This window comes from Alteromonas sp. C1M14, from assembly GCF_018860965.1.
Lineage (GTDB): Bacteria > Pseudomonadota > Gammaproteobacteria > Enterobacterales > Alteromonadaceae > Alteromonas.
Map to the genome: position 1 here is coordinate 57672 of NZ_JAHKQF010000011.1, position 57671 is coordinate 115342.

Annotated in this window: 42 protein-coding genes and 1 pseudogene (1 of these 43 only partly in view); 27 read left to right on the forward strand and 16 right to left on the reverse strand. The window is 46.3% G+C overall.

From position 1 onward, the window contains the following. On the reverse strand, positions 1-849 hold the start of the coding sequence (locus KO501_RS09835) for a TonB-dependent receptor (protein WP_216029500.1). It extends 2025 nt beyond the left edge of the window; the window shows 849 of its 2874 coding nt (coding positions 1-849); its start codon is at positions 847-849; its stop codon lies beyond the left edge, outside the window. A gap of 495 nt (positions 850-1344) precedes the next feature. Between KO501_RS09835 and KO501_RS09840 the strand changes: the two genes are divergently transcribed. Together KO501_RS09840 and KO501_RS09845 are read left to right on the forward strand one after the other, a co-directional pair. Further along, entirely contained in the window at positions 1345-3573 is a 2229-nt protein-coding gene (locus KO501_RS09840; protein ID WP_216029501.1) for a TonB-dependent siderophore receptor, read from the forward strand. Positions 3574-3738: 165 nt separating this feature from the next. Then, complete coding sequence (locus KO501_RS09845) at positions 3739-4926, forward strand: PepSY-associated TM helix domain-containing protein (protein WP_216029502.1); 1188 nt, start codon at positions 3739-3741, stop codon at positions 4924-4926. 93 nt (positions 4927-5019) lie between these two features. Here the strand turns inward: KO501_RS09845 and KO501_RS09850 are convergent, their stop codons facing one another. After that, complete coding sequence (locus tag KO501_RS09850; RefSeq protein WP_216029503.1) at positions 5020-5649, reverse strand: DsbA family protein; 630 nt, start codon at positions 5647-5649, stop codon at positions 5020-5022. A gap of 546 nt (positions 5650-6195) precedes the next feature. On the opposite strand from KO501_RS09850, the gene KO501_RS09855 reads away from it, so the two are divergent. The 4 genes and pseudogenes from KO501_RS09855 to KO501_RS09870 form a co-directional block, all read left to right on the forward strand. Beyond that, entirely contained in the window at positions 6196-6381 is a 186-nt protein-coding gene (locus tag KO501_RS09855; RefSeq protein WP_216029504.1) for a DUF2986 domain-containing protein, read from the forward strand. 75 nt (positions 6382-6456) lie between these two features. Then, entirely contained in the window at positions 6457-6660 is a 204-nt protein-coding gene (locus KO501_RS09860) for a hypothetical protein (protein ID WP_216029505.1), read from the forward strand. Between the two features lie 389 nt (positions 6661-7049). After that, positions 7050-7934: an aspartyl protease family protein gene (locus tag KO501_RS09865; protein ID WP_216029506.1), complete on the forward strand. Its 885-nt coding sequence runs from the start codon at positions 7050-7052 to the stop codon at positions 7932-7934. Positions 7935-8537: 603 nt separating this feature from the next. Next, positions 8538-8678 (forward strand): annotated as a pseudogene (locus KO501_RS09870) (excalibur calcium-binding domain-containing protein); the annotation flags it as partial. 152 nt (positions 8679-8830) lie between these two features. Here KO501_RS09870 and KO501_RS09875 read toward each other — a convergent pair. Beyond that, positions 8831-8920, reverse strand: a complete 90-nt coding sequence (locus KO501_RS09875; protein ID WP_216029507.1) for an isoaspartyl peptidase/L-asparaginase — start codon at positions 8918-8920, stop codon at positions 8831-8833. A 314-nt stretch (positions 8921-9234) separates the two neighbouring features. Here KO501_RS09875 and KO501_RS09880 point away from each other — a divergent pair, with 314 nt between their 5' ends. Together KO501_RS09880 and KO501_RS09885 are read left to right on the forward strand one after the other, a co-directional pair. Next, positions 9235-9408 (forward strand): hypothetical protein, encoded by a 174-nt coding sequence (locus KO501_RS09880; protein ID WP_216029508.1) that lies wholly within the window; start codon positions 9235-9237, stop codon positions 9406-9408. Between the two features lie 64 nt (positions 9409-9472). Continuing rightward, on the forward strand, positions 9473-10426 hold the full coding sequence (locus tag KO501_RS09885; RefSeq protein WP_216029509.1) for a rhomboid family intramembrane serine protease: 954 nt from the start codon (positions 9473-9475) through the stop codon (positions 10424-10426). A gap of 128 nt (positions 10427-10554) precedes the next feature. Here the strand turns inward: KO501_RS09885 and KO501_RS09890 are convergent, their stop codons facing one another. Both KO501_RS09890 and KO501_RS09895 read right to left on the reverse strand, forming a co-directional pair. Then, a complete protein-coding gene (locus tag KO501_RS09890) occupies positions 10555-12045 on the reverse strand; it encodes an aldehyde dehydrogenase (protein WP_216029510.1) in 1491 nt (496 codons plus the stop codon). Positions 12046-12072: 27 nt separating this feature from the next. Next, complete coding sequence (locus KO501_RS09895) at positions 12073-13419, reverse strand: glutamine synthetase family protein (protein ID WP_216029511.1); 1347 nt, start codon at positions 13417-13419, stop codon at positions 12073-12075. A gap of 243 nt (positions 13420-13662) precedes the next feature. Here KO501_RS09895 and KO501_RS09900 point away from each other — a divergent pair, with 243 nt between their 5' ends. From KO501_RS09900 to KO501_RS09960, 13 genes are all read left to right on the forward strand, one after another. After that, positions 13663-14409 (forward strand): gamma-glutamyl-gamma-aminobutyrate hydrolase family protein, encoded by a 747-nt coding sequence (locus KO501_RS09900; RefSeq protein WP_216029512.1) that lies wholly within the window; start codon positions 13663-13665, stop codon positions 14407-14409. Positions 14410-14411: 2 nt separating this feature from the next. Then, on the forward strand, positions 14412-15773 hold the full coding sequence (locus tag KO501_RS09905; RefSeq protein WP_216029513.1) for an aspartate aminotransferase family protein: 1362 nt from the start codon (positions 14412-14414) through the stop codon (positions 15771-15773). A 159-nt stretch (positions 15774-15932) separates the two neighbouring features. Further along, positions 15933-17054: a polyamine ABC transporter substrate-binding protein gene (locus tag KO501_RS09910; RefSeq protein WP_252728310.1), complete on the forward strand. Its 1122-nt coding sequence runs from the start codon at positions 15933-15935 to the stop codon at positions 17052-17054. 11 nt (positions 17055-17065) lie between these two features. Then, the gene (locus KO501_RS09915) at positions 17066-18181 is read left to right on the forward strand and encodes an ABC transporter ATP-binding protein (protein ID WP_252728312.1); all 1116 of its coding nucleotides are present in this window, start codon (positions 17066-17068) and stop codon (positions 18179-18181) included. Beyond that, entirely contained in the window at positions 18181-19080 is a 900-nt protein-coding gene (locus KO501_RS09920; RefSeq protein ID WP_252728347.1) for an ABC transporter permease subunit, read from the forward strand. The genes KO501_RS09915 and KO501_RS09920 overlap by 1 nt, the downstream gene beginning before the upstream one ends. 2 nt (positions 19081-19082) lie before the next feature. Further along, the gene (locus KO501_RS09925) at positions 19083-19892 is read left to right on the forward strand and encodes an ABC transporter permease subunit (protein WP_216029516.1); all 810 of its coding nucleotides are present in this window, start codon (positions 19083-19085) and stop codon (positions 19890-19892) included. Between the two features lie 99 nt (positions 19893-19991). Beyond that, the gene (locus tag KO501_RS09930; protein ID WP_216029517.1) at positions 19992-21638 is read left to right on the forward strand and encodes a tannase/feruloyl esterase family alpha/beta hydrolase; all 1647 of its coding nucleotides are present in this window, start codon (positions 19992-19994) and stop codon (positions 21636-21638) included. Next, a complete protein-coding gene (gene pepN / locus KO501_RS09935; protein WP_216029518.1) occupies positions 21628-24258 on the forward strand; it encodes an aminopeptidase N in 2631 nt (876 codons plus the stop codon). The genes KO501_RS09930 and pepN overlap by 11 nt, the downstream gene beginning before the upstream one ends. A gap of 59 nt (positions 24259-24317) precedes the next feature. Then, the gene (locus KO501_RS09940) at positions 24318-27488 is read left to right on the forward strand and encodes a TonB-dependent receptor (protein WP_216029519.1); all 3171 of its coding nucleotides are present in this window, start codon (positions 24318-24320) and stop codon (positions 27486-27488) included. Between the two features lie 263 nt (positions 27489-27751). After that, positions 27752-30670, forward strand: coding sequence for a TonB-dependent receptor (locus KO501_RS09945; RefSeq protein ID WP_216029520.1), 2919 nt, complete (start codon positions 27752-27754; stop codon positions 30668-30670). Positions 30671-30738: 68 nt separating this feature from the next. Then, positions 30739-32097: an amidohydrolase gene (locus KO501_RS09950; protein WP_252728314.1), complete on the forward strand. Its 1359-nt coding sequence runs from the start codon at positions 30739-30741 to the stop codon at positions 32095-32097. Continuing rightward, entirely contained in the window at positions 32097-33755 is a 1659-nt protein-coding gene (locus KO501_RS09955; protein ID WP_216029521.1) for a tannase/feruloyl esterase family alpha/beta hydrolase, read from the forward strand. Before KO501_RS09950 ends, KO501_RS09955 begins: the two co-directional genes overlap by 1 nt. Before the next feature lie 112 nt (positions 33756-33867). Further along, positions 33868-34470 (forward strand): hypothetical protein, encoded by a 603-nt coding sequence (locus tag KO501_RS09960; protein WP_216029522.1) that lies wholly within the window; start codon positions 33868-33870, stop codon positions 34468-34470. A 65-nt stretch (positions 34471-34535) separates the two neighbouring features. Here the strand turns inward: KO501_RS09960 and KO501_RS09965 are convergent, their stop codons facing one another. The 4 genes from KO501_RS09965 to KO501_RS09980 are packed head-to-tail and all read right to left on the reverse strand — an operon-like array spanning position 34536 to position 39077. Continuing rightward, on the reverse strand, positions 34536-35342 hold the full coding sequence (locus KO501_RS09965; protein WP_216029523.1) for a DUF1338 domain-containing protein: 807 nt from the start codon (positions 35340-35342) through the stop codon (positions 34536-34538). A gap of 18 nt (positions 35343-35360) precedes the next feature. Next, positions 35361-36818 (reverse strand): succinylglutamate-semialdehyde dehydrogenase, encoded by a 1458-nt coding sequence (gene astD, locus KO501_RS09970; protein ID WP_216029524.1) that lies wholly within the window; start codon positions 36816-36818, stop codon positions 35361-35363. A 14-nt stretch (positions 36819-36832) separates the two neighbouring features. Then, on the reverse strand, positions 36833-37897 hold the full coding sequence (locus KO501_RS09975; protein ID WP_216029525.1) for an arginine N-succinyltransferase: 1065 nt from the start codon (positions 37895-37897) through the stop codon (positions 36833-36835). Beyond that, the gene (locus KO501_RS09980; protein WP_216029526.1) at positions 37860-39077 is read right to left on the reverse strand and encodes an aspartate aminotransferase family protein; all 1218 of its coding nucleotides are present in this window, start codon (positions 39075-39077) and stop codon (positions 37860-37862) included. The genes KO501_RS09975 and KO501_RS09980 overlap by 38 nt, the downstream gene beginning before the upstream one ends. A gap of 227 nt (positions 39078-39304) precedes the next feature. Between KO501_RS09980 and KO501_RS09985 the strand changes: the two genes are divergently transcribed. Beyond that, a complete protein-coding gene (locus KO501_RS09985) occupies positions 39305-39898 on the forward strand; it encodes a sigma-70 family RNA polymerase sigma factor (RefSeq protein WP_216029527.1) in 594 nt (197 codons plus the stop codon). Then, complete coding sequence (locus KO501_RS09990; protein WP_216029528.1) at positions 39895-40974, forward strand: FecR domain-containing protein; 1080 nt, start codon at positions 39895-39897, stop codon at positions 40972-40974. Before KO501_RS09985 ends, KO501_RS09990 begins: the two co-directional genes overlap by 4 nt. A gap of 141 nt (positions 40975-41115) precedes the next feature. On the opposite strand, the gene KO501_RS09995 is transcribed toward KO501_RS09990, so the two are convergent. The 6 genes from KO501_RS09995 to KO501_RS10020 all read right to left on the reverse strand — a co-directional run bounded on the left by KO501_RS09995 (position 41116) and on the right by KO501_RS10020 (position 51109). After that, a complete protein-coding gene (locus KO501_RS09995) occupies positions 41116-42129 on the reverse strand; it encodes an isoaspartyl peptidase/L-asparaginase (protein ID WP_216029529.1) in 1014 nt (337 codons plus the stop codon). 165 nt (positions 42130-42294) lie between these two features. Next, on the reverse strand, positions 42295-44439 hold the full coding sequence (locus KO501_RS10000) for a TonB-dependent siderophore receptor (RefSeq protein WP_252728318.1): 2145 nt from the start codon (positions 44437-44439) through the stop codon (positions 42295-42297). A 213-nt stretch (positions 44440-44652) separates the two neighbouring features. Further along, positions 44653-46089 carry a hypothetical protein gene (locus KO501_RS10005; protein ID WP_216029531.1) on the reverse strand — a complete coding sequence of 479 codons (1437 nt, stop codon included), beginning with the start codon at positions 46087-46089 and terminating at the stop codon, positions 44653-44655. Next, positions 46090-48279, reverse strand: a complete 2190-nt coding sequence (locus KO501_RS10010; RefSeq protein WP_216029532.1) for a hypothetical protein — start codon at positions 48277-48279, stop codon at positions 46090-46092. It lies immediately after the preceding gene. 269 nt (positions 48280-48548) lie between these two features. Continuing rightward, positions 48549-50000, reverse strand: a complete 1452-nt coding sequence (locus tag KO501_RS10015) for a hypothetical protein (protein WP_216029533.1) — start codon at positions 49998-50000, stop codon at positions 48549-48551. Between the two features lie 5 nt (positions 50001-50005). Then, a complete protein-coding gene (locus tag KO501_RS10020; RefSeq protein WP_216029534.1) occupies positions 50006-51109 on the reverse strand; it encodes a hypothetical protein in 1104 nt (367 codons plus the stop codon). Positions 51110-51354: 245 nt separating this feature from the next. On the opposite strand from KO501_RS10020, the gene KO501_RS10025 reads away from it, so the two are divergent. Together KO501_RS10025 and sodC are read left to right on the forward strand one after the other, a co-directional pair. After that, positions 51355-54138, forward strand: a complete 2784-nt coding sequence (locus tag KO501_RS10025) for an AAA family ATPase (protein WP_216029535.1) — start codon at positions 51355-51357, stop codon at positions 54136-54138. Between the two features lie 264 nt (positions 54139-54402). Then, positions 54403-54942, forward strand: coding sequence for a superoxide dismutase family protein (gene sodC / locus KO501_RS10030; RefSeq protein WP_216029536.1), 540 nt, complete (start codon positions 54403-54405; stop codon positions 54940-54942). 80 nt (positions 54943-55022) lie between these two features. Here sodC and KO501_RS10035 read toward each other — a convergent pair whose 3' ends face one another. Beyond that, on the reverse strand, positions 55023-55754 hold the full coding sequence (locus KO501_RS10035) for a glutaredoxin (RefSeq protein ID WP_216029537.1): 732 nt from the start codon (positions 55752-55754) through the stop codon (positions 55023-55025). Between the two features lie 314 nt (positions 55755-56068). Between KO501_RS10035 and KO501_RS10040 the strand changes: the two genes are divergently transcribed. Both KO501_RS10040 and KO501_RS10045 read left to right on the forward strand, forming a co-directional pair. Continuing rightward, positions 56069-56467: an ion channel gene (locus KO501_RS10040; protein WP_216029538.1), complete on the forward strand. Its 399-nt coding sequence runs from the start codon at positions 56069-56071 to the stop codon at positions 56465-56467. 797 nt (positions 56468-57264) lie between these two features. Next, positions 57265-57495, forward strand: a complete 231-nt coding sequence (locus KO501_RS10045; RefSeq protein WP_216029539.1) for a hypothetical protein — start codon at positions 57265-57267, stop codon at positions 57493-57495. Positions 57496-57671: the final 176 nt, after the last annotated feature.

Consider the following 57671-nt stretch of genomic DNA (forward strand, 5'->3'; position numbering starts at 1 on the left):
GCTGTGCTGGTAATCGTCTGCATTATTAATATAAATACTGCCATCGCGATAACGTACATCTGGGGCGGTATCTCGAAGACTGTTTGGTTCCCAGTAGGCGGATGCGCCGGCGTGGAATTCGTTGGTACCGCGTTTAGTGACTGCGTTAACCACACCGCCGGTGGAACGTCCAAATTCGGCAGAGTAGCCACCAGTTTTAACTTCAAAACTGTCATAAAATTCAAAGGGAATGCCACTGCCACCTAAACCATTACGGAAATTGGTTACATTCAAGCCGTTGATATAAAAAGCATTTTCTGCAACGGATGCGCCACCAAAAGAAGCAAATGTTTGTCCGCTATCGCCAAAGCTGGTATCGCCAAGGGTGACCCCAGGCGCTAACATCGCAACACTGGTGACATCGCGAGGTACAGGGATTTTAGCTAGACTTTCCGCTGAAATATTGAGTCCAGATTCCGCTGAATTGGTATCCAGATAGACTTTACGCCCGGTAACGGCGATACGTTCAATATCATTTTTTAAATCAACAATGGTATCGCGGCTAATTGCAACGTTAACGGTGCGCTCTAGCTTAACTTCATTACCTTCAAAAATTCTTACAGTATAAGCACCTGCGCTAAGTTTAGGTAAACGGTAGTCACCATTTTCTCCAATACTAATGGACTTTTTGAATCCTGTTGCAGGGTTAAGAATTTCAACGTGGTAATTTTGATACGTATTTGCGGTTGCAGTAGCAATGGTTCCTTGAATAGTACCGGAAGTATTGTCTGCCGCTGATGCAATACCAGAACTCAATACTCCTGCTACAGCCATCGCACATAGGCTGGCTTTGAATATGTTATTTTTCATGGAATTCCCTAATATTCTTTTATGTAGTAATTATTTCCCGCTACAAAGGCAGCAGGGGGATTTGAACGCTAGCAAAAAGTTCAAATAAGCAGGTGGGGGAGGGATGAAACCGACAGGTGATGTCGTGAACATGACAAATTTATGGATTAGCAAAACAGCCAAAAGCGATTGCTTATTCGCCAGTGCGGGAAGGAACGCGGCTGACTTATAACGATTATACCGTTTGGCTAGAGAGGAAGAGACGACGTTGATGTTAAGGCTCGGCGGTGCCGCCGCACCTTACTTTAAGATATAGATAACCCTACCTACTACAACAATACGTTTTAAAGCATACACTCCACGCCCCTTCAGATAGAAATGTAAGTTGGATGTCAGTATCTATAAATTAAGTGTAAATATTTTGGGGAATTGATATGATAATAGTTCTTATTTTTATTATAAACGCTCTGCTTTTATAACCATAACAAACCGAACTATTTTTACTAGGATAGGATAATGAAATTCCGACCAAGCTATTTGGCAGCCATAATTGCGTTTTCATCTGTTGCACAAGATTATGATACCTCAGAAATCGAGAGGATTACCGTCAATGGTACCAATCAAAAAAGATACGTCATAGAGAGCACAGATAGCCTAACTGGTTTTCCAGTCGATTTCTTAGATATGCCTAGAGTTGTAAATATCATTCCCGAACAAGTCGTTTTAGATCAGAAGATTACAGATCTAAGCGAAGCTTTGCGTAACAGTCCTGGAATTTCTTTAGGTGATGGGTTTGGTGGCACGAATGATGATTTTCTTATTCGTGGTTTTAGACGAAATACGGTTTATCGAAACGGTTTTAGAAGAGCGACTAATTTCAAAACCAACTTGGCGAATGTAGAGTACACCCAAGTAGTTCGAGGTCCAGCTTCTATCACTTATGGGCAGGTAGAGCCAGGTGGCCTTGTTGATGTAGTCACTAAAAAACCACTCGTTGAGTCTCGCATTGCTGGCGAAGCCAGATATGGATCATTTAATGATAAATTTCTCCAGTTAGATATATCTCAACCTATTTCTGACAACGTTGGCGTAAGAGTGGTGGCTTCCACACAAGACGCAGAGTCGTTTCGTGATCTTACTGATATTTCGCGAGATACAATTTCTATTTCAAGTGCGATTAAGTTTAGTGAAGACACTGCGCTAGATTTCTCTTACGAATATCGAGATGAAAGTCGCCCTCTTGACCGAGGGACAATTACGGTTCCGACCGAAAATGGTAGAGATGTCATCAACGAGTTATTAGATATTCCATTGTCTCGCCGATTTGGTGAAGCCTTTGAAGTATTCGAAAGTGACTTTAACTTTGCTGAAGCAACATTGAGTCACGCATTAAATGATGAATGGCAAATAAAAGTGAGTGGTGCAATTGAAGCGAGTTCTTCAAATGATCTGCAGGCAAGACCGCTAGCTGCGGCTATTTTTGATGCAGATGGACCAGTAACCGAAGACGGATTTATTGTTTTTCAAAATCCTGCAGATATCGCATCAATTATAGGCGTAGCGACAACAGTTGCTGTATTTGATGATCCTACTGATCAAGTATTTCTCATCAGGCGCACTGACGGTAGTCAACAACAAGACGTAGACGTTTATTATGCAAACGCTTTGCTTATCGGTGATATTAAGCTAGGTAATATGGGCCATCGTATCGCTTTAGGAGCAGATTATAGAGACAGTGAAATAACACGTTTTTTTATCAGCACTGATTTTACCAATGGAGTCTCAGAAGCTATTGGCGGGGACGGCGCGCTTTTTAACGTAACCAACCCTATCTACGGAAATTTACCTGATAGCCTTAGTACAGAAGGTGCAACGTTATTAACTGCCATCGAAAAGAACAGCGGTCTGTTTGTAAATGACTACATTGAGATCAACGATAAATTGAGTATTTTAGTTGGTTTGCGTTACGATTCGTTTGAATTAGGAGGGGATACCCCTGTTGAAGAAGCTGATCAGTTTTCTCCACAGTTTTCAGTCAATTATAACTTAAACGAGACGATGTCTGTTTTTGGAAGTTACTCTACGGCATTTGAACCTAATATAAGTGCCAACCCGTTATCTGGTGCTAATGAAGCGTTTGAACCTGAAGATTCTCAGCAGTACGAAATAGGCTTTAAAGCCGAGTTTTTCGACGGTAACTTACAAACTAGTGCGGCCGTTTACGATATTAAAAAAACCAATGTTTTATCTACCGATGCAAACGACCTGCCTATTCTGATCGAAGGTCAAACCTCTCAAGGTGCAGAAATTTCAGTTTCTGGGCAGCCTACCGCCGGAATGAATGTTATTGCTGGTTATGCATATCTTGATGCTGAAATTGGGACTGGCGCGAACAGTAGTAATCGACCTAGAAATGTTGCGGAAAATACTTTTAACCTATGGGCATCTTATGAATTTCAAGGCGGAAATTTTGAAGGTGTTGGTGTCGGTGCCGGTGCTTTTTATGTTGGCGATCGCTACGGTGACGATAACAACACCTATAAACTAGATGCCTATACACTGGTTGATCTATCTGCATGGTACACGTTAAACGTTAACGGTTTGGGTGCAAACAATTCACTACGTCTTCAATTAGCGCTGAAAAACGTGTTAGATGAGGAATATTATTCGGCAAGCGGCGGCGATCTGCGTATTAGTATTGGTGCACCACGGACTGTATTTGGGTCGGTTTCTTTCGACTTTTAACTAACTCATCATTTGAAATATCATAATACTTAACTAATCACATTGATTAGTTAAGTATTTGTGCGCATACAACTCGTCATTATTATTCATAAGCACTTTTGACCGCTTTTGATATAACGGTGCGTTTTAAACATGCTGTAGACGTTATTATCAAGGCAAAAAATTATGGCAAAAAAACGAGGTCTAAGAACACTATACAACCTGCACGCTTGGGTTGGATTTCAGTTGGCTATTGTTATGTTTGTTGTGCTGCTTACAGGAACCATCGCCACCTTATCGAATGAAATAGATTGGCTTATTTTTCCAGAGCTACGTGCAAGTCATAAACCCGATAATGCTTCTGCGCATATGCAGGTTGATGATTGGGTTGGAATTTATCAATCGGTTGTTGCTACTTACCCTGATAGCCCTATTGTTTCGATGGTTAAATTAGACTCGGAGTATCTCTCATTTAGAGTGGTAATAGAGAATGACCGATTACACAACCGGTTTGTTCAGGTTGATCCTTGGACGTATGAAGTAAAAGGTGATATCCCTCGATTGACCACCCAACGTTTCTTTCGAGATTTTCACCGTTATTTGTTTATGCCGGCATTTCCAGGCTTACTGATTGTAGGCCCATTGTCACTCATTTTACTTATTTCAATTTACACCGGTATTAAAACTACACGAAATTGGCGTAAAGCACTGTGGCGAGTGCGTTTGCATCAAGGAAAACGAGTTTTTATTAGTGATTTACATAAATTTCTAGGCCTTTGGGGACTTTGGTTTACTGCATTGATGGCCATTACAGGTGCTTGGTATTTATATGAATTTGGTAATGCTGTTGCTGGGGTTAGGTTGGAAGTTGCTAATCCTACTATTGAAAGTACAAGTAAGGACGTAACAGGCATACTCAGTGTGGATGAATTTCGACACATAATAACAGAATCTCAAAATGCCCATCAAAATTGGGAAATAACCGCTTTTTATAACTCATTATCTAACAGAAACGCGATACAGCTACGAGGTGTAAGCTATAGCAACCCAGTTATTCGCAACAGAGCGCACAGAGTTTATATCGATCCACAATCTTTTCGTGTAATTGAAAAGTATTCTCCTGCTACAATTCCTACCCAAGCTTACATCAATGAGTATGCAGACCCTCTGCATTTTGGTGACTTCGGCGGATTTTGGTTAAAAATGCTGTGGTTTATTTTTGGCGTAGCGCTTACTGCTATGTCTTATACTGGTGTGGTAATGACATGGAAGCGCACTCGGTCATCAAGATTAACGTTCCCTCAAAAGTTAAATGTACCGGTACTTATATTATCTTCAATTGCCTTTATTTTCTGGGTACAAGTATACATTTAAATTTCCGATAGCGATTTCACTGTTCCCATCATCACGAAGGTTAGGAGGTATTAAAGCTATCTACGACCTTGGTTTTGCTCTCTACTTTGGCCCTTAAGACAGGCTGTTTAGTTGGGTCAGTATGGCATCGGGGTTATTGTAATCGAGCATAATATATTGATACCCAGTGGCGGTTTTTAATATTAAGCTGGGAAAGCCTTGAGCGCCGATGTCTTGGCCTAACCTAATTTCAGCAGCTAACGCATTCTGTGTACTAAGGCTATTTAAATCGCTAGCAAAGCGTTGGCTATTTAGCCCAAGGGAAGCGGCTAAGTCAATTAGTACGGCATCGTCAGATGGATTCTTTGCGTGCAGGTAATAAGCTTCTTGGATCCCTTTTATCATGGCGCTTTCTTTGCTGTGATCTTGGTTTCTCGCCGCAATAACGGCGCGACACGCAGGGTAGGTTGAGCGTCGTGGTTCGCATTGAGTCCAAAAATCAAAATTAAATGGTGTGCCTGGCACTCGTTGCTGAATGGTTTTCCAATAGCCGCTAATGGCGGTTTTCATCGCATTAGGCATAGGTTCATTGGAGTCTGGCGCTAACCCACCCAATAAATAACGTACTTCAATATTGTGAGGAAGTTGTTGTTTTACCTTTTGCCATGTGGGTCTAAAGGCCCAGCACCAACTGCACATAGGATCGTGAACATGGTAGAGTATTGCCTGACTGCTTTGTTTCATTGTATTCGCTTTTGTGTTCAATGATTAAAAAGGTAAGAGTGCAGCAACTAAACCAATTAAGCCGCCGAAAACACCCCACCACACCACTAGCCAACCCAAGTGTTGTCGAATGATATTATTAAATAATGTCTTTTGACTAACTGAGGGGTTAATTTGTTCAATGGATTTTCGACAACCAGGGAAATTTGTTGATACATATCCTTGTTACTTAGCATCAAGTACTAGCTGATTAACCTCTTCTTGATAGGGCTAGGAAACCGTCTTACCGTCTATAAAGCGGCAAAAATTGAACAATCTTCCTATAGGGACAAATTTCACCTACCTTCTTACTAAGCCCAGTCTCTTTTCAGAGACTGAAAACCATAGCCTAATAAGTAATCAACAAGTGTGCCGAACGCAATTTTTAACGTATAAGAGGCCGTTAATACGTGAATTAAAAATTTCCGGTATGCAATAAATGCTATTCGTCATTTCGGTAGTGACCTGCTTTAGCTGGGATGACTGTATAATAAGCAAAATAAACGAAACCATTTAAGGGGATTGGTTGTGAACCGTCGTAAAAAAATCATCAAAAAACTTCAGAAAAAAGATAAAAAGGCCAATGCTAAAATTCATAAGAGTAATAAGCCGAGTTATATCTCTAAAGCTGAACGGGAAAAGCTAGTTGCGCAAGCCAATATTGAACAACCAAGTATCGAAGAAAGCATAGAAGCCAAAGACAAACAAAAGTAGTCTTTCACTTTTATGCAAGACGAAGAAAATCATACTAATTGTCGTACATTTATAATCATTAATTAAGAGAAGTAAATGCAGATAAATGTGATGATACCTTATATTTTAGTTTTTACGGCAGTTTTGCCTGCGTTATTTGCTGCTAGATTAGCAAGGCAACAAGAACGCTCTATGTTAGTAAGTTCTGTATTCTCATTTGCACTTGGTTTTACATTATTGGGTGGTTGGATTTATCTAGGTATCATGAACTTCAAACAGCCTGTGAAGGTTGTGAATTAAGGCGTATTTAAAATATAGCTCACTTCTCATCGCCCTATCCGACGGGGTTTTTAGTGAAGTCACTAAAACCAATTAGTGTTTTTGCTATACAGTAATTTACTCTCCAATTAATAAATATTGTGGCCTATCCCTTATTCGGGTTTAGGTTCGCTATTATTTACTTTTATGAAAGTGCATTTAATTTCTATCTACTATCAAACTTCATTTTCAAAATATTAAAGTCCAATTCGGTGATGAAATAGAACAAGGTAAAAATACTTTCATCATTAAATGCAAAAAGCCACTTTTACGATAAACTTACATTGCTCAAATTGATCGTGAACAGACCTTATGCTAATTATAAATAATTAGACTTGCTAGATATAAGTCGCTTGTTTAAAGGGAATTTTATGACGCGATATCTATCACTCCTTCTTTTTCTATTTTCTTTTAACGTATTCAGCGCGGTTAGCGCCTGGACAGACTTTACTTTGGACAATGGCCATGTCTTTATTCCTGTCACCATTGAAGGGATTGAATCTAGGGCTATCTTGGACTCTGGCTCTCAAATCGACAGCATTAATAAGGCTTTTATCGGCAAGCACGAACTGTCTTTCGACAAAGGGCCCTTTGTTAACATTAAGGGCGTGCATAAGGTCGAGAAAAAGCGGACTTACCGCAATGTCACGGTAGATATTTTCGGCAGTGAATTTGAACTAGATCGGCTGGTAGAAAGCAGTTTAGGTCATCACACCAATGGTATGTTGTTAGGGGCAGGTTTTTTCTACAACTTCATTGTACAACTCGATTACCCTCATAAAAAAATGCGCCTATTAACGCGAGATACGGTAGATATGGGAGAAGCGGCAAACGTGAAATCTGTGTCGCAAAAGGGAACGGGAATGCCTATCGCGCAAATCGAAATTGACGGCGTGTCACTGTGGTTATTAGTAGATACGGGCAACGCGGGGACAGTGTTAATTGATCGCCGAACGGCCTCAAAAGTCGGGCTGCTAGATAAGGTTGAAGGCACGTCAACGTCGTTTGGTGCTAACGGTTTTGGTGTCAATGAAGTTGCGACCTCATCATTGGTCAAATTTGGCCCTTACGAAATTGACAATGTAAAAATTAGTTTTCCAGCAGAAGGGCAAAAAACGAATTTAGAAAGCCGATACGAAAGTCTTTCCCGCATAAAAGGTAAACGGGTTGTGGGATTAATTGGTTATGATTTACTCAAAGATTTCATTGTTACCCTCGATTATAAATACGGGAAGCTTCATATCATACTGCCTTAGCAATACCTATATAACACCGATAAAACAGACCAAATTGGGCAGTAAGCTTGGCACCTAGGCGATACAAAAAATCGTCTCTAGGCTTTGTGGTAGCTATCAAGGGTAGGCTCATGACTTTACTTTTGGATGTTTAAATCAAGCCCAAGATATTGAAATAAGTTATCACTAGTTTGTAGGCTCAAAGGCTAATTGAGAGATATTGTCATTTGGCGTCACTATATTTGTAGATACCCTAATGGACAATACTAGCAACGCTATAGCTTTAAAAAGGAACACAGAGTGAGTGACGTAGTTTTTTATGTTGGATTTGGAATATTTATTTTAGGCGGAATCGGTCTGCTGATTTCGGCTTTTAGAACAGGGATTTTATGGGGGCTTGCGGTCTTATTTATTGCCCCCGTAGCTTTTTTTTACCTGATTGTTCATTGGCAAGACGCAAAAGGCCCCTTCAAGCTACAAGTATTAGGTCTTATTATTATTGTGGGCGTTGCTTATATTAACGGTGGTGTATCGTCTGTCACAGGCTCCTCTTCCAGCTTTACCAACTCGAACTTTTCCACACCTACAACTCCAAGCTTCACTAAACCTAAGAAACCTAGTCTGCAATTTAGATGTGATGGTAGAACCTATTGTTCTCAGATGACTTCTTGTGCAGAAGCAACATACTTTCTAAGAAATTGTCCTAATACAAAAATGGATGGAAATAATGACGGCGTGCCATGTCAGAGGCAGTGGTGCAATTAGCAAGCGTAGTTAACGGCTTTTAAGACATAGCCATTGTTGATTATGGGCAGTAGCCCATCACGCTACCTTGAGTGAGATAGCACTCAGGTAGCGTTTGCCAATTTAGTGGCGGGATGAGAAAAGCTAAATTACTTGGGATCGGGGCTAATTGCTTACTCGCCTTCGTCACCATAGATGGCCACAGTTACCTTGCCTGAGGTATCGATGCTAGCGCGATACATGCCTTCAGAATGAAAGGGCATGGTAATGTTTCCTCATAACCTAAAACGATAACTCCCACAGAGCCGGCTTCAGAAGATCCTACGTTGTGGCTCCCCTCATCGCCGGCTTGCTCAATAGTTAAGCCAGATTTACCCCAGTTGCTTTTAGCTTGATGTGTTTCTCCATTGCATGAAGGGTCTTATCGTGCCGGTTTTTCTGTTTTTTTGGCCAGTTATTAGAGGGCTATTTTTTTAATATAGTGACCTACTTTCCTAGGGAAGCGGAGCCAGATAACGCGGCTAAGGATTTTGAACGTAACTTTTTAAATAACAGTCTAGTAAGGTCGGAGGAAAATATGCAGGAACTACCTGTAAGTGAGTTAGAGAATATCACCGGTGGGCTAAGTCCTGAGCGTGGCGCTATTGCAGAGGCCGCCATTGCCGGTGCTGCTTTTGCTGTTGGCTTTACCGGTGTGGGGCTAATTGCAACGGGCGCTGTTTTAGCGTGTGTTTATCTTATGCAGGATTAAATGCGCTTCTCCAACCGGAATGTGTCGTGGTTATTCGGCGATTGAAATTAAGGTGAAGTTAGCTATGAAAGTAATGCAGCCCGGCGGTGTCACGCTTGATATTAAAGATGTGGATAGGTTTGTGAAAAAATGGCGGCCTATCGATGGCTGGCTGATTGCTGATCACAGCGGCTTTGTATTACCCACCCACCATGGTGTTTTAGGCCACAAGTTTTACGCTGCGTTTTGCCGAAAAGCACGAATAGACGTGGTCATTTTGCTTGCCTGTACGTTTTTGGTTTCAGTGTTGTTGCAGGTAAGCAACATTGATGATTCTCTAAAGTATATTGTGGCTTTTGATTTACTCTTTCTGCTCGCCGTGGTCGATAGGGTTTTAAGCATACTCTCGCTAAAATGCTGTAAACAGAAGGTCACATTTATTTATGCTTTTAAAAAGGCATTTAAAAAACTGGCCGAGATTTTCGTTTTTTTCTTTTTCGGCATTTTTTTACTTCAACACTATTTAACCGATTACTTTGGTAGTTTTGAAAACTTAGTGATGGTTGCAGGAAACTATTACCCTAATATCGAGTTGATGTCTTCCTGGCGATTTCTAACCGGCCCATTCATACACCAAGATACACAACACTGGGCACTTAATGGCACGTTGACTTTGTTATTTGCTTCTTTCATACCGCAAGGTAAAAAAAGGCATCTGTTTTTTCTTTTATTCGTTGGGGCAGTGTTTTCTCATTGGGTGACTTATGTTGTTCACTGCTTTTGGCATACATCTTTTGACTCGCTAGTGGGAATGTCGGGAGGCGCATTTACATTGCTTGCCTATGCCATTGCTTATTACGTTAGGCTTCGGCACTTCAACACGGTATTCACACTCTTAGGTATCTTCGTCCTAGGTGAATTTTCTGCAGGGTTGATCACCATTAATACCAGCCACCTAGCTCACTTCACTGGCTTTGTAGTTGGTATTCTTGCAGGAATAAGATGGCCACGGTCACCTTGCCAGAGGTATCGATGCTAGGTCGAACCATGCCTTCAGAATGAAAGGGCATGGCAATGTTTCCTCATAACCTAAAACGATAACTCCCACAGAGCCGGCTTCAGAAGACCCTACGTTGTGGATCACCTCATCACCGGCTTGCTCAATAGTTAAGCCAGATTTATCCAAGTTGCTTTTAGTTCGGTGTATTTCTCCATGGCGTGAAGAGATTTATCGCGGCCATTACCCGATTGCTTAAAGCCGCCAAAGGGCGCAGTCATATCACCACCAAAGTAATTGTTCACCCAAACCGAGCCGGCGCGCAGACCCTTGGCAACCTTGTGGGCGCGTTTGAGGTTTTGCGTCCACACACCCGCCGCTAGGCCGAAAGGGGTATCATTGGCAATGGCCAAGGCCTCTGCATCGCTGGTAAAGGTGATGCAACTGAGTACCGGACCAAAGACTTCCTGTTGCGCGATACGCATGTCTGGTGTTACCCCAGTGAGTATTGTTGGCGGTATGTAATATCCGTTTGATGGCGCCGCCGCCGACAGCGTATGAGCGAGTGTGGCCCCTTGTTCTTGGGCGTCGTTAATATAATTTTGAATGCGCACAAACTGTTGTTCGTCGACTATCGCGCCCATGCTGCAATTGGGATCAAGTGGGTGCTTTGGTGCAAATGCCGCCGCCGCACTGATGACTTTATCGATAAATTCGTCGGCGATGGAAGCCTCTACAAGTAGTCGAGAGCCCGCGGTACAGACCTCACCTTGGTTGTAAAAAATTGCCGCGGCGGCGGTTTTTGCCGCTAGGTCGAGATCCTCGGCGTCGGCAAAAACAATATTGGCGCTTTTACCGCCGCACTCTACAAAGGTGCGTTTCATATTGGTTTGCCCAGCAAGACTAAGTAAGTGCTTACCTACAGGTGTTGACCCCGTAAATACTAAACCGTCCACATCCATATGGCGAACCAAGGGTTCGCCAGCGGCTTGGCCATAGCCGGTGACCACATTGAGGACGCCAGGGGGAATACCCGCTTCTAAGGCCAGTTCAGTAAGTTTAATGGCCGTTAATGGCGACTTTTCCGAAGGTTTTAACACCACGCTATTGCCCGTTGCCAGCGCCGGGCCTAATTTCCAACAGGCCATATTTAGCGGAAAGTTCCACGGCACGATAGCCGCCACCACGCCTAATGGCTCACGGGTGATCAAACCGAGTTCATCGCCGCTACAGGGGGCGATTTCGTCGTACAATTTGTCTATGGCTTCGGCGTGCCACGCAATGGCATTGGCGGAGCTGGGAATGTCAACACTAAGGCTATCGGTAATGGGTTTGCCCATGTCCAAGGTTTCTAGTAACGCCAGCTCTTCAGCATGGGCGGTAATCAGCGCCGCCAATTTGAGCAACACCTTTTTGCGCTTTGCTGGCGCCAATGCAGACCAACAACCACTGTTGAAACTGTCTCTGGCAGCATTTACAGCCTTGTGGATATCACGGCTGTCACAATCGGGAATGTGGCACAGTATGGATTGATCGATAGCACTGCGATTGGCGTAAGAAGCGCCGCTTGTGGCCTGAACACGGGTTCCGTCGATAATTGCATAACTGGGAAACGCCATTTGTTGCGCTTTAGTTTCCCAATAGTCGCGATGGTAATGCATAGGAAATCCTCAAAAAAAGTTAACAGGTTATAGGGTGTGCAGATACCACTTGATTTCGGTGGGGGTTATCTGTTGTTCAAACTCATTGAGTTCACTGAGTTTGACTTTGCTAAATATTTGCTGGAATTGTTTGCCAAAGTACTCGCGTATCCATTGGCTTGTGCTAAAGCTTTGAATCGCTTGGTGCCAATAGCGAGGGTTGTTATGCGTCACCTGTTGTGTGGCATCGCCACTGCTAGCACTCGTACAGCTGCGCTGCTTGACAAGACCGTCGATAATGCCGGCCATTACCGCAGCAGTTACCAAGTAAGGGTTGGCGTCAGCGCCGGCAATGCGGTGCTCAATACGCAAGTTTTTGCCGCCCTCGGCGGGAATGCGCAGCGCCACGGTGCGATTGTTATAGCCCCAGGTTGGACCCATGGGCACATACATATCCGCTTGAAAGCGGCGATAAGAATTGGCATGAGGGGCAAACAGCAGCATAGCATCGGCCATGGAGTGTTGTAAGCCGCCAATAACATTGTGCAAAGTGTCTTGGTTGTGCAGCACATTGTCGTTGTCGTCATAAAGACTCACATGAATGTGCATCCCCGAACCGGCCTGTTGGGCAAAGGGTTTCGCCATAAATGAGGCAATATAGTTGTGTTGCCGTGCAACGTTTTTAATGGTGCGCTTGAGCAAGATGGCATCATCACAGGCTTTGACTATGTCATCGCTATGACTGAGGTTTATTTCAAATTGGCCCGGCGCGTACTCCACTACCGCAGCATCAGCGGGAATGTCTTGAGCCTGACAGGCGGCTTGAACCGCGTCGGTAAACTGTGAATAGGCATCGAGATCATCCATGTAATACACCTGGGTAGTGTCGTCGGTGCGCTGGGTATAGGGGTTAATGGGAGCCGCTAACTCAGTGTTTTGCGATTCTGGCGTAAGTAAATAAAACTCTAGCTCAACGGCAATCACCGGTGCATAGCCGAGTTGTTTTAGCTGCTGCCACAGGCGCTGTAAGATCGCTCTAGGGTTGATAGCGAATGGTTGGTGTTGCTCATCTAACATGGTCATAAGTAACTGCCCCCGTCCTGGCGACCAAGGAACAGGTGTAACCACTTGATTAACGGCGCAACAGATTGCGTCGGGCTCACCAATACTCAAACCTAAACCTGTATCGTTGACGGTATCGCCATTCACATTGGTCCCAAACAGGGAAATGGGTAGGTAAACGCCTTTACTCAATACTTTTTCTAGGGCACTGGCGGTAACGCGTTTGCCTCGTAAAATGCCATTGATATCGGGCAGCAGTAAGTCGATGGAGTTGCACGCCGAAAGGGCGCTTGTAGAAAGTGTTGAAGTGGCTTGGGACGGCAATTTACACATGTCTATTTCCTATACGAAAGCTCCAGAGTCAAGCTCCGGAAACAATGAAAAAATAGACTGCAATGTTCTTCCCTGTGACCAGATAATAGAGCACCCGTTTATAATGTCAACGCTAAATCCCCCGTGGCGTCTAGTTTTCCTCGGCTATAGCGGTTTTTTTCTTGCCATCGAACTTCTTCTTATTATGAGTGTTTTTAGTGCCACTTTAAGGTGTGCATTACGGGATGTAGGAGTAGAGGAACGATGCTAATTGGTATGCCCTGCGATCGTAAAATGATTGCTCCCCATGTGAGTCATTGTGTGGGAGAGAAATACATCAGGACGGTGGTCACTGAGCTAAACGCCGCTGTGGTGCTCATTCCTGCTTTTGAACACAACCAAGGCCTCGACACTGTGCTGGCCGCCATTGATGGTGTGCTTTTGCCCGGCAGCTATTCCAATGTTGCGCCTGCCCGTTATCAGCAACAGGCCTTAAACAGCGACGACTTAGATGAAGACCGCGATGCACTGGCCTTGCCGTTGATCAGCGCTGCCTTTGCCCGCGGTATGCCGGTGCTAGGTTTATGCCGAGGTATGCAAGAAATTAATGTGGCCTTTGGTGGCAGCCTACACCAACAATTATCCCATGTGCCCGAGCTAGCTACCCATGGTGAAGATAAAACCGCGAGCTTGGCGGCGCAATATGCCCCTGCGCACTGGGTGGAGCTTTCGCCAAAGGGGTGGTTAGCCGCTCAAGGCAAGTTCAGCCGAGTAAAAGTTAACTCTCTTCATCAACAGGGCATAGATCGTCTTGGCAATGGCTTGCAACAAGAGGCCGTTAGCGACGATGGACTGATTGAAGCGATCTCTTGTCGCGACCCCGAACGGTTTTTGTTAGGGGTGCAATGGCACCCTGAATGGCAAACCCACAATAACCCTTTCTATCGACATATTTTCAGCCAGTTTGGCGCGGCTTGTGGCCGCTATCAAGCAACTAAACAAGGACAATAACCATGCACAACACTACAGCGCACTTGGCCCAATTGGATGCTCAGCACTTTATTCATCCCTTTACTAACAGTGGTGAGTTAGCAGCAAAAGGCACGCGTATTATCGACCGTGCCGAGGGCATCTATATTTATGATACGCAAGGACAAGAACTGATAGATGGCATGGCGGGATTGTGGTGTGTCAATGTAGGCTATAGCCGCCAAGAGTTGGTTGATGCCGCTATGTCTCAAATGCAGCAACTACCTTACTACAACAGCTTTTTTCAGTGCACCACACCGCCGGCCATTGCGCTATCCGAAATCCTAAGTGAAGTGGCGCCAAAGCATATCAACAACGTGTTTTACTGTAACTCGGGCTCAGAAGCGAACGATACGGTATTGCGTATGGCGAGACATTACTGGGCCTGCCAAGGCTTGGCTAGTAAACAGGTCATTATTTCCCGCCACAATGCGTATCACGGCTCCACGGTAGCGGGGGCTAGCTTAGGTGGCATGAGTGCCATGCACAAGCAAGGTGGTTTGCCGATCCCCGGTATTGAGCACATTGACCAACCGTACTGGTTTGGCGAGGGCTTTGACCGTGATCCACAAGTCTTTGGCAAGCAAATAGCGCTACAACTCGAAGCCAAGATCATCGCCCTTGGCGAAGACAAGGTAGCGGCCTTCATTGCCGAGCCCATTCAAGGTGCAGGGGGAGTCATTATTCCCCCCGCGACGTACTGGCCCGAGATAAAACGCATTTGCCAGCAATACAATATCTTGCTGGTTTGCGATGAGGTCATTTGCGGCTTTGGCCGCACCGGTGAATGGTTTGGCTCTGAATACTTTGATGTAGAGGCAGACTTAATGCCCATCGCCAAGGGCTTGTCTAGCGGTTATATGCCCATCGGCGGCGTATTGACTGCCGATCGGGTGGCTGAGGTCTTAAAAACCAAGGGCGGCGAGTTTAACCATGGCTTTACCTATTCAGGCCATCCGGTTGCCGCCGCCGTGGCCCTAGCCAATGTGAATATTCTGCGCAACGAGGGCATTGTCGACAAGGTTAAAGCTGAGGTTGGCCCTTATTTTCAGCAACAAATACGCAAACTTGGTGACCATCCACTCATTGGTGAGGCTAGGGGCGTGGGCTTGCTCGGAGCCTTTGAACTGATGGCTGACAAAACCGCCCATGAGTTTTTCCCCGACAAGGGGCGAGTGGGTACTTTGTGTCGCGACCTTGCGATCAAAAACGGCATTGTAATGCGTCATGTGGGCTCCACCATGGTGTTATCCCCCCCGCTAGTGATTAGCTGTGGGCAAATTGACGAATTGTTTGCCCGTATCAAACTCACCTTCGATGAGGTGGCAGAAAAGGTGCTCAATTAATTTTTACGTCTGCTTATAGCGGTTTTTTATCGCTCAGCGAACTTCTGTTATGACTGCAATGACATGTTTCTCTTCCCTGCGAAACAACAATCGCGTCTCCTTCCCCGGGGTGGTATTCCCGGGGATTTTTAGTCACCGGATAACGGATATGTAGGTACTATGAAAAACTCGTTTTCTCACTCACCCATGCCGATGTTTTTAGCCGTGCTTGTAATAGCGTGTAGCGCTATTAGCTGGTCAAGGGTTGCGGTGGCGAAACACGTTAATGTGTATAACTGGAATCACTATATCGGCGAAAATGTGCTGTCCGATTTTGAGAAAACCACAGGAATACGAGTGATCTACGACCTGGTGGATTCCAATCAGGTTCTGGAAGGTAAATTACTGGCCGGTCAGTCTGGCTATGACGTGGTGGTAAGCTCTGCTGACTTTATGGCGCGCCAAATAAAAGCGGGCATTTATTTACCTTTAGACAAAACGCAACTTGCGGATTTTAGCCAGTTAGATCCAATGTTAATGACCGCGCTAGGCGAACTCGACCCTAATAACCAGTACGGCGTGCCTTATATGTGGGGCACAACCGGAATCGGCTTTAATCGCAGCAAGGTACTGGAGGTATTGGGTGAAGATGCGCCGTTGGATTCTTGGGAGCTTGTGTTCAACCCGCAAAATCTCGCTAAACTCAGTACTTGTGGGGTGGCGTTTTTAGACTCCCCTACCGATATTTTTCCTTTGGTGCTCAATTATCTTGGATTACCGACTCACTCAAACAACCCTAAGAATTATCAGGGCCAAGCCAAGCAATTATTAATGCGCTTGGCGCCTCATATTACCTATTTTCATTCTTCTAAATATATTGACGACCTCGCCACGGGTGAAATCTGCGTGGTGGTGGGTTGGTCTGGGGATATATTACAAGCCAAAATCAGTGCTGCCAGTGCCGCTCAACCACAAACTATTGAGTATATTATTCCCAAAGAAGGGGCTTTGATGTGGGTGGATATGTTGGGGATCCCCAGCGATGCGAAAAACCCGCAAGAAGCGTTGGCGTTTATCAAATTTATGATGCGCCCAGATATTGCGGCGCGCAATACCAATGATATTTGGTACGCCAACCCCATTACTGCATCGCGGCCAATGACGCTGCCAATTATCGCCAACGATACGGCGATTTATCCCACCAAGGCACAGCGTGAAAACCTGTTTCCGGCGCGACCAATTAACCCTCGTGTTGATCGGGTTATCAATCGTGCGTGGACCGAAATTCTCACCGGACAATGAGCGGAGTAGTTATGATGTCGGAGCCTGTTGCCAGTCATCCCTCTTTTTTAAATCTTAACGGTATCGTTAAGCGCTTTGGTGATTTCACTGCGGTTGATGGCATCGATTTAACAGTGAAGCAAGGCGAAATATTTGCGCTGCTGGGCTCTTCTGGATGTGGCAAGTCTACTTTGTTGCGATTACTCGGCGGTTTTGACCAAGCCACAGAAGGACAGATCCATTTAGATGGCGAGTGCTTAAACGGCTTACCGGCTGAGCAACGACCAATCAATATGATGTTTCAATCCTATGCGCTGTTTCCCCACATGACAGTGGCGCAAAATCTTGCCTATGGTTTAAAACGCGCAGGCATGAAAGGTCGTGAGATCGCTATTAAGGTCGACGACATGCTAGAACGCGTGCAAATGGCGCATTTAAGTGGCAGAAAGCCAAGTCAGTTGTCTGGTGGGCAGCAACAGCGGGTTGCCCTCGCTCGGGCCTTAATTAAGGGCCCTAAATTATTGTTGTTAGATGAGCCCATGGGGGCCTTAGATAAAAAGTTACGTGCGCATATGCAACTGGAAATAACCCGCATCATCGAGGATCTCGGCGTAACCTGTGTCATGGTGACTCATGATCAAGAAGAGGCCATGACCATGGCTGATCGCGTGGCCATTATGGATGCCGGACGCATACGTCAGGTTGGCACGCCCCAGGAAATTTATGAACAACCTAATTCTCGATTTGTTGCTGAATTTATCGGCTCAGTCAATGTGCTAAGAGGGGTCGTGGAAAGAGACCGCATTGATGCCGTGCATTTACATTGTGCCGAACTCAGCGGCAATATCTATATTGGTCATGGCCTGACGTGTCACATAGGGCAGCAATTAAGCGTGGCCATACGCCCCGAGAAGGCGGCTTTATCGCGGCATCGTCCGGCGCAAAGTGAAAACTTGAGCGAGGGGGAAATTGTCGATATTGCCTATATGGGAGCACAATCGGTTTACCACGTGAAGTTGTCATCGGGCTTTGTGTTTATTGTCAATCTACTCAACAGCCAGCGCACCATGGCATTGCCTTACCAATGGGGCGAAAAAGTTTGGGTGTATTGGGCTCCCGATGCCACTGTGGTGACGGAAGCACAATGATGAAGTGGCGTCAGTACGTGCAAAAAGGCCTAGTTATTTTGCCACCCTATTTGTGGTTACTCGTGTTTTTCCTAGTGCCCTTTTTGATTGTGTTTGGCATTTCCCTTACCGAGCCGAAAATCGCCCAACCTCCTTATTCTGATATCGTTACCGCCGAAGACGGGCGCTGGAATATCATCCTCGATTTTAGTAATTATCTTTGGTTATTAGGAGATGAGCTGTACCCGGCGGCACTGCTTAATTCTTTGAACATTGCGTTTTGGTCAACCTGTTTGTGTATTCTCATTGGCTTTCCCATGGCATGGTTTATTGCCAAAGCCCCGACCGGCCGACGCAACCTATATTTAATGCTGGTGGTGTTGCCTTCTTGGACCAGTTTTTTAATTAGGATCTACGCGTGGATGGGTATTTTGCGCAGCCAAGGACCCCTTAATCAATGCCTCATGGCACTGGGCATTATTGACAGTCCACTGCGGATCCTTAATACCGAGGTGGCGGTGTACATCGGCATCGTGTACTGCTATTTACCCTTTTTTATCTTACCTCTGTACAGCCACCTAATTAAGCTTGATGGTCGATTGCTCGACGCCGCCGCGGACTTAGGGGCGGGCACGGTTACGCGTTTTGTCACCATTGTTTTACCCTTGGCCATGCAGGGTGTTATTGCCGGTGGTTTGCTGGTGTTTATTCCCATTGTCGGTGAATTTGTGGTGCCTGAACTGCTCGGTGGCTCGAATGTGCTGATGATCGGCAAGGTGTTGTGGACGGAGTTTTTCGCCAATCGCGACTGGCCGGTGGCGTCTGCGGTGGCCACTGTATTACTGGTAATGCTGTTGTTGCCGATTATTTTGCTGCAGCGCTTTCAAGACCTAAAATCGACCGATCAGCGAGGACAATAGCCATGAAACTCAATCGCATCCACTGGCCGAGTTTATCCGCTAGCACCATGGTCTTGGGGGTGTTATTTCTGTATACGCCCATTGTGACTTTAATTTTTTATTCGTTTAATGGCTCTGAGCGGGTGAATGTTTGGTCTGAGTTTTCCGTGCATTGGTATGTCGAGTTATTTGCCAATGAGGCGTTAATGTCTGCGGTATGGACAAGTTTAAAATTAGCGGTTTCCTCGGCCACGATGGCGGTGTTTTTAGGTACCCTGGCCAGCGTGGCACTCACTCGGTGTGGTCACTTTAAAGGGCGTTACTTGTTTATGGGCATGATTACCGCGCCCTTGGTAATGCCTGATGTGATCACCGGTTTATCCATGCTACTGCTGTTTGTGAATATGAATGAACTGGTCAATTGGCCGGAAGGTCGTGGCATGTTGACCATCTGGATTGCCCACGTCACCTTTTGCATGGCTTTTGTTACCATCATTATAAGCAGTCGCTTGCGAGACGTTGATTTACGTTTAGAAGATGCCGCTAGAGATCTTGGCGCTGGAACGTTAACGACGTTTTGCACCATTACCTTGCCAATTATCGCGCCAGCCCTGATAGCCGGTTGGATGTTAGCTTTTACCCTTTCCTTAGACGATTTAGTGATTGCCAGCTTTGTTTCTGGGCCCAGCGCCACAACACTGCCCATGGTGGTGTTCTCGTCGGTGCGTATGGGGGTTAGCCCGCAAATTAATGCTCTTGCCACCTTGATGATTTTAGCGGTGTTTATAACTTCCTTGCTGAGCTACCAACTGGTTAAGAAAAAGGCCAATTAGCACGTTTATTCAGCGATTATCCCACAGGTTATATAGCGGTTTTTTGGCGCTCGAGGTACCTGTTTAGTAGCGCAATAATAAACTCAGAGGAAATTATTCATGGATAACACCCACGCCAGACTCAGCCTACACGGGAGAGTCCTGTTTTTTATCAGTCTTGTGCTTGGCTCAATAGTAACATCTTCGGCCTGGGCCTCATCAAATGAAGCGCGCTGCAGCGCCATGGAGTGGATGGACTTTTCCCAGTTAGACGAGGGCAATGCGGCGGCTAAGGTAACCCATGCGCGCTACGTGTCAGGGCAAGCATTAAGCGAAGACGATGCCGCGCTGACCCACATGTTTAGCGAACTGATGGCCGCGCCAATTCCAAAGGCCACGCGCACCTTGCCGGCCCATTGCATTTTAGACGGCTATGTTAATCCCACCATTAAATTTCAAATTCGCCTGCCAATTAGTGAAGACTGGAACGGTCGCTATTTGTTGGCCTCCTGTGATGGCTTTTGTGGCGAGGTGGAAACCCACCGCGCTATGGCTGGCTTAGCGCGGCAATACGCCACGCTAACCCATGATGGCGGGCATTCCGCTTATGGCTTTGATGCGGTGTGGGCCAAGGGCAATTTAGGTGAAAAAATTGATTTTGCCCATCGTGCTAATCATGTATTGGCCATCGTCGGCAAAGCTTTGGTGAAGGCTTACTATCAACAACCAGCTAAATACTCCATTATTGCCGGTTGCTCAAAAGGCGGTCAGGCCGGTGTGATGGCCGCCCAGCGCTACCCTGAAGATTTTGACGGTGTTATCGCCCGCGGGCCTACCATCAATTACACCAAGGTCAATTTGATCAGCTGTATGGATAATGCCAAAGCTATAATGGGGCCGAATGAGCAAGCGCTTATGGATGTGTCCTATTTAGATACTATTCGCGCAGCGGCCATGGCCTCTTGTGATGAAGCCGATGGCCTAAAAGACGGGCTAATTACCGATCCCCGTTTGTGTCAATTTGATCCGGCCACCTTGGCCTGTGATGCCGGTGTGCAAGGCCAGTGCTTAACGGCCCAGCAGGTGCGCGCAGTCGAAGAATTATATGCTCCCTCAATAGGCAGTAATGGCGAAGTTTTATACGGTGGTTTGCCCATGGGTTCAGAAACAGAATGGTACTACTGGGTATTGCCCGAAGCGGGCAGCCCGGAAAAACCTTGGCACTATTACGCCGCCACCGAATACATGAAATACATCGCTTATCCAACAGAAAAAAAGCTCGCGAACTGGCGCGATTTTAACTACCAGCAAGAGCAAAATCGCTTAGCTGAAATTGCGATTCATTTTGATGCCGACAACCCAGACTTGCGCTTGTTTCGCGACCGCGGTGGCAAAATGATTGTGCTGCACGGCTGGGCAGATGCCGCTATTCCGGCACATGCCTCAGTAAAGTGGTACGAAGAGGTGAGTCGCTTTATGGGGGGCAATCAAGAGGTCGAGAAATTTGCTCGAATGTTCCTGCTACCCGGCGTATCGCATTGTGATTCATCAGGACCAGGACCAGGCACTGTTGATGGCATGGCCGCCTTAGAGCGCTGGTTGGAAAGCGGAACCGCTCCAGACAAATTAATAACGGCTAAGCTCGATGAAAAAGACGCGGTGGTGCGTACTCGCCCCGTGTACCCTTATCCTCTTATTCCCCAGTACAAGGGAACAGGCGATATCGATAAGGCGGAAAACTTTAAATCTGTGCTGTATGAGTATTGAGCCTCTGTCTATGGATGTATTTTCAGACACTGTTGCGCCGGTTTATCGTCGAAAAGGGGCGTATCAAAGGTTCCCTTTTCAAATTCCTCGTATCGAGTTAACTCTTTGGCTCGATGCCGAGGTAACCCGGGTGCGCAATCGTATGAATGTGGTGTCCACAGACCCGGCACAGTCGTGGTTGATGCTTAATGGTGAAGGTCAGCACCTGACAGGGGTATACCTAAATGGTCAAGCTATCCATGACTATCAATTAACACCCTCTACCTTGTCTATTGCCGTGCCGCCAGGGGAGTTCCAACTCACCATAGAATGCGAAATCTGCCCACAGCAAAACCTCGAATTAGAGGGGCTTTATGTGGCTGATGGGGTGTTTTGTAGTCAATGTGAAGCGGAAGGATTTCGCAAGATCACCTACTACCCCGACCGACCCGATGTACTTAGTGTGTATACCGTTACGTTACACGCCCCTATTAAAGACTGTCCGGTGCTACTGAGCAACGGCAATCGGATTGCCGCGGGACGACAAGGCGAAAATCAGCACTGGGCCACCTGGCACGACCCGTTTGCCAAGCCCTGTTATTTGTTCGCTGTAGTGGCGGGGCAATTAGAGTGTAATCGGGCGCAGTTTATCAGTGGGGATAACCTCCCTATTGATTTGGCGCTATACACTTTACCCGGTCAATCCCGTTGGGGGGATTATGCGTTACAGGCCTTGCAAAAGGCCATGCAATGGGACGAACAAACCTATGGCCTAAGTTATGACTTGTCCACCTATCAAATTCTTGCCACTGATTTTTTTAACGTTGAGGCGATGGAAAACAAAGGGCTAAACATTTTTAACTCTGAGTACGTGCTCGCGGATCCTGCAACGGCCTGCGATGAAGACTACTACCAAATCGCCTCGGTGATTGCCCATGAGTACTTTCACAATTGGACGGGGAATCGGGTGACGGTGCGCGACTGGTTTCAGTTGACTTTAAAAGAGGGGCTAACAGTGTTTCGGGATCAGTGCTTTAGTGCCGATATCTTTAGTCCCATCACTGCCCGCCTAGAGGCCGTTAAAATGTTGCTTTTTCGCCAATTTAGCGAAGATAAAGGTCCCTTTGGTCATGCCCCAAGGCCAGCAATGGTAAGGGCCATAGACAACTTTTATACCAGCACGGTATATGAGAAGGGAGCTGAGATTATTCGAATGGCGTGGCGGCTGATGGGGGATGAAGGTTTTAAGCAGGGAATGCGGGATTTCTTACGTTGCTTTGATGGTCGAGGGGCAACCTGTGAAGACTTGCTCTGCGTGTTACAACGCCACTCTAATCGTGATATCGGTGGGCTTATTCATTGGTTTGATTACCAGGGCACGCCAACCTTGGTCTGCGAGATGGATTGTGATCACCAACGGAAGGAACTGCAACTCACAGTTACACAAATTAGCACCAATGAAACTCCGGTATTGAAGATGCCCCTTTGGATTGAGTTGCTGCATTGGGATCACAGTCTTGGGCGGATTGTTTCTCAACCACAAAAGTTGATGCTGGATGAAAAAAAACAAACCTGGTTCTTTCCCCTAAGAGGCAGTAAACCCGTGGTGGCTATGTTGTGTGATTTATCTGCACCGGTAGAGTGCGATATGCACTTAAACGATGAGCAACGCCGGATGATTATCTTGGGAGCTCAGGACGCCGTGGTGCGTTGGTTGACCCAACAACAGTGGGCCGCCGTTATACTTTGTGGGTTAGCTGGAAACGCCAACTTATCTAAACAGCGCTATTCGCTTACCGGTTATATCCACACCATTAGTCGCCTTTGCGAGCAAAAGGTGGCACCAGAGCTTCTCGCACAAATGCTGCAACTTCCTCCCGCTCATTGGCTGGTGGATCGCTTCGGCGGCAATATCGTAGCCTTAGAAACCGCCCGTATTTGGTTGAATCGTTGTATTGTCGCGGCTAATGAGCATGCCTTTAAACGGTTGTTAAAAAACGCTAAAAAGGCTTGTGCTGAAGGCGACGTTCAGCAACGTGCCTTGTGGCGTGTATTGTACAAACAATTGCTCGCGTTGTTGTTTAATCATTTTGATGAAAAAGAACAGGGGCGTTTAATTCGTCGCTGCGAAACCTCCCAGGATATGAATGAGCAACTTGGTATACTCGATGCATTAGTTGTTTGTCAGCCTGATAAGGCATTGCAGACTCTTGATGCATTGCAGCCCCAGTGGCAATACGCTTCGCGGGCCATGAATAAGTGGTTCAAATTGCAAGCATTGTGTCACACCAAAAACAGTATAGAACGGGTGAGCAAGTTGTTGCGTCATGCCCATTTTGATGTAACCAATCCCAACCGCGTAAAGGCCCTTGTACAAACCTTCTGTGAGGGTAATCCACGTGGGTTCCATCATCCTGATGGGCGTGGTTATGCATTGTTAGCGAAGGTCGTGCTACAGGTTGACCAACACAACCCACAGTTGGCCGCTGCACTCATTAGGCCCTTTTTAACCTTGCATAACCATCCAGATGAAATGGCAATGAAAATGTTTCATCAGGTGGCGTATTTAAGTCAACATCAACTAAGTACCGAGCTAAGGGAGAAGGTCGATGTGGTAATGGAAAGTCATGTGCAATCATAAAGGAGAATAGGCTTACGAGGGGCTTAGGTGAGATAGCGCAAAAGCTACTTACAAGAAGTGTGTTAATCGGTTTTACACTGGTGGTTTGTGGTGCCTCATTATCCGTGCAGGTAAGGGCTAAAACAGCGCAGAAATTTGCATTTGAAATTCCTCAGCAATCCGCAGATCAAGCCATCAAAATATTGGCAAGACAGGCCAATGCATCGGTAATATTTCCATCCAGTTTAATTCAAAATGTGCAAACCAATGCCGTGAACGGTCGCTTCACTTTACCGCAAGCATTAGCCTTATTATTGGACAAGACTCCTTTGCAAGGTCATATCTCTGCGGCTGGGATGATCACCATCGAGCCTGATTTTGGCCTCAATAGGACGGCGGTTAAACGCCTTGTCCCTCCTCAACTTCCGAAGCCTGTTCAAGCCTCTGAAGAAAAATCGGCATTTTCTTTAGAAACATTGTTGGTAACCGGGTCAAATATACGTGGTGCAACCTTGGTGGGGGGGAATGTATTGTCCATTAGCAGCGAGGAATTGGCCGCCAGCAATGCATTCAGTATTGCAGATTATTTACAGCGCCATCCGCTAAATCTCACCGCGGGTGTTGGCACGGCCGAGGCAACGTTAAGCGGCCAGGATTTTGGACCCGACCAAGCAAATTTTTCCGCCGGACAAGGGGTTAATTTACGGGGCGTTGGGGCCCTTTCTACGCTGGTGCTGGTCAATGGACGACGTATGGCTAGCTCTGGTCAATATGGTGACTATGTGGATATTAGCCACATTCCTTTAGTCGTTGTGGATAAAATTGAAATTCTCCTTGATGGTGCGTCGGCCATATATGGTTCGGATGCCGTGGCAGGTGTGGTGAATATTGTCACCAAAAAGCAACTGCAGCGGGCTCAAACCCATGTCTCGGTGGGCACCGCAACGGCCGGTGGCGGCACTGAAAAACAACTTAGCCATGCCTTTTCTACTTTTTGGAACAGCGGTAGCCTTACTTTAGGGGCCGAGCTTTATTCACGCACCGCAGTGGGCATGACGTCGCGACAATACTATGCTAATGGTAGTGATTTTACCGCGTTTGGTGGGAATAACTGGCAGGCTTTGTCACTTAATGCGAACCCAGTCACCACCATTTTTAAATACGGGGTGTCAGGCTCTAATGCCGAAGTAGGTGCTGTGGTGCCCTTAGGCAGTAATGGTGACCTTAGCGCCGAGCAATTGTTGCCGGTTAACCAGGGCTATACCAGCGATTACAACGTCTATGAAGGCAAGGATCTACTGCCGGATATTGAACGTTACGGAATGTATGGCCAGTGGGAGCAAGATCTTAGTAGCCAAATGTTACTGCGGGTACAAGGGATGTCGAACTACCGCACATCTACCTATCATTTAGGTTACCCAATTATAAATTCCTCCGTATTGCTGCCTAGTAGCCCCTACTATATTGGGGATCTGAGTCCTGATTTAATGCGCGATGACGGTGGGATCACCTTTGGCAAAGTGGAAACCGCTGCCGGTGAAACCAGTATTTCTTCGGTGCGCCATCATAGTGGCTCTGTCGGCTTGTATTACGACTTGGCTGACCATTGGCAATTGCAAGGTATTGCGTCCTTTGCCCGCGACCAACAACGCCGTATAAAATACGGGCTGCGAGATGGTAATGACGAGGGAATATTGGCTTGCAGCTTGGGCAATACTGACATAGAAAATTGTGATGACAGTATATTGTCCTATAACCCTTTTAGTACCCAAGCCATGTCTGATGAGTTGATGGCACAACTCTACGGATACGAAAATTTAGTTTTTGATTCTTCCGTATTGCAAACCTCCCTAAAACTTGATGGTACCTTGTTGCCTCAGCCCCATGGTGAACTCAAGGTGGCCTTTGGGGTAGATTTCAGACAGGAAAAAATTAAGGGTGAACTGCAAACACAGATGTTGTCCATCAACAGCTTATCAGACACCTTCAATGAGACTAAACGTAATACCTTATCCGTTTTTGGTGAAGCCGTTGTGCCCCTGTCACAGACAATTGATATTCAGTTGGCGGCCCGTTTCGAGGATTTTGCCGGCACCGGTAATTACAATACCTTTGATCCTAAGTTAGGTGTGGATTGGCGCTTCGCCAAACAATGGACATTACAAGGTGCTTGGGGGACGTCATTTCATGCGCCAGCGCTACGTTACGAAGACGACTCTCCTCAACTTACACCCGGCGGAAATGCAGCTTATACGCTAAATCAAAGTCGGTTTGGTCCCTGTGATAGCGAACTCGTCGCCTTTAACGGCCTTATTGGCTCGCCAGGTGCTACCGACCAGCAATGTTCCATGACGGTGTTGGTTATATCCGGCGGGGCAGGGCCAGATAAACTCAAACCCGAAGAATCACAAAATTGGTCTATCGGATTGCATTATCGTAGTGATGCTTTTCCCGGCTTTAACGCTTCTGTCAGTTACTTTAACATTCAAGTAGACAACCGTATCCAACGTATACAATCGGGAACCTTCAACCAAATATTAGCGGCATTTTTTGCCACCGGTGATACCTACGATTCTGCGCTGATAGTTGATCCCTCTGTAGAAGCGGTACAGACGATAATGGACTCGGCTAAATACTTAGGTACTTATGGACAAGGCGGGATTGCCGATAGCGCCGAAGATGTGGCGATGATCGTTGATGCGACCCAGCGTAACATTGGTGCATTGCGAGAACAGGGGATCGATTTTGATTTTGCATACGAGGGGACATCGTGGGAGGCCTTTTTTTCCGGTAGTTATTTTATTGAATACGCCACCAAAGCGTCTTCCGGTAAACCCTATGTCAATTATCGCAATCGGTATTTATCTTCTGGTGCACCAGTCGCTTTTCGATCCAAACAAGGCCTGCGCTGGCACTTTGACAATGTAAGTGCGCGTCTTGTTAGTCATTATGTCAGTAGCTATAAATGCACGGTGTGTTACATCACCGACGACACAGGCGCGATTGTTGAGTCTTCGCAAGCCATTGATATTGATGATTGGCTTACTTGGGATCTAGGCGTGCAGTGGCAACTTGCTTGGGAAACACGGGCCGCCACAGTGAACCTATGGGTACAAAATCTCTTTGATACCGAAGCGCCGTTTGTGGATGCCGGCACCGGCATCGATGATGCCATTCCCGAAGCCTATGACTTTTCCAATCACAATAGTTTAGGGCGAAGCTTGTCCCTAAGCTTCAATGTGGAGTGGTAGGGTTAGGAGCTTGCTGTTATTTCGTTTTTACCCCGTTTCCCTCTAATCTTTTTTTTCTTCCTATGGCGGTTTTTTCGTCAACAACAGACTACCTCAATGAACACTCAACTTCAGTAGATAGTGCCCTTTCTTAACTGCACAACCCTACTGTTGGGGGGTATTGCATACATCACCTGAGCCTCTTTTATAACGCATTTCGACACTGTCGAGGCAAGTAAAGTGCGAATGAAACTCAGTGCAAATACACTAATGAGGAACCACAAATGAAGGAATACAGACCGTTTAAATTAAGGGTGTTAAGTGCACTGATTAGTGGTGTGCTGATAGGTCAACCCGTTCTAGCGCAGTCTAATGAAGCCCCTAGCGAGACCAGTGATCTAGAAAAAATTGTTATCACCGGCTCGAATATCCGTGGTGCAAGTGTGGTGGGGGGAGAAGTCAAAACCATCGACACCACTGCAATTGAAAACAGCGGCCGTTCTACGCTGGCGGACTATTTACGAGAAATCCCTTCCAATCTAGGCGGCGGCGTCGGTATGTCAGACTCGGTGCAAAGTGGCCAAGATACCGGGGTGTCCAATGCCAACCTTTCCGGTGGCCAGGGGGTTAATTTACGTGGGTTAGGCGCACTATCTACCTTGGTGTTAGTCAATGGGCGGCGGTTAGCCAACTCTGGTCAATACGGCGATTTTGTTGATCTGACCACTCTGCCAATGTCAGCCATATCCCGAGTAGAAATTCTCCAAGATGGGGCGTCAGCGATTTATGGTTCTGATGCGGTGGGAGGGGTGGTGAATTTTGTCACTTCCCGCTATATCGATGCGCCAGTGACTAAAATTAAGGTGGGTACTGCAACCGAAGGCGGTGGTGATGAAACCTCATTTAGTCATATCCACGGTTTTAATTGGGACAGTGGTAATGCCGTGGTAGGGGCAGAATACTATAAGCGTAGTGCAGTACGAATGACCGACCGAGATCGCTATTCTCAAGGAACGGATTTTACCCGTTTTGGCGGTGTTGATTGGACCAAACATTCAATAAGTTTTGATCCTGTAGCACGTATTTTTGCCAATGGAACCGCGGGCGTGAATGCCACGGTGGGGGCAATTGTGCCCGAGGGCGCGAACGATAATCTCACCAATGCTGATTTAAACTTAGTGGGTGATGATTACCAAAGTACCTACAACGTGTATGAAGGTCGCGATATTCTTCCCGATGTTGAGCGCCACAGTATTTACGCCTCTTTTGATCAAGACTTAACGGATGAGGTACAGCTTTACGGTGATATCCGCTATACCGATCGCACCAATACTTACGATATGGGCTATGCGGTATTAACCGAGTACCCGTTAACTAGCGCCAGTCCCTATTACATCGAGGATATCGATCCGAGTTTAACCGGCGGCGCGGGAATTTACTTCGGTAAGGTCTATGAAGATGTGGTTCAGCAGGCGGAAGCTTCAGTGAGCCACGTTAGCGGTCAATTAGGACTTAAGTTTGACCTGTTCAACGACTGGTACGGCGAAGCGATTGTTTCTTATGCCAGTGATTCCCAAGAGCGTTATCAAACATCTATGCGCATGACCACAGGCACCGATCTTATCGCTTGTGCCTTAGGTAATATGGCGGTGCCCGGCTGTGATGACTCGGTTATTCCGTTAAATCCCTTTTCTACCGAGCCCTTGTCTGACGCCCAAATTGCTCAATACTACGGCTATGAAAAACTGGAATACGATTCATCGGTTCTACAGGCCACCTTTAAAGCCGACGGCACTCTAATGCGCTTACCTGCCGGTGATTTGATGATGGCTGCCGGTATTGACTTTCGTCAGGAAACCATCGACGGATACCTGCGCAGTAATACCATGTATATTGCCACTACTGAGGGGGCTTTTGAAGAAACCCAGCGGGATGCTTACTCTGGTTATTTAGAAGCCTTGGTACCGGTTACGGAAGATTTTGATGTGTCCGTTGCAGGTCGCTATGAAAAATTCAGCGGTTCAGGTAACTATGATACCTTCGATCCTAAAGTGAGTTTTGATTATCGGCTCACCGAAGCCTTTACCTTAAAAGGGTCGTGGGGCACCTCATTTCATGCGCCGCCCATGCGTTACGAAGATGATTCGCCACAACCTACCTCGGGCGGCAATTCGTCTTATACCCTCAATGTAAGCCGCTATGGCCCCTGTGACAACGACATTATCACTTACAACGGTATTGTGGGAACACCGGGTGTTGCCGGTGAACAATGTTCATTTTCCTTATTAATTAATTCAGGTGGTGCCGGTAAGGGCATTTTAGAGCCAGAGCAAGCAGAAACCTGGACTTTAGGCTTTACCTATACGCCAGATTTTGCGCCTGGTTTAAGCATTACTGCCAGCTACTTCGATATTCAGGTTGATGATCGTATCCAGCGTATTCAATCGGGGACCTTCAACGAAATTCTCACGGATTTGTTTGATTCTGGCACGAGCCCGTATATCGATGCCTTGATCCTCAACCCCAGTGAAGAAGAAGTACAAGCGCAGCTCGACAAAGAAAAGTACATCGGTACTTTTGGTCTAGCGGGGATCGCCGATTCAGCGGCTGATGTGGTGATGATTGTAAATGCAACGCAAATGAATATTGCATCGCTAAGAGAGCGAGGTATCGACTACAACATTAGCTATGATTTTGATTTAGGGGCAGCAGAAGCTGGGGTGTATTTTACCGGTACCTACCTAACTGAATATGCCTTGCAAGGTGCTCCGGGCACCGGTTATGAAGATCAATTAGGCAAATACACCGCCACCGGAACGCCGGTAAAATTACGAGCACGTCAGGGGTTCTGGGCAGAGTGGGAGAACTACGACCTAAACCTTACTGTGAATTATACCGATAGCTACGAGTGTGATATTTGCTACGTGGACACCGGTGACACCGTGGCGGTCTCGGATTCGCCAATTAAAGTCGATAGCTGGACTACCGTTGATCTTGCCCTTGGCTTGGATTTATCCCCATACGGTGATGGTGTCTTGTCTGGGATGCATGTAAGTTTGCAGGTGGCCAACCTGTTTAATGAAGATGCCCCTTTCATCGACGCCAGTACAGGGGTGGATGATCCTGTTCCCGAAGCTTACGATTCTGCCAATGCGACCATTATTGGCCGTACGGTAGGTTTACAGCTTACTAAAACCTGGTAACCCCATTAGTAAACAGTGGTGTGTACTCACCACTGTTTGCTATTGCTTAACTGACGCGGGGAAACCGGATGAAACTTCAATATCAACATCTAAGTAAGGCACTGTGGTTTAGTGTTTTTATGGTTGTGAGTTGCTCTTGGCGGTGGGCTAGCGCACAGTCATTACCAACAAAAACGCCCGCAATTGCCGAGGTAAATACAACATTAGCCCAGCAACTTGCCGCTGAGGTACAACCTGAAGTGGTGCGTTGGCGGCGTTACCTTCACCAACATCCTGAGCTATCTAACCGCGAGTTTCAAACCGCAGAGTACATCATTCAAGCACTTGAACCCTTTGGCCTGACCCTACAAACCAAGGTGGCACACACCGGTGTGGTGGCGGTGCTGGACTCTGGTAAGCCGGGACCTGTGGTGGCATTGCGCGCCGATATGGATGCCTTACCCATTAAAGAAAGCCTCGATTTGCCCTTTGCTTCTAACGTTGTCACCGAGGTTGACGGCAAGCCCACGCCAGTGATGCACGCCTGTGGCCACGATGCCCACGTCGCCATGTTGTTAGGGGCCGCTAAAATATTAAGTGAGAACCGTGACAAACTTATCGGCAAAGTAAAATTTATTTTTCAGCCGGCGGAAGAAGGGCCCCCCAACGGAGAAGCCGGTGGTGCCAAACTCATGGTGGAGCAAGGCGTGGTTGATGACGTGGATGTTATCTTTGCACTGCACCTCAACGCGCATACCGATATCGGCATGGTTAAATACAAACCCGGTGGCTTACTGGCCGCCGTAGATCCCTTTAAAATTACCCTTCACGGTAAACCTGCCCACGGTGCGTTCCCTTGGCTGGGCGTGGATCCCATCGTTGCTAGTGCACAGGTGATTATGGGCTTGCAAACCATAGTTAGCCGTGAAATTCGCCTGATTGATGAAGCCGCGGTACTAACGGTGGGCACCATTCAAGGTGGCGTACGCAGCAATGTAATCGCTGAGTCGGTCACCATGAGCGGCACCATACGTACCCTTAATCACAAGGCGAGGCAGCATATGTATGAGGCCGTGCCCCGTAAGGTGAATCTCATTGCCGAAAGTATGAATGTTACTGCGCAAGTGGAATTACCCTTACGTGACAATTATCCCGTCACCTTCAATCCTCCAGCGCTAATGGATCGCATGTTACCCACACTCCTGCGCACCGCTGGAACCGGTAAGGTCAAGCTGACTAAGGCTAAAACCGCCGCCGAAGATTTTTCTTTTTTCCAACAACAAGTGCCGGGTTTGTATTTACTGATTGGCAGTAAAGATCCCGATATGCCACTTAGCATGGTTGCCGACCATCATTCACCTGACTTTTACGTCGATGAACGGGGATTGAGCCTTGGCGTGACACTGTTTTTGAATCTGACAACTGATTATATGGGAGTACATTTATAATGATGAAAAACAAGCGGTTAAAACGCTGGTTAACCCAAATGGGTGGGCTTGCCACAGCGGCTTTATTGACGCTGTGTAACGCCTCTTACAGCATGGCGCAGAGCGCCGAAGACAAAGCCTGTGGCATGTTGAAATTTGTCGATTTTTCGCAACTAGAAAACGGTGATGCCGCCACCAGTATCACTAGCGCCACCTATGTGCGGGATCAATCCCTGAGCGAGCAAGACCAGCTCATGACCTACAAATACAGTATTTTGATGGCTGCGCCTGTAGACCGTCACGTGGAAAAACTGCCCGCTCACTGTAACGTCGAAGGGTATATCTCGCCCACTATTCGTTTTCAAATTCGCTTGCCTGCACAAGAAAACTGGAATCAGCGGTTTTTATTGAGTGCCTGCGACGGTTTTTGCGGCGCGGTGCAAACTCACCGTACTATGGCCGGCCTAGTGCGCAATTACGCTACGCTAACCCATGACGGTGGCCACAGTGGTATTGGCTTTGACGGCAAGTGGGCCAAGTCTAATCTGCAAGGAAAAATTGATTTTGCTTACCGCGCTAACCACGTATTAGCGGTGGCGGCGAAGGCCATTATTGCCAGTTATTACGGCGAGTCCGAGGAGTATTCGATTATTGCTGGTTGCTCAAAGGGCGGACAAGCTGGAGTGATGGCCGCCCAGCGCTATCCACAAGACTTTGACGGGGTGATTGCCCGCGGACCAACCATTAATTACACCAAGGTCAATTTGATCAATTGTATGGATAACGCCAAGGCGGTTCTCGATGAGAACGACATGCCGATTATGGATGCCAGCTATGCAGGGTTTATTCACGACAGCGCGGTGGCTGCATGTGACGCGTTAGACGGTGTTACTGACGGTGTTATTGATGATCCTCGTCGCTGTGAGTTTGATCCTAAAAGCTTGTCTTGTGAGGTGAATGATCACGAAAAGTGCCTTACCGAAGCGCAGGTCGATACGGTAACGCAATTGTACGCCGCTTCTTACGACAGTCAGGGCAATGAGCTCTACGGTGGCTTGCCCATTGGATCTGAAATTGAGTGGCCGTGGTGGGTTATGCCCATCCCTGGTAGCCCCATGAAGCCAGTACATTATTATGCCGCCACCGAATACATGAAGTACGTGGCTTATCCCAATGAATCGGGCATTGATAACTGGCGGGATTTTTCCTACGAACAGGAAAAAGCCCGCTTAACCGAAATAACGCCATTAATGGATGCTGACAACCCTGACTTGCGCGAGTTTCGCGATAGTGGCGGCAAGATGATTGTGTTACACGGTTGGTCTGATGCGGCTATCCCCGCCCATGCCAGTATTAAGTGGTACGAGGATGTAATGCAGTTTATGGGCGGCGTTGAGGCTACCCAAGACTTTGCGCAAATGTATCTCTTGCCCGGCGTAACCCATTGCGGCTATGACGCCACTGGGCCCAATGTGATGGATGGCATGGCGGTACTCGAGAAGTGGATGGCAGAAAAACAGGCGCCTGAGTACATAGTGGCCACTAAAAAAGATGCTAAGGATATGGCGGTAATGCGCACCAAGCCCATTTACCCGTACCCAATGCAAGCCACATACAAAGGCAGCGGAGACATCAGTAAAGCGTCCAGCTATAGGCTAAAGCAGCCACAGGCTGATTAAGCTGGTGGCTGAGTCATTCGCTGTGTTGAATAACAAAAACAATCAGCACTAACTCCCTATTTAAAAGGCAATTCTGCAGTGCAGATTGCCTTTATTTTTTTGAGGTGAAAAAATGAAAGTATTACAGTTTATTGTGGTTACTTGCGCGGCATTAATGGTTTGCCTACCCAGTGAGGCCAAAGAGGTTGCCAAGGCCTATGAGATGGCTGTGTTTAATGGTGAACAAGCTCAGTCGGGCGGTCTGCCACTGGCCTATCCGGGCGATCGTTATCGCTACACCTTTGTGCTGGATGATGAATATAGCCAAGACTCGCAGATGTACATCAAAAACGCGATTGTTGGCGTGCATATTATTGACGAGGATTGGCATGCCGAGCAGGGTGACGGCGAGCCTGAATGGGGCACTATTTTAATTGGCGATACAGCTCGTACATGGATTAAACCCGCCCACCTAACCAGTTATGACTACCACCAAGGTGACACGCCGGTTATCACCCAAGGCATTGAAATTCAGAGTGAATATGAAGTGTCTAATTACGCTGGTGGCGTTCCTCCTTACATTTTTGCCGTTACCGAAGAGGTAGAGCAAAACCGCTACTTAACGGTGGAGGTTATCAACACTAACGCCAAGGGCGAAACAACCATGACACCGCCCTATGGCGATTTTACCCTTTTGCGAATTGGCTTGCGGGTGGTTTGGGCAAGTCGAGAATAAACGCTGGCAATACCCATTCACCTTAACAAGGCGGATGGGTATCACTAAACACGTATATGTAAGGGTTATTGCGCGTCGGTACTTTCAAAGATTTTATCTGCCGAGGCGGCAATAAACCCTTCATAGCGCTGGCCTGAGGCATTGGTAAAGCGTTGGGCAAACTCATAAAAGCACCCCGGTATAAGGTGATCACCGTCGCTAAAGGTACACTTTACCCTGTCTGCCATGGTTGAAGATTGGGCTAACAATACCTCGGCTCCCCCTTTGATTTCACCGCCAGATTGGTTGAGTACAAAGCCATTGTCTTTGAGCAGCGTATTGAGTTGGGGCAAGCTGGTGATCTGTTCGAGATGATTCACACTTACCGTAAAGTGGTTGGCGTGAAACCCCCACGCGGCGGTCCAAGCTGCATATTCTGACTCACAAAGAAGTTGTTGGTACTCGTCGTAGCGCAAGGGCCATAAACGGCCGGCGTAAAATACCGAACAGGTATTGATTTTTTCTGCACTAATTTGGCTAACTAATTTTTTTATCAATACTCGATTGGCAGTGGATAGGGCCTCGGTGAGCAATTCGCTAATAAATATTTTGGGCTGGGTATTGTTGGGGTATTCGAAGTGTTTGGCACGCAAGTGTTTACCGGGGAAGTCGTAACTGCCTTTTTCGATATAGCCCATTTCTACTAGAAGTGGAGTTAAGCGGTCGAGGTTTATGGGCGCGAGGTTAAAGGTGCGAAAGGCCACGTGATCGTTGCGTACGTCGGCGTTGTTATCGCAGCTTTGAATCACCTGGTGAACCTTTTCTGCAGAGGGTGACAACTGCAAATAGTCTTGCCACAAGGTGTGAAAAAATGAGTGAATGGAATAGGTCATAGGATCTACCTTAAAGGGTTAAAAGGGTAAGCCAGGTGGTTGAGTGCTAGGTAGGCTAAGGGTGTCTTTAGCGACGGTGGCCACCGGATAGGCGCAATAGTCGGCAGCGTAGTAAGCACCGGGACGATGATTGCCACTGGCGCCAATGCCGCCAAAGGGGGCGTCGCCTTTAGCGCCCGTAGTGGGGGAGTTCCAGTTAACAATGCCGGCGTTGATGTGCTGTTTAAAATAAGCAAATTGGTCGGCATGGTCACTGAGCAAGCCAGCAGACAAGCCAAAACGGGTATCGTTTGCCAGTGCAAGGGCTTGATCAAAATCCCGGTAACGGATCACTTTGAGTAAAGGGCCAAAGTGCTCTTCATCGGCTACGTTTTGATAAATCGACGAAATATCGACGATGCCCGGACTGAGCAGGCCCGTGTTGGGTACGCACAATGTCATTGGTACTAACACAGATGCTCCTTGCTGTTGCAGTGAAGCTTGCACCTCTAGCAGTTGCACGGCAGTTTGATGGCTGACCAAAGAGCTGATAAAGGGCTGTGGCTGGGCATCGTACACCGCGGGCAAAATTTCCTGGGTTTTAGAAACAAGACGGCTAAGTATTGCATCGCCGTGTTTACCCTCAGGTAGCAGTAAGCGTCGCGCACAGGTGCAACGCTGCCCCGACGAGATAAAGGCCGACTGGATTATGTGGTACACGGCGGCGTCCATATCGGCCACATCGCTGACCACAAGTGGGTTATTTCCGCCCATTTCCAGCGCCAAAATACGTTGTGTTTGCCCTGCCGCCAATTGATGAATACGTTGGCCAGTGGCCGAACTGCCGGTAAAAAATACGCCGTTAACTTTGTTGTGTGATGCCAGTGCTTGGCCTACTTCTGCCATGCCTTGTACCAGGTTTAGCACCCCTTTCGGCAAGCCTGCCTCAGACCATAAACGCACCATTTCTACGGCCACTAAGGGCGTGAGTTCACTGGGTTTTAGCACTAGGGTATTGCCGGCAATTAAGGCCGGTACTATATGTCCGTTAGGCAGGTGGCCGGGAAAATTATACGGGCCAAATACCGCCACCACACCATGGGGTTTATGGGTGACAGAGAAGTCACCATTGTGGCGACTGCCAGTGCGTTCGTGGTAAGCGGCAATACTGATATCAATTTTACCAACCATTGCGGATACTTCGCCGGTCGCCTCCCACAACGGCTTTCCCGTTTCGGCGGCAATCAATTGGGCCAAGGACTCGGCGTTGTCTTTTAGCTGTTGCAAAAAGGCTTGAACAAAGCCGATGCGCTGAGCTAATGAACATGCCCGCCATGGTTCAAAGGCAGCTGTGGCGGCCTCTACCGCACTATCTACCTCTGCGATGGAGGCAGCACAAACACGGTCCAACACATGGTTTTTGGCCGCGTCTATAGAGTCGAAACTCTGGCCGCTGCCACGGAGCCACTGATTATTTATAAAGTTTGCGTTAATCATCTAACAATCCTTGATTAGCTAAGTGGTGAAAAGCGAATGGGATCGCCACTGTTGAGCTGTAGTAATCGGGCAACCTGCTCGCAGATGTAGACTTGGCCATTATTGATGTCCACCCTAGCGTGGCCCATTGTGGCCCTAAACGCTGCAAGCGCCGTGTTCGTTAAGGTGTGGGTTGCTGGGCTTGAGGCATTGTTGTTAACAATTTTACAAGGCAGCTGGGCACTGTTGCGGACACTTTTTAATGCCTGTAAAGGGGCGATCAAACTGGGACCTGCGTCGAACAAGTCAATATAGTGATTAAACACAAAGCCTTCTCGCTCTAGCATTTTACGCGCTGGTATCGTGTGCTTGTGAACCTGGCCAATGGCAGCTTGCGCTGCGTCGGGTAGGGTGTGGACATACACCGGATGACGGGGAGCGAGTTCGGCAATAAATTGTTTTTCGCCCTTGCCAGTCAGGGTATCTACGGTGGCGAAATCGCAGTGGTAAAAGTGTTGTTGCATCCACTGCCAAAATGGCGACTGATCTTGTTCGTCGCAGCAACCGCGCAGCTGGGCAATGACGTTGCTGGTAAAGCGCTCGGGGTGTTGCTGCATAAATAGATAACGACACTGCGCAAGGAGGCGACCTAAAAAGCGTTGTCGCGCTTGCGGGTGCAGGTACAAACTGCCCACTTCTGAATAGGCACTGTAGTCGGTTGACAGATGCAATACCGGGTGTTGACGGCTAACCTGGAGCTGTTGGCTAATTTGCACATCGGTGCACTGCTTAAAGTGATATAGCGGACTGCTGGCACCGGCACAGGCTTTGATTCCACAGGTGCCAATAAGGCGTTGTGAGTGTTGGTCTTCGAGTACAAATAGGTAATGCTCGTTGTCTGGCTGCTTTACACGACTGCCCATGGATTGTTGCGCCAAGGCTATTTTGCTGGCGAGATAATCGGCGTCGGCCGGCAGGGAGGTAAAGCCTGAGCCGGCTTGCTGTGCAATGAAAAGCAGAGCATCGATATCGGTGTCGATAATTGGCCTGATCACTACCATGTTATTGAACTGCCAGCCAGCGTTGTATTGCTTGTTCAAAGCGCTGTAATCCTTCGCTGATATCTTGTTTAGGAATGATCAACGACGGTGTAAAGCGCACCACGTCTGCCCCTGCCACTAAGCACATGACACCGGCGTCCATGGCGTAAGTCATGAGTTGCCGCGCTTGCCCACTGTAACGGGCGGCCAATTGTGCGCCAATCAGCAAGCCCTGGCCGCGCACGTTGGTAAACACATCGTATTGATTGGCAAGCCTAGTGAGACCTTGGCGAAACAAGGTCTCGCGCTCAGTTACGCCAGCCAAAAGGTGTGGCTGATTAATAATGTCGAAAGCCGCTTCGGCTACGGCGCAGGCGAGTGGGTTGCCGCCAAATGTGCTGCCATGGGTTCCCGGCTGTAAATGTTTAGCGATGGCCGTAGTGGTTAGCATGGCCGCGATGGGGAAGCCAGCGCCTAAGGCTTTGGCCGTAGTGAGAATATCTGGAGTCACGCCGGTGTGCATATAACCGTAGAGTTTACCGGTACGCCCCACGCCGGTTTGTACTTCATCAAATATCAGTAAGGCATTGTGACGTTGGCATAGTGCTTTGACACCCTGCAAAAACTCAAGCGTTGGCGTAATGATGCCACCTTCCCCTTGAATGGGCTCAAGAACAACGGCGCAGGTGGTGTCGCTGATCAAGGCTTCAAGACTGGCTAAGTCGTTGTAAATGGCGTGATCAATGGCCCCGGGTTTGGGGCCGAACCCATCTGAATAGGCTGGTTGTCCCCCTACAGATACAGTAAAAAAGGTGCGCCCGTGAAAGCCTTTTTTAAAGGCGATAATTTGGCTTTTTTGTGAGCCGTACTTGTTCATCGCATAGCGGCGAGCCAATTTAAATGCCCCTTCGTTGGCCTCGGCACCGGAATTGGCAAAGTACACTTTGTCGGCAAAGGTGGCAGCGGTAAGTTTAGTGGCTAAACGAATAGCGGGTTCATTGGTAAATACATTGCTCAGGTGCCACAGTTTGTTGCCTTGTGCAGCTAAGGCGTCGGTAAGTGCTGGGTGGCAATGTCCCAGTGCGTTTACCGCAATGCCTCCAGCAAAGTCGATATACTCTTTGCCCGCCTGATCCCAAACACGACTGCCTTGACCCTTAACGGGAATGGCAGACGCCGGTTGATAGGAGGGAACGAAAACCTGGTCAAACTGATGGCGTGTCGCATGGGGGTTGGTCACAGTGTCACTCTCTTTGCATAAAATTAATGTTTACATGCCCCTTGTAGTGCCTATATAAAAAAAAATCCGCTAAGTACTAGCGGTTTTTTTCCTGCCAAGGCACTTAACTTACGAGGCGAATAAAATGAACAATAAAAATATGCCTTTGCCGTGAGGTTGCAGAAATTTTACACTGATGAAAATCGGTTTTTCTGCTCGTTTAAACATAACGAAAAGCGGTTTACAAAATGCAGGGAAAGAACCAGGCGGACAATGATGTGACACCTATTTTAAGGATATTCCGACAACAGGAATCCATTATTAAAAAATACTTGCGGCGTTTTATGTCAAATCGGTGTGATATTGAAGATATCTGCCAAGAAACGGTGATGCGCGCCCTAGAAGCAGAAAAGCAAAAGGACATTCAAGAGCCTAAGGCTTTTTTGTTTGGTGTGACGCGAAATTTAATTCGCAAAAAATTGGATAAAGATTCCCGTTCGTTAATTGATTTTATCGACGATTATATTCCTAAAGAATACAACGCCGTAAGCGCTTCTTCTTTAGAAGAACAGTGGGACACCACGGATGAAATGGAGCTATTTCGTGAAGCCATTGCCCAATTGCCCGAGCAGTGCCAGAAAGTGTTTGTGATGAAAAAAGTCTATGGTTATTCCCACAAAGAGATTTCCGCACAGCTGGGTATTTCAATAAGCACCATCGAAAAACACGTAAGTAATGGTTTAAAGCGTTGTAATGACTATATGTTAAAACGGACACAAGGAGATGAACCGGTGAGTCAGTTGACCCAGCCCTCTACATTAGCCAGAAAGGGGGTATCATGACCAATCGCCATTCAGACGGTTTGAATATGGAAGCGCACAGCGATATTACTGCTGAGGCGTGTGCGTGGATTGCCCAATTGGAAACAGGTGATTGCACTCGCGCCGATATGGAAGCCTTTAAAGAGTGGGTGAGCCGAAGCCCTCGCCACGCTGCCGAAATAAAACGAATGGCAAAGCTGTCCATGTCGCTAAATAGCCTAAACGATCTCGCGCCCGCGATGTCCGAAGCGGCGAAACAACACCGTCAGGTAATGAAAGAGCGCCGTCGACAGCCCAAAATATGGGGGGCGGCTTTGGCGATGAGCTTTGCTGCCTTTGCGTTTTTTGCTTTTATCTTTATGTTTTCAAAACCCATTGAAACCCAACAGTTTTATACCCGTGTGGGCGAATCTAAAGCGGTTACCTTAGATGATGGCAGTGTGGTCACACTCAATACCGACAGCCGTATAGAAGTAACCTTTAGTGACGACAATCGCATTGTAAAACTGCTAAAAGGTGAAGTGTATTTTGATGTGGCGGCCAACAAACAACGCCCTTTTTGGGTTTATACAAATCAGGATCGGGTGCGGGTTGTGGGCACTGAATTTTTGATTCGCTATTTAGCTGATAATTTTAAGCTTATGGTGACTGAAGGCATCGTTGACGTGGCAAAAGTCGCCTTAAATACAGCTGCGAGTGGCGAGGAACAACGGGTTTTGATCACCCAGAGTAATAACGACGATAGTCTTTCGCTAACCGCGGGGCAGCAAATCGTACTTCCACATCAAAGGGATGGGGCACAATTATCTGCTGATCTCATTTCTTTGGTGTCAGAAAAGCAACAACGCCAAGAACTCTCATGGCAGGATGGTTTTCACGACTTTAGCGATATGGCGCTGGTGGATGTGGCGGCGGAGGTGAGTCGTTACATTCCTGAACAGGTGATCGTTACGGATGATGCTGTTAAGGATCTGAAATTTAGTGGTATTTTTCGTGTTGGTGAACCCCAAGTGTTTTTTGATGCACTTAAGCTTAGTTATGGATTAAAAGTGGAACGTCTAGATGGGAAAACCGTTGCAATTAGCAAGCGTAGTTAACGGCTTTATTAAGACATAGCCATTGTTGATTATGGACAGTAGCCCATCACGCTACCTTGAGTGAGATAGCACTCAGGTAGCGTTTGCCAATTTAGTGGCGGGATGAGAAAAGCTAAATTAATTGGGATCGGGCCTAATTGCTTACTCGCCTTCGTCACCATAGATGGCCACAGTTACCTTGCCTGAGGTATCGATGCTAGCGCGATACATGCCTTCAGAATTAAAGGGCATGGCAATGTTCCCTTTTCTGTCTAATATGATCACGCCACCAGACCCTGCTTCAGGGGATAATACCTTGTGAATGACCTCATCACCGGCTTGCTCAACGGTTAAGCCTGCGTATTTTACGCGGCTACAAATATCGGCGGCCACATGGTTACGAATAAAGTACTCGCCGTGGCCCGTTGCCGATACCGCACAGCTTTCGTTATCAGCCCAGGTGCCAGCACCAATGATTGGGGAGTCGCCAATACGGCCCCAACGCTTAGCCGTCATGCCACCGGTGGAGGTGCCTGCGGCTAGGTTTCCTTGTTTATCTAACGCCACGGCCCCCACCGTACCAAATTTATAGTCCACCACGTCAGGATCAATATTCATGGCGTGATGGTTCTTTAAAATATTTTGCTTCACTTTTTCTAGAGCGTCTTTGCGTCGCTGGGTGTCAAAGGTGTTATTGGTGGTCATCTCAAGCCCATTAGCCTGAGCAAAATCATCTGCACCAGCCCCGCTAAGCATAACGTGAACCGACTCATTCATAACTAACTGCGCCGCGGCAATAGGGCTTTTAGTGCGCTTTACACCCGCAACGGCGCCGGCTTGTCTATCTTTACCGCGCATTATAGAAGCATCAAGCTCGTGTTCGCCATCCCAAGTAAATACCGCGCCATAGCCGGCATTAAATAAAGGCGAGGCCTCCATTACTTGAATCGCGGTAATCACGGCTTGTTCGCTACTGCCGCCATTTTCCAATACCCCATAACCGGCTTTTACCGACTCGGTTAACTTAGCCCGATATTGTGCCTCTTGTTCGTCCGACAAACTGGCTTTGGTGATGGTGCCTGCGCCGCCATGTATCACAAAAGCGATGGGGGATTCTGTTTTAGCGACGGCGCTAAAGGCAAATAAAGTGAAGATAAAAAGTAGTGTGTGTTTCATAAACGTTCTCGGCTATTTTTAAGATAATCAAAAAACCCTATTACCAATTTACCATAGTGAAAGAGTGAGGTTGGTTGTATTTCACACGCTTAGCTGCGTTCTGCAACAAAAAAGCCCAACAAAGGCAGCGTTTGTTGGGCTGTGTTTTTTTAACCGAGTGAACGATTAAAAGTCGACTTTTACTTTTAATGCCACGGTACGTGGCTCGCCAATTCTTATGCCTCCAGAAGAATCGGCTGCGGCCCAATACTCTTTGTCGAACAGGTTGTCCACCGTACCGATTAGCGTAATGGGAATATCATTGACTTTGGTGGTGTAGCTACCGCCACCATATACGATGGTGTATGAAGGTAACTCCCAGTAATTGTTAGCGTCTAATGTGGTTCTACCGTGATACTTTGCACCTAGGTTAACCGTTAAACCAGGTACGGTTGCTACATTGTAGTTGGTTTGTAAGCTAAATTGAGATTTTGGCGTACCGGCTACTCTGTTACCTACCGTACTATCACTGGTTTTATCGTATTCTGTATCTAGTAGCATGGCTTCACCATACAGGGCTAAATTCTCAGTAATATCCACGGCAGCACTAAATTCGAGCCCTTGATAAATACTGATCCCTTCTTGTACTAAATAATTATCTTCTGTGACTAAGGTTGCGCCGCGCTCTATACGAAAGAGTGCTGAGGTCAATGACCAACCATCGCCGGAGGTTTTCATACCCAATTCGTACTGTAAGCTTTCTAAGGGGGCTAACAGCTCATCGGCATTTTCATAGCTATCGCCGACGGTAGAGGTTTGCCCTTCAATGGATTCAACATAGCTGGCGTAATAGGTGGTGTCAGCATTCGGCTTAAACATCAATGCGAAAGTGGGAGTAATGGCCGTATCATCATAGTGATCGTGGCTAGAAAAGTACTCACTTGGTGTATGTTCAATACCATTAGAACGCACGCCTACCAACGCTTCCCATTCGTCGCTAAGTTGAATGAAGTCACTCACAAAAACAGAATCTTGGGTGTCAATCCAGGCAACACGAACATCTTTTTGTAAATCGGCTGAATAAGTGGGTAAATCCACATCATTGAATAGGTTGTCTATGCCGTAGTCATAGGTGACTAAGCGACCGTATTCCCCTCCGTCGTTACGGTAAGTGGTGGCTTTTTGGTGGGATGCACCAATCACAATATTGTGAGTAATGCTGCCGGTTTGAACGTCACCGCTTAATATGCCCTGCAGCTGGGTGTACGCAACATCGAAATATTGTTCATATAAATTGGCCTCAAAATCCCCTTCACTATTTAGTAAGTAGTCGAGATTCTTTACCCAGCGAGTCTCATTTTTTGAGTAATCATAATCAATATGTGCTACCCAGTTATCATTAATGGTCCAGTTCAAACTGGTTAGAGCAATGATATTTTTATATTTATCGAATGTACCGTCTACGGCCAAATTGCGGGTACCGCTAACTGTATCTGGCAGTGAGTCTGTGCTATCTAACGAGTTGTAGAGATAGGTCCAAGAGTCTTCGACCAATCGATCATTGTAAATAAGATCCACTGTCCAGACTAAAGAGTCTGTGAGGTTGGCATCAAAGGCTAAAGATGCGGTTTCTCGATCAATACTACCGCCATCAATATAAGTGTCGCCTTGTTCTTTGACCAAGTTAATTCTAACGCCGTAATCGTCATTCTCACCAAAGCGTGTGCTAGCATCGACGTGGCCACTTAATAAAGTGTCACTACGAAAACCAATATTTGCACTAACAAAGTCACCCGTGGCTCTTTTGGTTTCATAGTTAACAATCCCGCCGGGAGCGGCCATGCCATACATAAAGCCGGTAGAACCTTTCAATAAGGTAACCTGTTCGAAGGCTTCGTATGGCAGTTCGCCACTAAAGCTGTTAACAGACAACCCATTAACTTTAAAACTTTGGGTATAATCCAAGGACAAACCTCGAACACGCAGGGTATTTCCAAAAGCACTATAGGCACTGCCATCTACCGAAACCGAAGCTTCACGGCTAAATAAGCTATCAAGGGTATTTACCTGACGTATTTCCATATCCTCTAACGAGATAACATCCACAGAAAAGGGGGTATCTAGCACCGAGCGATTGCCTAGAGCGCCGCCATTGTTTTCGGTGTTGAGTTCATTAATTTTATGTCCAACGACACTAATCACTTCAAGACTGTCTTCTGTTTTTTCATCGCTGTCATCAGCGGCAAAAGAGGAAAAGCTGCTTAGCATTAAAGCGGCAGAACAGGCGAGGGTGAGTTGACTTTTCTTGAAGGCAAGCCGCGAATTATCCATTGAGTGCTCCATATTTTTACAAAGGAAGTGAACTGCAATTAACGTTATTATGTTTTTGGTCTAGTCATGCAGATGTTGAAAAACGGGCAGGATAATACACCAAATGATAATCATTACCAATTGCGTTTACATGTTCTCTACAAAAAGTGGTATGGCGGGGAGGCAAAGGGCAGGACGTGAGGTTAATACACACCGCACGCCCTAGCGGCCAGATTAGGGTTGTCTTTCTCCGTTTTTATAGTTATTTTCGCTGGTTTTGATGCCGTTTTCATAAACTAGGCGTTTACCGTCTCGGGCACCATTTTTGCGCTCTTCGAATAAGGTCAGTGCGCCATTATCGGCAAAGGCATATTGAGGGCCGTCTAATTTGCCGTTTTTATAATGTAAATCAAAAATCCTATAACCTTGAAGGTTATAGCCGAGCCAGCGTTCCACTTTGTGGCCTTGTTGGTACGTGCCATGCCAAATGCGGTTACCGTCTTTTTCTACCCAAGCGCCGTCTTTTTTACCTTGGTTGTACATGCCAAAGGTTTCTTTGTTTCCATCGCTATCGAACGCGGCATATTCGCCGTGTTTTGTTCCATCGACATAGTGCTCTGTAACAATGAGCGCTTGGGTATCACGGTTTTGTACGGTACGTACCCCATCTAAATTTCCCGAATTTGAATAGGTTTCTAGAATAATATCGCCATCTGAATTGGTGTCGCGCCACTGGCCTACTTTAACACCGTTTTTGTACATGCCCTTTATGGCTTCATTGCCTTCATCGCCTTCGCTGTACATACCATTTCGCTTACCATCGGACATATTTTCAATAATAGAAAACCCTTCATGGTAAAGGCGTTGTTGGCCTTCTTTGCCGTAGTGATTCACTTCTTTTAGTGAGATCAATTGACCCTCTTCCTTGCGCTCTCGTTTCACCAGTATATAAGGGAGGTTGGCAGTGGGATAAAATCCACGATGCGGATCCCGTACCCCAGCTGCAATAAACGTTTTCACTTCGCCCAGTTCCCATGTGGTTTCTTGCAAGCCTGAGGGATAACCATCGATATCGATGGGTACGGTTTCTTGGCGTAGCACACCTTCGGTGGTCCATTCTCTTTCTTTGACAAACTCACCGTTTTCAGTCCGCTGGGTTTCACGCACTAATACCCCGTCGCGGCTCCAGCGTTTGGTGGTGAGGACTTCTTTGTTCTGTTTATAATGGGTGGTCGCATTAAGGGCGCCGTTGTCGTAATACTGTTTGGCAACGCCATCTCGTTTACCATTTATGTAAGGGACTTCCTCTTGCAAGTAGCCCTTTTTATTGCGCATTTCTGCTCGGCCATTAAAGCCGTCGCCTAAATGATAAAGTACCCGTGATAACAGCCCTAGTTTTCGTTCTTCTGCCACTTGTGTACCGGTAAAGGTACCCCGAGCAATAACGGGTTTAGTGCTTTGAAAGGTAACGATTAACTCGCCGGCTTCATCAAACACCGGAAGGGTATATACGCCATCATCATTGGGCTGAACATCGCTTTCGTAGTGGTAGCGATAATTGATTTCATTTTTCGTGGGGCTTAAATTTACGTCCAAGTATTCAGTGGCGCTAAAGGCCACCATGGGGAACGCCCAAATAACGATCAAGCTGTATTTTAATAAGGTTTTCATTTATTCACCGCCTGTGGGTAAATCAGAAAACGTCACATTAAACTCATGGTCAATGGGTTGATCAATGATGACAGCGGTTTGTACGGTTTTGGGTACCCCGGCAATGCGCAAGGTGTTATTAGGAAACAAAACAGCCTTAACTGGAGTAGACGGAGATACCACCTCTTCTTTGTCTAAGGGCATTAGGCTAAGGGCTTTGCCTTTGGCATCCAAAAAGCGATAAACAGCAAAAATATCCCCCACCGTGTTGAAGTTTTCATCGTGTGACAAGGCATCCATTGGCACTACCCAGGGAGTCGATTCATTGAACGGAAATGAGGTAGTCTTCCAAGCGCGGGTTTTTGCACAAGACAGGGACACTTTTCGCTCGCCTAAACCATAAAAGTACTGTCTTACTCCATCTTCAGTTTGCAGTAATAATGCCCTTGGGTGGTCAAAGCTATTTTTATCTTCACCCGCTGCAAAAATTAATGGTGAGCCGGCTTCTTCCGCCTTTGGTGAAAGGGTTGCTGAACAAAAATCAATTTGTGATTGCCCCAGCGTTAGTTTTAGTTGGCCGTGTTTAACACGGGTTGAGGTCATGCTTTCTAGGTTTGTATCGGGCGGGTTATGTTCAAACAGGTAGGATGTTTGCGGTTCGATATTGGGGTTAAAACGTTTTGCGTCGTCGGTATAAAACGTGATTTGTTGCGTCGCCACAGGCTTATCTACGGCGCGTTCTAAAACAAAGCTTAGCGACGAGGGAAATTCGTCACCACGCATCAACACGCGGTAGGCTTCTTCATAAGGGCTTGCCTGATAGCGCATATTGCTTTCTTCGGCAGTAAGCCACTGGGGCGCTTCAGGATAAGCCCGAAATTGCACTTCGATGGATTGCTGCTTTGATAAGTTAAAGAAAAGGCGGTCTTTTGCTTGTCCTTTAAAGGTAAGTGCATAAACGTTGCTATCCTCGGTGGGCGTAATATCGATGGTTATGCCTTTATCACTAAAGTGGCCGGTGTGGTCGTCATTCAATGGCACATCTACCAGGAAGGAAGCGTCTGGGTACCAAGCAACTTGGGTTTTTACGCTGCCCACGGTGTCGGTGATATCGGATAAATCTCCTGGGCCGGTAAAGCGAATTTGGGTGGTGCTTATTTTTCCAGTTTCTTTGTAGTTATTGTAAGAGTAGGTCTCGCTCAGTTGAGAAGGAGACGTTATTAACTGACCACTTATATCAAAAATTTGTGGCTCGCTAATGACTACCTTACCTAAAGAACCATCCTTGTTTACCGCATGAGTTAGCTCTAAAGACAACTCACCGTCGTCTATTTCCACGATACCATCTCGTTGACTAAAAACCTTGCTAGCATCGCTAATGGGGGCAATTTTTGTGGTTGGTGTTGAGTCTGTTATTTCTGTCCACCTATTCGACCATTGAGATCGCATCACGGGTAAATAGGCGATATGTCCATCATCAACCTTGTTGATGACTTCTGTTGAACGCAGAACAATTGCCTTGCCTTGAATGGTTTTTTCGATATTGGTGGTGACAACCTGATTCACTATCCATCCAGACGCGCGCTCTACCTGTGCCAGCCCTGCGACCTGGTCACTACCTGATTTGCCTTCAAAGCTAACCCAAATATCACTATCGGTTACTTTTGTAACGGTAAAGGTAACCTCGGGAATGCCTTTGAAGTCGCCGCTAGTTTGCCACCCTTTCTCGGGGCTTAACGATACGGTGAGGTTAGGTTGACTGATTTGATCCATCATACTTCCCAAACTGCCGCCTAGGACTTTTTGTAGATTATCTTTTAGGCTTTGTTGCTGGCTATTCACATCAATCAGGGCACCGGTTTCGCTGTTAATAATCATGTCGACACCGGCAGACATTTGGGTTAGTAAAGCCGGAGGAAGCCCCTCAGCTTCTGCGGTGCTAAATTTTTGCGAGTCTATGCTCATGTCTAAACGGTGAGGCTCAATATGCAGTGTTAAACGGTCATCTTGCAGGTCGTTTACCTTATATTCCGCGTAGCTATTAACGTGAAAATCTTGTGAGTTGATTTCTGGGGAAGATAATTCCACTGCCTGAATTCTATTGTATAAACGGTGCTCTCCTATGTCGGGATTAAAGACCACATGATCATTCGTGCATCCGGTGAGTAAAAGCAGAACTGAAACCGTGAAGAAGGTGATATATGAACGCATAAAATTCCGTTATTTAGCTATATGAGAAGTGCGATATGAAAAACGCGAGGTGTCAAAGAAGGTGGTGAGTCAATACCGACGCTAGCCACAAATGAATGCTAAGATGATGGTGTAAAGCGCATTCCTTTAGTCGTGTTAGGCAAAGGCTCACTAAAACGAGGACATTATGGTATCAGTGGTGAGTTTGCAAATAAAGGGCTGAGCGCGCACCTAAGATAGCGTTAACGCAAAACCCTTTTATATGCGGTTAATTTACAGTGACGAACAGGCTAGTTTTTGGCTTTTTTGTCCGATGCTTTTTCCAGATCAGGCGCTCTGTTGTCGTTGCCTTCAGTCGCTGCATCTTCGCTATTGCCGTCTTCTTCGCTGCGAGTTTCATTACTTCTAAAATCGAAGCTATCCTTGTCTGTTTTCAGGTTCACATATTCTTGGCTTACACCAATATTGGCGGTAAGTACGGTAAGAAACTCTGTGTTTTGACAGCACTCTTTGATGAGATCTTCTAGGTCGGTAAGTTCTTCGCCTTCAAGAAAGTAGAGGCTTTGCGCTAACTCTTCAATTTCTTTAGATAGCAAAGTTCTGCCTGCTTCCGAGTAAGGTTTCTCTACTTCAGCGCGCTTACTTTCTAGGTATTGTTTAACGGTATCTTTTGTGGGTAACGACCCAAGAATTAAAGCAAGGGTGACAAATCCGGCATTGTCAGTACTTGCCAGAGATTCCGATTTTGTCCGGTACAAAAGCAACCCTAATAAAAGCCACGCCGCATCAGAAATTTGAAATTCTTTAGTTTCATCAGACGAGAAAGGAGCCCCTTCGGCTTTTAATAAACGTAGTAGATCTTTTTTGTAATGTTCAATGAGATCTAATGCACGAAGTTCCATTACGCCAATACCAAAGTTGCGCGTGCCTAGCCCTTTTACAATATCCAGTATTTCAAAAAACACTTCGTTCTTTTTAACCACATCAATCAGTTCTTTTTGCTTGCTGTCTTTGGCTTCGAAGCCCTCATGATAGTGTTTAAAGAACAGGGAGATAAACGATTTTCCCTCACTACCATTTTTTATGATGGTAGTGCCTTTTTGATTGGCTGCGTGTTGCTCGATAAAGCGCAGGACGTCGCGAAATGCCGAGTTCTGAAAGCTTTCTTCGATGGTTTTTACCAGGTGTGCTAGTTTTTCTTCTAGCTTTTCTTGCAATGCCTCTTTTCTTTTTTCTAACTTATCTGACAAATCCTGATTGGTTGGGCGCTTGTTAAAAACGTTCCACAGATAATTATCTCCATAAGTGAGCTGGCCGCCCCTTTCTAATTCTTTCGCAAACAAGATCACTGCCGCACACGCCCGTTTAGCATCGATAATCGACTGGTTTAGTGATGAGTTAAGTCTGGAGACTTGCTCAACCTGCGCTTCCATCATTTTGACTTGTTCTCTGATGGAGTCGTTTTCTTGAATCGTTTTTGCCAGCCCGGCAATACGAATTGCTACCATGGCACCAGCAAACCCTAAAGCCCAACCACCTAGGGCGTCAAAAAGCCCTGTATCTTCTTGCGATAAATGTGGCTTTAACAGCGCGTCGGGAAGCAATTGCCACTGCACCGTTAACCAAAAAAGCGAAAATGTCACCGCACCAAAAAACAAAGTCCAACCAATCAGTTCAACTTCATGGCGACTAGATAATGCCTTCTTAAACCAGCTAACCTTACGCTCCTTTACATCCGTCATGCCCATTATATTCCGTTTTGATCGCTAGTATGTTCGCCTTGTTCCAAAATCGCTTCTATGGCCTGTTTTTGTTCGTCGGTAAGGGAACTTAATTTCGATTCTAACGACTTTAACCAAGTACGATTTTCTATGGTGGCTTTATGATCATCAATAAGCTTTTTAAGCTGTTTTTCAGCGGCTTTGCTGTCGGTAAGTAAGATGGAAAATAGCTCTTTGTAGGTGCTTTCTGAAAATTGCAGAATAAACGCCACCATCCGATGTACTTGGGTGGTATGAATGGTGCCTTTACCTAGGGGAATATCGATAGAAATTTTCAATTCACCGTCGGAAGGATCAAGAGACATGGATAAAAATTTGAATTCAAACTGAAACCACGCCATCACCGAAGCAATCAAGCTGTATTCGGTTTGCTTAAAATCGAATTTATATAACCACGGGGTTTCGAATCGCAATAAATCGTCATCAGAGTAATCTATAACAATTTGCAAGCTTTGGTCGGCATTGCGATTGACATAGTTCTCCGTTGAAAACCCAAAAATAAAGCGCTTATTTTTTTCATCATGATTGTACTTGTAGTCTTTTTCTTTTAGGTATTGCTGAACCACTTCATCCACACTGCTGGCATTACCTTGGGCTATCTGTGGTGCTTGTGCAGTGCTTGGGCTTGCCGCAGGCTCATCAGGCATATCTTTAACGGTATCGTGAGCACTTGCCACCAGTTGCATAAGTAGCTTATCTGCGGTTTCTATAATTTGATTAAACTGGGCAGCAAAGTCGGTGGTTTTTACGTCGGTAGCATCAAAAACAACGGCAAAGCCATCGGTATCGATGATAATAACTAAGCCTGAGTCTTCATCTTCTTTCTGAATTTTTTCTTTTTGCTGGGCATGCAGCACTTTCTTAGCCAATCCGGTAAATGGGCCGTCGTCGTAAATATTAAAAAACAGATGGGCTTTAGCGTCGCTACCATAAACACTGATCGACAAGGGCAAGGTGTGCTCTTGGGCGTGCCGACTGATAGTAAAAGGCGATTCGGTTTTGACTGACCAGTTTTCGTGTTGTTCAGCGATTTGGCCGAGAAGAACAGAATAATCCTGCATTAAACTCATAACTCATTCCTCTTAAACTTGGACGTGCATGTAAGTGATTGCTGATGGGAATATATAAACCCGAAAGGACCAAGCTAGCGGGAATAATAGATTCATTAAACGCAAAAAATAACCATAATTCAAACTATTAAAAGTAAGCAGGTTATATTGAATAATACCTTATATTGCGGGTAAAACTGTAAAATACGGCCGTGGCGTGACACTATACGCTCTTTTCCACTATCCCTTGATGAAGGATCGCCTCTTTGAGAACACTACTGCTTTTCGCTAAATACATTGCCCTTAATGAAGACTGCGACAAGCTTTTTCGTGAACATGTAGCCTCAGCATTTTTATGTTTACTCCCCCACGTGGTGAACGATAACAATGTGTTATATAAAAAGCTTAGAAACATATTATTGCCTGCCGATGTCACTATTGAATTTATGGCGGATAAAAATCGTCGAGATTTAAGCGATGATACAGTTCAAAGTATGGTGGCACGCCCGGTCTTACCGTTCTCTTCGCAGCTTTCATCTATGCTAGATAGCCTGCGTCCCTTAGCATCTAGTGACGACTGGATAAACGATACTGAGCTGTTTGATTTACCGAAACATGGCTCTGATTATCGTGACCAATTACATAGCTATGAGCAACTTAAAAAGACTTTGCTAACTGAGGTATACGGGCAAGATCACGCGGTAGAGTTTCTTATCGATAGTCTGGTAAAAGGGCTGTGGCAGCCGCCACAAAATCGCCCTCAAGGGTTGTTTTTCTTTGCCGGTCCTCCCGCATCGGGTAAAACCTTTTTAGCTGAACAATTTGCCCATAATCTAAGTGGTGACTATCAGTATAAGTTATTTGATATGACCCAGTACGCCAATGCGAACGAGAGCTTTGGTTTAGTCGGGGCGAAAAAAACATACGATGATTCTGCACCTGGCGATCTCACCAGTTTTGTAGAAAAGCACCCTAAATCGGTGATTGTGTTTGATGAATTTGAAAAAGCCCATACCCAGGTGCTTTTGGCATTGTTACGCATGCTGTCGGCAGGTTTTATCACCGACGAATACACACAGCGTGAGGTGGACTTTCGCCAAACGATTGTGGTGTTTACCTCTAACCTTGGCAGTGCGGTATACGAAAAGCCTGATTACTTGCAGAGTATAGAAAGTCGGCCGGAACAGGCCCGCGCGGCCATGATGACCCAATTACGAGATGAAACAAAAATAGAGCGCGACCGCCAAGTAAAAGCCATTCCACCCGAACTGTTATCTCGATTATCCCAAGGAAGTATTGTCCTTTTTAAAACCTTGGGTGTGGATGAGTTGCTGCAAGTGGCACAAAAGCAACTGGCAGGGGATCTCAAGCACTTTACCGATAAAAGCCGACTTCAGGTTGCGTCCCTTGATGACAAGGTGATTCGATTATTGCTAACCACCTTTGCGCCTTTTTTCGACATTCGCGACATTAAAGCGAACATTAGCAGCAAAGTTATCGACCCGATAACTGACTACCTTCGTACCCATCCCCAAGCCGATATCAAGCGGGTAAATGTGTCCCTAAACGAGGACGTATCGGCTTTGCTTGAAAGTGAAAGTAGCGGGTCTCATATTCGGGCACTTAAAATTCGACACCAAGTCTTTTTTACCAATGTAAATTGTCACCAGAGCAATGATTTGCTGACGGTGTCGTTCGTCGAGCCTAAAAGCGAATTATTGGTACATGTTAACGACGTCAATGAAAGTGGCGGCATTGTATTAGATATGCCTCAATTAGGTTTTGATGATATTGCTGGCCACGAGTTAGTTAAAGCGCGGCTAAAAGAAACCATCAATATTATTCGCCATGGTGATGAGTTAGCCCAAGCCGGTGTGTCGCCGCCGAAAGGGATGATACTTCATGGCCCGCCAGGCACAGGAAAAACCACCCTTGCCAGGGCACTGGCCAGTGAAGCGGGCATGCCTATTGCCACCTGTACCGGTAACGAATTATTAGCAGATGGCTTTATAAAAAACCTGTTTCAACGGGTAAGAAAGTACGCCCCTTGTATTCTATTTATTGATGAAATTGACGCCTTACCTAAACGGGGAGAAGCGGGGCCAAGAGCCGATGCCCTTATTAATGGCCTGCTTACAGAGATTGATGGCTTTAATCAAAGTCGGGCGCCGGTGTTCATTGTGGCAGCCACCAATCGTATGGAGAAATTGGATGACGCCTTGTTACGCTCAGGGCGACTCGATTTGCATATTCGGGTGCCCTATTTAGATAAAACGGCTCGCCATTGGTTTATCAATAAATTCTTAACCTATGAAGGTTACGCTAAAGAGATCAATACGGCGCTGATCGTGTCCCTTACTGCGGGCATGAGCGGTGCTGATTTGGAGAAAATTCATCGCGAAGCGGTACTGCGAAAACTTAGCGAGGGTTTAAGTCACATTTCCCAGTCGATGCTGGTAGAAGAAATTAATATTCTTAAATACGGTGCCAAACGTTCGTTAGACAACTGCGAAAAAATGCTGGCAGAAACCGCCTATCATGAAGCGGGTCACGCGGTCATTTCCAAAGTGCTTATGCCTGAGCGGGTGATTGAGCAAATTAGTGTGGTGCCCCGAGAACAATCGCTGGGCATGGTGGCTTACAGTAATGATCAAGTTGTGGACTACACCAAGCAGTTCTGGTTTTCCCGTACTTGTGTGGCGCTGGCCGGGCGGGCAGCGCAGGTGAAACAGTTTGGTGACGATGGGCTTGATACAGGGGCAAGTAGCGACTTAAGAAATGCCATGTGGTCGGCCTGGTCTGCCATTGCCAAATACGGCATGCATCCTGATAGCTACAACATGGATATTACGGCGTTAAAAGACATAGCAAAAGACACCTACTTTCAGCAACAAACCGAAACCCTAATTAAGCAATGGATGGATGACGCCACGCAAACAACAGATGACTTGATCGCCGAGCATTGGCAATCCATTCACGTTGTTGCTCAAGCTTTGCTGGAACAAGAGGTGTTATCTGAGGCGCAGTTTATGCGCCTGATTGCTAACTAGTGCTTAGGCCGTTTTAAGCGGCTTATGCCCTCACTCCTTTTGCGTAATATTTTCAATTAACCTGTTAAAGAGAAGCGATAGCTTGGCTTTGTCGTGCCTGATATATTTGCGGCATATTGCCTTAGCCCATAGCGAACAAGGGGTGTGGAGGTTTATAGATTGTTGGTGTGGTTCGTGCTCCTTTCTTAACAACGGCAAACATTGCAGTAAGGTTTTGCCGGCTTATTACAGTTACATGTAGATCTAAAAAAGAAGGAGAACACCATGAAACGCTTTAGTTTACCTGCCTTAGTAGGCGCGGTATCTCTTGCCCTTAGTACGGCCAGTTTCGCGGAGCATCACAACGAAAATGCGGTGATCATGAAAAATCTCAAAACCGATGAAACCATAGGCACCATTTTAGTTAAAGACGTCGACGACGATGGTGTTGTCTTTACGCCAGATTTGTCAGGCTTAACACCAGGCATACACGGTTTTCATATTCACCAGAACGGCGATTGCTCATCTGCCATGAAAGACGGTGAAAAAGTGTTAGGTGGTGCTGCCGGCGGGCATTTCGACCCAGAAAACACCGGTGAACATAATGTGCCTTGGTCGGAAGATGGCCACGAAGGCGACTTGCCCACCTTATTTGTGGCTGAGGATGGCACAGCTACCCACCCGGTTTTTGCCCCAGAACTGGAACGGGAAGATATTGAAGGTAAAGCAATCATTATTCACGCCGGTGGCGACAACTATTCAGATACGCCTAACAAGCTGGGCGGTGGCGGTGCGCGCGTGGCGTGCGGTGTTATTGCAAAATAAGTGTTGTTAGTAAAAAGCTCTTAAAAAAAGCGGCTAGTTAGCCGCTTTTTTTGTTGTTGGAGGTTCCGTTAAATGAGTACCTATATGGCAAACATCAGCAGGGCACCTGCTATCATAAAGAGGTTTTCAGACAAGGACACAAACCCCAACGGCACATTGCTGTCGCCACCTACACAGGCGCAAGTTAATTCACGTTTATCAATGTATACCGCTTTTACTACCGAAATAGCGCCCACCGTACCAATAAATAAGGAAAATGGTGCTACTGCAAGGGCGGGTAATTGCGCCACCATGGCAATACCTGCATAGGCTTCAATAAACGGGTAAATATAACCGTAGCGTAGCCATTTCATTGCCAGTAAATCGTAAGTAATAAACGATGAGGTAAAGCTGTAGAGATCTTTGAGTTTTTGTACCGCCAGCAAAGTCATAGAAAACGCGATAAATAGCATAAGTGTGCGCAGCGAAATATAACTACCGGCCACGGCAAACTGAAATGCCAACGAAAGTGCTAGAGCCACCGAAAATATAGCGATGACCGGGGTATAAGTGGTGCCTGTTTGGCCTGCTTTGTCTTTGCCAAAATATTCACGTAGTTCGTCGTAGCCACCAATGCGTTTATCATCAATAAAAGTTTGGGGGGTCGTTTCAACCTTGTATTGGGCTTTAAAATTATCGGTTTGTTCTCTATTCGTTAAGGGATGATCGTCAACGGTATACCCTTTGCGTTCAAGTAAATCTTTCGAGCGCAGTCCATAAGGGCAAATATGGTCATTGGTTACCATTCTGTAAAGTTTTGCTGTTTTGTTCATATTCAAACCTTCCTCGATATTTTCGCTGCTCGCGTGAAAACGCCGGTGGTTGGCACGGTATTCACCCCGCGCTTCCCCTTACGATTTTTTGGGCCACGTTTTCGCTAAACCAAATTGAGGTATCTGCGTAGGTATAAACAACATCTAAAAAATAATGTGATGTAAAGAGTAACTGTGGATGTCGCCAATAGTTAAACCCGCTTATGTAACTTTTACTTATTTGACACGCCTTCCATGAGATATTTGCTTGTTTGATTTAGTGAAAGCTTAGCTAACGGGGGAGTTACAATATTCATACCGATGGAGCAGAAATTATGATTTTAGCATGGTTAATTTCCATAGTTACGTTGGTCTTTGGGGTGTTTTTACACCTTGTCAATATTTCATATCTTGCAGAAAAAATAATGGTGAAAACCAGTAAGCAAATGGTAGTTACACCTTGCGTGGTATTGATTGCAGTAATAAGCCAAATAATTATTGCAGGGCTATTTATGTGTAGCTATTTACTGGGGATTAGTCTCGGTTTGGGGGGCTTTAAGGAGTTAAGCACAGTAACAGATATCTTTTATTTTTCCTTAACCACAATTACAACGTTAGGCTTAGGCAGTGTAGAGCCTACGGGGCATTTACGTATGCTGGCTGGGGTGGAATCTGCCACCGGCTTTTTGCTAATTAGTTGTTCGGCACAAAAGGTGTTTAGCACCATTAAATAACGTTTTTTTTACACCGAAAGGATTTATTAATAGGCGTTTACTGCAAAAATTACTGAGATTGTCACAGCATTAATAATAGAGTGTTTTTCAAGAACTGAATTCTCACTCTTTCAAGCTAAAGTAATAATGATCTAATTTATGAGAATTCTAATTTTTGTAAACTGGCCAACCGATCTGATGACATTCAGGCCCAATCATCGGATTTCATTGTTTAGCGTTTTACCTTAGCCCTCGTTTTGCGGTCAGCCATAAGTATCTAGCTTGTATTCACGAAGGCTAAGCCTTGATATTTGGAACGTCCATTTTGCCGAATGGCCGCTCCGTGTTTTTTCTGGGTTTGCAAAGCTGCGTTGCCGTGGGTTAGCATTTTGGGGATGAATATATCGGTCAGTAGACGAAAGGGTTGCACTGCATATCTGAAAGAGAAATAGCCTATTCAGTGAGGCACGCCTGCTCCTTTACCCAATCTTCCAAAAACTCATCTGAGCCAATATTCATTTGAATACCCATTTCTTCACGTTTGTCTGATATTTCACTGTAGACAATTTAGCCTACTTTTTATTTCATAAGAGTACGTAGGGCTAGTAATTAAGAATCTATTGATTATTTGAGTAACTCTTTCATCCCTATCAAGAGAGGCTGCATTAAGTAGGCTTTCTTTTCTCGTAAACGCTCCGAATCAAAACTTAACGGCGGCAGATCCCATCCTATGTACAGTTTTGCTAGGTTCTATTCTGATGCATTTTAAAGAAGAAGCATGGGTTGTTATGAATCTTTTAAATCACTGGAGTATAACTATGCAAACTTTAACAACAGTTGAAATGCAAAGCGTAAGTGGTGGCAGTGATACTATCGCTTGGGGAATCCCTGGCGCGAGTTGGGGGCGATGGGTCGGTCTTGCTGGGTTAGCGGTTGGCGCGTCTGTTGGAGCTGTAGGCGGACCTGCAGGCATACTAATAGGTGGTTTAATAGGTGGAATGTTAGGTACTTTAGGAGGTACTTATTCCGCTTTAGCTATGTATACCTAATTTGGCATGATAATGTTCAAGCCTCTTTTCAAAGTCTGTGCAATTGGCGCGATTGCAGGTTTTAGCAGCTTTCTGCCTATACCTACCATAGTCAAAGCCGCTATTGTTATTTTTGCATTTATTGCGTTATTTTTTCTTAAGATAGAAAAAGATGATGAATAAAAAGGCAGCGCTAA

Coding starts and splice junctions, on each gene's coding strand:
- KO501_RS09850 (WP_216029503.1), bottom strand. CDS start 5,649: ATGAAACAAAGCAGTCAGGCAATACTCTACCATGTTCACGATCCTATG.
- pepN (WP_216029518.1), top strand. CDS start 21,628: ATGAGTATTGAGCCTCTGTCTATGGATGTATTTTCAGACACTGTTGCG.
- KO501_RS10015 (WP_216029533.1), bottom strand. CDS start 50,000: ATGACGGATGTAAAGGAGCGTAAGGTTAGCTGGTTTAAGAAGGCATTA.
- KO501_RS10010 (WP_216029532.1), bottom strand. CDS start 48,279: ATGCGTTCATATATCACCTTCTTCACGGTTTCAGTTCTGCTTTTACTC.
- KO501_RS09845 (WP_216029502.1), top strand. CDS start 3,739: ATGGCAAAAAAACGAGGTCTAAGAACACTATACAACCTGCACGCTTGG.
- KO501_RS09840 (WP_216029501.1), top strand. CDS start 1,345: ATGAAATTCCGACCAAGCTATTTGGCAGCCATAATTGCGTTTTCATCT.
- sodC (WP_216029536.1), top strand. CDS start 54,403: ATGAAACGCTTTAGTTTACCTGCCTTAGTAGGCGCGGTATCTCTTGCC.
- KO501_RS09885 (WP_216029509.1), top strand. CDS start 9,473: ATGAAAGTAATGCAGCCCGGCGGTGTCACGCTTGATATTAAAGATGTG.
- KO501_RS09860 (WP_216029505.1), top strand. CDS start 6,457: ATGCAGATAAATGTGATGATACCTTATATTTTAGTTTTTACGGCAGTT.
- KO501_RS09895 (WP_216029511.1), bottom strand. CDS start 13,419: ATGTGTAAATTGCCGTCCCAAGCCACTTCAACACTTTCTACAAGCGCC.
- astD (WP_216029524.1), bottom strand. CDS start 36,818: ATGATTAACGCAAACTTTATAAATAATCAGTGGCTCCGTGGCAGCGGC.
- KO501_RS09925 (WP_216029516.1), top strand. CDS start 19,083: ATGAAACTCAATCGCATCCACTGGCCGAGTTTATCCGCTAGCACCATG.
- KO501_RS09930 (WP_216029517.1), top strand. CDS start 19,992: ATGGATAACACCCACGCCAGACTCAGCCTACACGGGAGAGTCCTGTTT.
- KO501_RS09915 (WP_252728312.1), top strand. CDS start 17,066: ATGATGTCGGAGCCTGTTGCCAGTCATCCCTCTTTTTTAAATCTTAAC.
- KO501_RS09965 (WP_216029523.1), bottom strand. CDS start 35,342: ATGACCTATTCCATTCACTCATTTTTTCACACCTTGTGGCAAGACTAT.
- KO501_RS09865 (WP_216029506.1), top strand. CDS start 7,050: ATGACGCGATATCTATCACTCCTTCTTTTTCTATTTTCTTTTAACGTA.
- KO501_RS09990 (WP_216029528.1), top strand. CDS start 39,895: ATGACCAATCGCCATTCAGACGGTTTGAATATGGAAGCGCACAGCGAT.
- KO501_RS09920 (WP_252728347.1), top strand. CDS start 18,181: ATGAAGTGGCGTCAGTACGTGCAAAAAGGCCTAGTTATTTTGCCACCC.
- KO501_RS09955 (WP_216029521.1), top strand. CDS start 32,097: ATGATGAAAAACAAGCGGTTAAAACGCTGGTTAACCCAAATGGGTGGG.
- KO501_RS09875 (WP_216029507.1), bottom strand. CDS start 8,920: ATGCCCTTTCATTCTGAAGGCATGTATCGCGCTAGCATCGATACCTCA.
- KO501_RS09880 (WP_216029508.1), top strand. CDS start 9,235: ATGCAGGAACTACCTGTAAGTGAGTTAGAGAATATCACCGGTGGGCTA.
- KO501_RS09900 (WP_216029512.1), top strand. CDS start 13,663: ATGCTAATTGGTATGCCCTGCGATCGTAAAATGATTGCTCCCCATGTG.
- KO501_RS09995 (WP_216029529.1), bottom strand. CDS start 42,129: ATGAAACACACACTACTTTTTATCTTCACTTTATTTGCCTTTAGCGCC.
- KO501_RS09905 (WP_216029513.1), top strand. CDS start 14,412: ATGCACAACACTACAGCGCACTTGGCCCAATTGGATGCTCAGCACTTT.
- KO501_RS10000 (WP_252728318.1), bottom strand. CDS start 44,439: ATGGATAATTCGCGGCTTGCCTTCAAGAAAAGTCAACTCACCCTCGCC.
- KO501_RS09960 (WP_216029522.1), top strand. CDS start 33,868: ATGAAAGTATTACAGTTTATTGTGGTTACTTGCGCGGCATTAATGGTT.
- KO501_RS09950 (WP_252728314.1), top strand. CDS start 30,739: ATGAAACTTCAATATCAACATCTAAGTAAGGCACTGTGGTTTAGTGTT.
- KO501_RS10005 (WP_216029531.1), bottom strand. CDS start 46,089: ATGAAAACCTTATTAAAATACAGCTTGATCGTTATTTGGGCGTTCCCC.
- KO501_RS09985 (WP_216029527.1), top strand. CDS start 39,305: ATGCAGGGAAAGAACCAGGCGGACAATGATGTGACACCTATTTTAAGG.
- KO501_RS10040 (WP_216029538.1), top strand. CDS start 56,069: ATGATTTTAGCATGGTTAATTTCCATAGTTACGTTGGTCTTTGGGGTG.
- KO501_RS10045 (WP_216029539.1), top strand. CDS start 57,265: ATGCAAACTTTAACAACAGTTGAAATGCAAAGCGTAAGTGGTGGCAGT.
- KO501_RS09945 (WP_216029520.1), top strand. CDS start 27,752: ATGAAGGAATACAGACCGTTTAAATTAAGGGTGTTAAGTGCACTGATT.
- KO501_RS10020 (WP_216029534.1), bottom strand. CDS start 51,109: ATGAGTTTAATGCAGGATTATTCTGTTCTTCTCGGCCAAATCGCTGAA.
- KO501_RS09890 (WP_216029510.1), bottom strand. CDS start 12,045: ATGCATTACCATCGCGACTATTGGGAAACTAAAGCGCAACAAATGGCG.
- KO501_RS10035 (WP_216029537.1), bottom strand. CDS start 55,754: ATGAACAAAACAGCAAAACTTTACAGAATGGTAACCAATGACCATATT.
- KO501_RS09910 (WP_252728310.1), top strand. CDS start 15,933: ATGAAAAACTCGTTTTCTCACTCACCCATGCCGATGTTTTTAGCCGTG.